Below are 57671 nucleotides of genomic sequence, written 5' to 3' on the forward strand. Positions count from 1 at the left end.
CCATAAAGTCCTGCAAATTGCTTCATAGTATACTCACCAGCTTCCAGCATCCATTTTTCCGGTGCTGCTCCCTGAAATAGAAAATACATATCTCTTCCCTGTAATTCACTTTCACTTACAAGACCATAAAATCTATCAAGCACATTTCTTACTGAACCACATATATTATGCCAGTAAAGTGGTGAACCAATGACAATTGTATCTGCTTTCTTCATCTTATCAATTACAACACCAAGTTCATCGTCTTCATAATTCTGGCCATAGCTGTATATCTTTAAATCTGTAAGATTTATTGTTTCATACTCTTTTCCTGATAATAATGCATCTGCAAGCTTCTTTGTATTACCTTCCTTGTTAGGACTTCCGTTAATAAATAAAATTTTCATTTTAATTCTCCTTTTCTACCACACTATTTAATATTATTTTTTTACCAGCTTTTTATATTATTTTCTGTAATTTGTCTTTTTTATCAGTTTGCTGAAGCAATAGCTAATCATTGCTATTAATGCCATAACAGCAACATAATCTAATATAAAAAACATTACATTTTCTGTATAATCATAAAATACAAAATGTACTTTCATCAAAAGATATGCACCTATCTGTCGCTTATTAAAAGCATATATTCCATAAATGCCAGCTATCAGTACTATTATTCTTGAAAGCCATCTTCTATATACATATCTGTCCTTGAACAATCCAGACACCATACCAACAACCATATTCCAATGCAGTCCAAGATGAAGTGACATTACGACAAATCCCCAATATGCGCAGAACATATGCACCTGTCTTGCTGCTATCGTAGTACCAGCAATTGTTACAGCTTTAAATATATGATTAGACAGAAGTATTCCGCTTATCATTGACCCCAGCATTAGTATCAGCATAGCTATCACAAGTAATGTCTGATATATTCTGAAAATAGTATATCTGCCTTTTGCCAATGCACCTATCCATTTTCTGTTTAATATATGGTGAACTATAAACAGCACAAGCATTGCCATTCCAATCCACTCATGGGCTGTCTCTCCTATAAGACTATACGGCATAAGCAATAACAGGCTTACTGTAAGACATATGTCTATTAATATTTTTGCCATTAGTTTTCTGTTCATTTTATTATTCCTTTCATATTACTTTCCCAGAAACTTACTGCATTATTAATCCAGCCTTCTGCCACCGTTCCCTGTCCTAAACCAAAACCGTGTGACAAACCATTAAACACTTCAATCTCTGCATTAGTTCCGTTACGTTTTATCTGATTAATGTATCTTTCCATACTTCTATACGAAGCTATTCCATCACTTGTACCAACACACGCATATGTAGGAGGTTCATTTCCCTGCACCTGTGAAAGTCCTGTATACTGCATAATAACTGATGCTGGCTTTGGATATGTCTTTTCACCAAAAGTTGATGTTCCATATGAACCAAGCCACGCCGCCATTCTTGCTCCTGCTGAACCACCCCAGAGTGAATAATCTGTCATATCTATGTTAAGTTCAGCTGAGTGCTCGTACAGAAATGCTATTGCTCTTGCAAGATCTTCACACGCTGTCTGTGCTCCTGGTCTGTATATTAATGCAAATGCATTATAACCCTTTTTAGATAATTCCAATGCGTGCGGAAAACTATCGTGTATTCCTGCAACATATACAAAACCACCACCAGCATTGACTACAGCACTTTTGGCATTATCATTACCTTTAAAGAAAAATATTCCTGTATTTTGTTTCTCTGGATCATCGGCTTTCTCACTATCACTATATATATCATAAAATATCTGTCTGCCGCTCTCAGCTTCATTTCTTAAATAATTAACAATCTCTACAGTTTTGTCTGTATTAATCTCACTATACCAGGGAAGTATTGAACTTATATTTTCCAATGTCAAATCATTGCTTATTCTCATATCAACAGGAAATATTAATCTTCCATAATTACCAAATGCTTCATCATTAATAACATCTATTACTCTTGTATCCTTTGTATATTTATTATTACTATCTTTATCTGACTGCATATTATCTCCACTATATTCATTCTTTCTTATATTGTCTTCCTGATTACTGATGTTATTTGTACTTCTTAAATTCTGCTCTGCCATATTATTATTATTATTATCTGTATTATCAGCACTTCCACATCCATACAGTGTCATAACACCTATAAGCAGTAACACTACCTGTGTAATTCTTAATCCTGTACTCATACTTCACCTCACTTTTAATACTTCTTGATTGTATTATAAAAAAAAGGACTTCATTTAAGAAGTCCCGATTAGTTATTCAGTATTAACCTATTGGTTATTGCTTAACTTTTCTACAGCTTTAATAAGCCTTTTTACTTTGTCAGATGGCTCTTTAGAATATAATAACCCATATAGTATCTTATAATCCCAGTCCACTGGTATTATCTTTATTAATGGATGTACGCTTTCCCAGCTTTTTATTGTAAGCAATAACCCATTATTATTCTCACATCTGTTAAATGCATCAACATTATAAAGCTCTATATCTGTTATATTAATCCCCGGATAATTCTTTATCAAATCAGAACGGAGCTTATCGTTATAAGTACTCCACCCCTTATACATAAGCATAAGGTTCTCTCCTTCCATATCCTCAAGATTAATTATATTCTTTCTGGCTAGTCTGTGATGAAACGAAACACCCACACAAAAAGGTTCCATTGATATCTTTATTCCATCACACCCACGCAGCTTTAACAAAGCCTCATCAAATATTCCTGCCACAACATCTATATTCTTTCCAAGATTACCCAGTATCTCTCTTGCATTCTCCGTTGTATTCTCAAATGGAACTAACTGAAACTTCATATCTGGATATAATCTTTGTATCTCTGGCCATAATTCAACAAATATCTGCGGAGGTGTAACTGGTGATATTCCAACCCTTATAACATCATCTGATATCTGCATAGCATCCTTAGCCCTCTTCACTGATTCCCTGCAATAATCAATCACATACCTGGCATCATTATATATTGACTTTCCTGCCTCTGTCATAACCAGCCCTCTATGAGTACGATTAAATAATTGCAGACCAAGGCTTGCCTCTAAAGAATTAATCTGCTTTATAACCGCTGGTGAAGATATAAAAAGCTTTTCCGCCGCCTTGCTAAAGCTTCCCGACTCAACTACACATATAAAAGTTTCTAACTGCGAATTGTACATCATCTTACGTCATCCTCCATATTATTACAATACTAAATATGTTCTTTGTTAATTAACTATGTTATAAGCATAGCACTCGGTAGTAACTACCGGTCAAGTCGTTTATATTTATTTAATAATTATGAATAATGTATTCTTATTCCATCCCTTCCTCAAGCCACTTAGCAATATTAGAAAAGTCTATAGCAAGGTCACCACCATAGATATTCACTGGAACCGGCTTGTCAAATCCATATATAACAGGATAGTTGTCACCTTCAAAATAATATACAAGTATCTTCGCCTGCACGAAATCCACTATCCAATATTCACGGACACCAGCTTCCATATACTTTGACAGCTTAAGGGCATAGTCCCTTTTCTTAGTAGATGGAGATATTACTTCAAGAACAAAATCCGGTGCTCCATATATTCCAAATCTCTTAATCTTGGAAGTGTCACATATTATGCCAACATCTGGCTCAACCATTGTCTTATTATCGCAGTCAAGCTGTACATCTACCGGTGCAATAAATGGACGGCAGCTTCCGTTATGCTCCATAATATAATTAGCAATCTGACGGTGTATTTCTCCTGCAATTGACTGATGTCCAAATGTAGGCGACAGCATTGTATAGAAATATCCATCAATTAACTCAACTCTCTGATCCTCTGGTAAGGCATAATAATCATCAAGCGTATAACTTCCATTCCTGTCAGTCTTATAAGAAGCCGCAGCCTCGCACACTACAGATTGCTCTGTGAAAATCTGTTCAAGTGCCAGAAGCGTATCATAGCGTGGACTTTCTGTTTCACCAGAAAATATCTTCTGTATTGTTCCTAATGGTACTCCCGATAACTCTGCCATCTGTGCATAAGTATACCCTTTCTCTTTCTTCTTATCCTTCATCTCCTGAATAGTCATATGCAGCACCTCCGTATAATAGGTCTAATGTCTATAAGTTACTTTAATTAAAGTATAGGAGGTGAATTTCCATTTGTCAACCGGTATTATATATAATTTTAACCGTTACTATAATAAAGTTTCCATTTTTTAACCGTTTATCTTTATTAATTTACCATTTAATCTTTTAACAATTTATTGCATTAAATGACATATTCCTTATGCTATATACTATATAACCTTCTTAATCCACTTACCGCTAAAGTATCTGCTTACAAAGACTATTCCTCTTACTGTCCAGTCTGCGAACATACCATACCACACTGCCATTGGTCCCATATTGAATACCTTAACAAGACCAATACACAATGCAACCCTGCAACACCACATAGTTGTCATTGATGTTATCATTGAGAACTTTACATCTCCTGCCGCTCTCATTCCGTATGCTGGAACGAATGAGAATACCCACGCAATTGGCTTATATATTGTTATCGCACCAACCATCTCTATACACATTCTTGCACTGTCTGTCTCCATTCCACCAAGAACCGTTATAGGACGTACAAGTGCATACACGATAATACAAGATACAATAATTCCTATCTCTGCTATTCCGCACAATTTGACTATGTAATACTTGGCTTCTTCTTTTCTTCCTGCTCCAAGACACTGTCCTACAACAGTCATAAGGCATATACCAACACCTATTCCAAAGACACCATTAACATTTTCTAATATATTAGTCATAGCCTGTGCCGCAATAGCCGCTGTTCCCATAGTTGATACTGTTGACTGGATTGCAAGCTTACCGAACTGGAACATACTGTTCTCAATTCCTGACGGAACACCTATCGCAAGTATCGAGCCTATAAGCTTATAATCAGGTCTTATCTTATGATATTCTGATACTACTATATCTATCTTTGGCTTGGATAATGCAATAAATATAACAACCATACAGAACACTCTTGATACAAGTGTTGATATAGCTGCACCTGCAACTCCCATATTAAATACGAACATAAGAAGTGCATTTCCACATACATTTATTACGTTAGAGATTACTGATACCATCATAGGATATCTTGAATTACCACACGATCTGAATATCGCTGAGCCTGCACTAAACAACGCAAGAAATGGATAACTTAACGCTGTATACAGAAAGTATGTTACTGCATTGCTCATAACCTCAGGTTCTACCTTACCAAATATAAAACTTAAAAGAGGTCTTCTTAATATAAGTCCTGCTATTGTTATGACAACTGCTATTGTGGCAACTGTAAGCACAACCTGTCTTGCCGCCTTATTAGCACCCTCACGGTCTTTCATTCCTATATAATGTGAACATATAATTGCCGCACCTGTAGCCATAGCAGAAAATAACTGTACGATAAGGTTATTAACCGAGTCAACAAGCGATACACCCGATATTGCCTGGCTTCCAAGGTTACTTACCATCATAGTATCCACCATACCCATAAATGAGTTAAGCAGCTGTTCGACAACTATTGGTATAAGAAGTGCAAACAGTGCTTTATTGTGAAACATCAGATTATCCTTATCAATATCAAATAATTTCTTTTTATCTGCTAATAATTTACTCATAAAAATTGACGCTCCATTTCTTAACTAACTTACCTCGTATAAGATAATCAATTAATAAGCGAACGTCAACCTTTATTTACATATTTAACTGCAATATTTACATACTTTAACTACAATATTTGTATATTTAATTATATAATGATGCCGGGGTCAAAAGCCCCGACTTTGATACCTACTAATATCAAATCAGTATACTGCCTATACTGTCATATTATCAGCAAATACAACTCTTATAGTAGTTCCCTTTCCTAATTCACTTTCAAGCTCTATATGTGCATTATGGTGTTTAGCTACTATATGCTTTACAATCGCAAGCCCAAGTCCTGTACCACCAGTAGATTTTGACCTGCTCTTATCAACTCTGTAAAATCTTTCAAATATCCTGTCCTGATGTTCCTTAGGTATTCCTATACCGTTATCCGCTACTTCAAGAACATTTTCAGTCACACCATTATTCTGTCTTGTATACACAGATACCTTAACCTTTCCACCCGGATTATTGTAACGTATCGCATTATCACACAGGTTATATATAAGCTCCTCAAGCATCTGCTTATCAGCAGTAATATTAACATCACTTCCTGTAACATCAATAATAATGCTGTGCTTCTGTGCACTTATCTCAAGCATCTGCACCGTTGACCTGGCTGTTTCATACAGATTAACTGTCTCGAATATTTCTTCTGTCGATATGGCATCAAGCTCTGATATCCTTATAATATCATTGATAAGCGAGAGAAGTCTTTGTGAGCTTTTATGTATTTCACCTGCAAATCTCTTGGCATCATCACCTGCCGCCATACCACTTTCAATAAGCTCAGAATAGCCTGATATTGATGTCAGCGGTGTCTTTAATTCGTGCGAAACATTTGCCGTGAATTCCTGCCTCATATTGGCATTGCGCATAATATCCTCGTGTTGCCTTTTAATAGTTGTAACAAATGGAACAAGCTCCTTATATACTTTAACCGACTCCGAAGCATCCATATTATTGGCAAGATACTCAATCGGCTCAACAATGCTTTTTGTCAGAAAATGTGAACTTATCATACAGATTATAAAGAGAATTACACATAACACAATTATAACAGGGAGCATACTTGTCATAATACTCGTCATACTGCTTACTTCCCTTGAAACTCTTAGCACATATCCATTATCAAGTGCAACTGCATAATAATAAGAATTCTTATTAAGTGTTACGGACCTTCTTATGTCACATCCATAACCATTCCGTCTAGCCGCAACAACCTCAGGACGTTCGTTATGATTTTCCATTTTATCAATATCAACAAGTGTATCGACTACCGCATAACCCTGTGAATTAATAAATGTTATTCTAAGATTTCCATCGTAATTATCAATTACCTTCTGTTCAACTATATTGTCAGGGTCTGTTACCATTCCCCATGCATCTGCACCAATAAACACATCTATGTAATTGTGCATATCTTCAAGCACTTCATGCTTTAGTACATTGTAGAACACAGTACACGCTATAGATACAGATGCCACAATAGTAACAAGTGCCATTATCATATACAAAAGATTAATTCTTTTTTTCATTATTTGGCCTCATCATCCATAAAATATCCTACATTACGGACAGTCTTTATATAATTACCAGCCGTACCAAGCTTATGTCTTAATGTCTTGATATGAACATCAAGAGTTCTTGACTCGCCCTCGTAATCTGTACTCCATATTCTGTCCATTATATTATCCCTTGTCAAGACAATTCCACGGTTAAGTGCAAGATATTTTAATAATTCATACTCTTTATAAGTAAGCTCAACAGGTTTATCATCGACATATGCAACTCGTTTTTCATCATCAATAAAAAGACTTCCAATTCCTATAAGCTTCTCTTCATCAGAACTTCCTGTCCTTCTAAGAAGTGCTTTAACTCTTGATATTAATTCCATAATTCCAAATGGTTTGGTTATATAATCATCAGCTCCAAGGTCAAGTCCTTTAACTTTATCAAGCTCTGTTGTCTTAGCTGTAACCATTATAACAGGAACTCTTCTTGTCTCTGGAGTCTGTCTTATCTTTCTTAATATCTCTAATCCATCTTCATCTGGAAGCATAACATCAAGAAGTATCATATCTGGTATTCTGTCTCTCATAAGCTTATGAAATTCTTTGCCGCTTGCACACTCAACAACTGTATGCCCTGCATTCTTTAAAGCAAAGCTTTCAATCTCGCTTATATTTTTATCATCTTCAACAACATATACATATGCCATAATATCCTCGATTTCTGCGACAGATTTCAGCATATTAATACATTTTATCTTTAAAAAATTATACAAAATGTATCCGCTGATATCTACGCTTTACACAAATTTTCTAGTTTCTGGAAGTCTGTATTTTTCCTTGTATTCTTTATATTCTCTTGCAAACTGCTGGTTATCCCTGTTCTTCATTGCATCAAGATATTCGTGTGTATCAAAATTTTCCTTATCTGACTGGATAACATCTACTGCTATATTAGAACAATGGTCTGACACTCTCTCAAGATTATTAAGAATATCTGAATGTGCAAATCCCAGTTCAATAGTACATTTTCCTTCTCTTAATCTTCTTATATGTCTAGCTTTAAGCTCAACTGTTAATGTATCAATAAGTTCTTCTAATGGTTCAACTTTATCTGCTTCTTTAATATTATTAGTCTTAAAGGAATCAAAGGATATATCTACAACCTCTCTTACTGCCGAACATAATATATTTAACTCCGTCTTAGCTTTAGGTGAGAATTCCATCTGCTTATTATGCAATTCTCTTGCAGAGTCGCACAGATTACAGGCGTGGTCTGATATTCTTTCAAAATCGCCTATGCTGTGAAGCATCATATTAAGTGTCTCTGAGTCATCTTTATTAAGTATCTTGGTACTTATCTTCATAATATATGTACCAAGCTCATCTTCATATTTATCAACCCTGCTCTCAAGCTCACCAACATACAATGCCTTATTCTCATCATAATTACCGATAAGTCCAAGTGCTGTAAATAATGACTCCCTTGATATATCAGCCATATTGCCTATAACTGTCTTACAATGTTCAACTGCAAGGCTTGGTGACTCAAGAAATCTGTCATCTAAAAGTGCAAATTCATTAACACTCTGTCTTTCCATAAGTGCCTTTTCCTCATCATCAACCCTTATAGTCATATATGCGAGCTTCTCAAGCACATTTCTTAACGGAAGAAGAAGTGCAGTTGTAATAATATTAAAGGTTGTATGTATTACCGCAATTCCCATCTCATTAGCTGTATCATTCAGAAATGAAAAATGTACAAACATATTAACTGTATAGAACACCGTCATAAATACAACTGTACCTATAACATTAAAGTACAGATGAACTATAGCTGCTCTTTTACCATTCTTGCTTGCACCAATACTTGATAACATAGCTGTTGCACAAGTACCGATATTCTGTCCCATTATTATAGGAAGAACAGTTGAATAGCTTAATATTCCTGTAGAACATAATGCCTGTAATATACCAACTGAAGCTGATGAACTCTGTATTATTGCTGTAAATACAAGTCCTGCAATCATACCAAGTATTGGGTTTTTAAATGTTGTTAATAAAGCCTGAAACTGTGGGACTTCGGCAAGCGGCTCTACAGATGAACTCATAGCTTCCATACCATACATAAGAAGTGCAAATCCAATAAATATCTTAGCTGGATTTTTAAATTTGTCTTTCTTTAGGAATACAAGCATCACAACACCAATAACTGCAAGGATTGGTGAAAATGATGTTGGCTTCAACATTCTTATAAATAAATTATCACTCTCAATACCAGTAAGGCTTAATATCCATGAAGTTATGGTAGTACCTATGTTAGCACCCATTATAATGCCAATTGCCTGTCTTAACTTCATAATACCTGAATTAACAAAACCTACAACCATAACGGTCGTCGCTGATGATGACTGTATAACTGCTGTAACACCAGCTCCTAAAAGAACAGCCTTTATCGGGTTAGAAGTAAGCTTTTCAAGTATATTCTCTAACTTTCCTCCTGATGCTCCCGTTAAGCCTTCACCTAATAAATCCATTCCATAGAGGAATATCGCCAATCCTCCAAGTAATGCTAATACACCAAATATATCCATTTTTCCTCCAAAATTTCTTATAGACTTTACTTTTTGTTTACATTTTGGAGTGTAAAACAGTTATATGAAGCTTATATGAACCTTATGTAAATTCAATGTAAAATGTAAAATTAATGTTAAATAACAATTATTGATTATTATTTATCATCTGGGTGCTGACCTGTTATAGAGAATATAACCCATTCTGATATGTTAGTCGCATGATCCCCTATTCTCTCAAAATATTTAGCAGCCATCAGCAGATCTGATGCCTGCTCACCTGCATTAACATCTTCGTGAATCATAGCTATAAGCTCAGCCTTTACCTTGTTGAATAAATCATCAACAACATCATCGTGTACGATAACCGTCCTTGCCTTATCCATATCCTTGTTAACAAATGCTTCAACACTCTGGACTAGCATTACCATAGTTTCTTTAGCCATCTGCTGTATATGGTCAAGCTTCTTAATATATGATTCTTTAGAAAGTTCTATTGTAATCTCTGAAATATCAGTTGCATGATCCCCTATTCTTTCCATATCTGTAATCATCTTTAATGCTGCTGATATAAGTCGTAAATCCTTTGCAACCGGCTGCTGCTGTAATAATAACTTAAGACATAACTGTTCAATCTCACGTTCCTGATGATCAATCTCCTCGTCATATTCTATTACATTTGAAGCAAGTTCAATATCCTGATTAACAAGTGCCTTTACTGTATCAGATATAGCCTTCTCAATCATGCCACCCATTTCGATTAATTCATTATTAAGTTGTACTAACTGTCTGTCAAATCTATTTCTCATATTAACCTCTTTTCCTGTGCTTCTATTGGCACACGGTCTAACACTCAATTATTTCAATATTGCTGACAGGTTCTATTAAGTTAATATGATGAATTCTCTGGTCATTACAGATTATCTTTTTCTATATATTATAAAACGTCTGTTTAATGCCCTTAACGCACTTCTGAACGCTTTCGCTCTCTTAGGATACTTAAACATCGCTCCAATCTTGTTATACATATAAAAAGAATATACAAGCACTTTGTTAAGCTTTCCTATCTTGTCCTTGGTTGTATATATATATCTTGTTCCACCAACCTTAGGATGATTGCCATCTTTATAATATTTTATAAGGTCGTCCTCTGTCTTTATTGTATCTGGAATAAGTGTATATCCCATACCAACACAATTACTGTTATGGGCATCACTTCCGCCTGTAAGTGCTACCCTGCACCCCTTGGCGAACTTTCTTGCATACTTATTGCTTTTATCACTCTCGCAGGCATTATAACCTTCTACGAAATCAAAATGAACCATATGTGCAATCTGCTTTGACTGATTCCAGTACATAGTAGATGCAAAGCTCATAAATGGTTCTCCATAAGGATGTGCAGGTCCTAATATTCCATCACAACAATGGACAATATATATAAGCTTATCTAAAGTAAGGCCCTTATATCTCATAAGCTCATACACCTCTTTAGGTGTATCCTGTGGAAGAATAACTATAAAATGTCCGAACTCCAGACTATCATATTCTATGCCTCTTAATACCACGAAATCATCATATTTCTTACCATATGAAAGATACGCATCATATCCACCATATGAGTCATGGTCTGTTACAACCATTCCTTTAAAACCTTTGCTCTTAAGTACCTTGATATAATCATCTATCCCAACCTTGGCATCTACTGAACCTTCGGCTGTATGACAGTGCATATCGAATTTAACGTATTCCATATAATAAATACCTCGCATTTATATATCTATATTAATTAATCACATTACAACTAATTAACTTTATTATACTTCTTAAATATTTTAATAACAAGGTACTAAAATATGTAATTATCAGCCAAAACGTCCTGTAATATAATCTTCTGTCTTCTTGTTCTTAGGCATAGAGAATAACTGCTCTGTCTTGTCGTATTCAATCATCTCTCCTAACAAGAAGAAGGCTGTATTATCTGATATTCTTGTCGCCTGCTGCATATTGTGTGTTACCATTATTATTGTATAATCATTCTTTAACTCAATCGCAAGGTCTTCAATTCTTGAAGTTGATATTGGGTCAAGGGCTGATGTCGGCTCATCCATAAGAATAACCTCAGGTTCAACTGCAAGAGTTCTTGCAATACATAATCTCTGCTGCTGTCCACCTGAAAGTCCAAGAGCTGACTTTTTAAGTCTGTCCTTCACCTCGTCCCATATAGCAGCCTGTTTTAAAGCTTTTTCTACTATAATATCAAGTTCTGCTTTCTTGTGCACTCCAAATAACCTTGGTCCGTAAGCTATATTGTCATATATGCTTTTAGGAAATGGATTAGGCTGCTGGAATACCATTCCAACCCTGTGTCTTAATGTTATGTCGTCCATCTCTGTAAATATATTGGCTCCGTCAAGGTATACTTCACCATCAATCTTAACACCCTCAATTAAGTCATTCATTCTGTTAAGTGTCTTTAAAAATGTAGATTTACCACATCCAGATGGTCCGATAAATGCTGTAATCTGATTTTTAGGAATATTCATATTAATATTTTTTAATGCGTGAAAATCCCCATAATGAAGATTAAGATTTTTGATTACAAATTTATCATCACCTGTATAATTACTGCTTCCATTTTCAGAATTCTTATTCATATCTATATTACTCATACTTATCCTCATTTCTACGCTTTCTCACCAGAGTTCTTCTTATTTATCTTATTACTTAACACGTTAGCTCCTATGCTGAATGCAAGCACAAGTATAAGAAGTACTGCTGATGCAAGGTTAGCCAGGTCCTGATTTTGTCCATTAACCTGTAAATCCCATATCTGCAATGATAATGTCTCTGCTGAACGAAATGGGTTAAGTGGACAGGTTGATGATGCAAGATTCCAGTTGCCCCATCTTATGTTAGTTCCTGAACCTGTTGTATACAAAAGAACTGCCGCTTCACCAAAGCCTCGTCCTGCTGCAAGTATTACACCTGTCATAATTCTTGGAAGGCAGGCTGGCAGTAATATGTGGAATATTGCCTGCCAGCGTGTTGAACCAAGTCCCATACCCGCTTCAAAATATCCCTTAGGGAGTCCTTTTATGGCATCCTCTGTTGTTGTTGTTATAAGTGGCAGTGTTATGATTGATACGGACAATGCTCCAGCCATAAGGCTTTTATCCAGTCCTATAATTACAAGAAAGATGAGGTAGCCAAATAAACCAACAACAATAGATGGAAGTGACGAAAGTGTCTCTATACATATTCTTATGAACTTTGTAATAAGTCCTCCCTTGGCATATTTTGCAAGATATATTCCAGCAAATGTTCCAATTGGTACTGTTATAAGCAATGACAAGAATACAAGATATATCGTATTAAAAAGCTGGTTGCCTATAGCACCACGCCTTGTAAAGCCGAACATTGAAAGTTTTGCACCCGCAAAGCCCTTAATAATTACATATCCGGCAAATGCAGCAAGAAGTACAAAGAAGAATACGGCTATACAGTAAAATATAACTGTAATTACTCTATCCTGTGCCTTGGCACGTTTTATCCTATTCATATAATCTCCATTTCTGTGCACGCTTCTGCGCACAAATATTCATTTTCACCCTTTATTAACTTTAACAGGTGATTTTAATTAGTCTTTGCACCCTTCTTTTTATTTCCAGATTCTTCTGACTGCTTAGCAGACAGAAAATGTATTAAAAATATGAACAAAAGTGATATAAGGAACAAAAGCAATGCAAGTGTCCACAACGCTGTCTTAGTTTCTCCGCCTTCCATCGCATTTCCCATCTGGGCTGTTATCTCTGTTGTAAGTGATTTGGTTGTTGAGAATATGCTGTCTGGAAGTGCTGTTGTCTGTCCTATTACCATTGCAACTGCTAATGCCTCTCCAAATGCTCTTGCAAGACCAAGTATTATACCTGAGAATATTCCAGAAGCTGAAGCTGGAAGCACTATCTTATATATTGTCTGCCAGCGTGTTGAGCCCATTCCATAAGCTCCCATTCTGTAGTCCTTAGGAACTGATCTGTTTGCATCTGCTGACACACTTGTTATTGTAGGGAATATCATTATTGCAAGCACAATACCTGCCGCTAATATTGAATGTCCTACCTGTCTGTGAAACATATCTCTTATAAATGGCACAAGCACGGTAAGTCCGACCCAGCCATATACTACTGAAGGAATTCCTGCAAATATCTGGATTACAGGGCGGTAAAATTTTTCACCAAATTTAGGTGAAATCTCTGTCATAAATATAGCTGAACCAAGTGCAAATGGTGTCGCAATAAACAGTGCAAGACCACAGGTGCTTAATGAACCTACTATAAATATAAGTGTACCTACTGAACCGCCGCCTTCCATATTGTCTATAGGTGCCCAGTCAGGTGAAAACAGGAACTCACCGATTGAATGATTGAATTTTAAGAATGTTCCTGAACCCTTGTATACAAGAAATCCACCTATTCCAAGAGTAAGCACTATAACGAAAAGACCACACAGGGTGACGATTGTACGCCACAGGTACTCTTTGGTAAACATACCTCTTTTAATATTCATACTTTCTCCATTCTTAACATATAAAATGTGGCTGTTATATGTTCAACGGTTGGGATTAATAGCTACGGACGTTATGCGGAGTGTTATATTACCGCTGGGCACGCTCCCGCTACTTGAAACCGTAGCGGTACTAAGCGGCTAAAGGACAGCCACTAAGTGCCGACGGTTTCAACAGTACCCAGCTTGCAATATAACACTCCACACAACTGGGTTGCGATTAATCTGCGTTGAATTGTTTATCAGCTTTATGTATCTTCTTTACTCTTTGTTATTTATTCTTCGTTATTTGCTCTTTGTTATTTCTTTTTTACATTTTCATTTTATATGTTATTAATTTCTATGCGTTTAGGCGGGCAGGATACTGCTCGCCTAAATCCTATATTTTTTATGACTATCAATTTTTCTAACATTTATTTTTTATCTTGATTTAATTGTAGTCTTATAATTTTTTGATTGATTTTCTTTCAATCTTTTAATGTTAATTTTGGTTGCTGATGATTTGTAAGATTTTATCTTACTTTTTAATTAAGGGGGTTTTAACAACTATTTTTTAGTGTTCTTTTACTGTCATCTTTGATGATACGCCGTAGCCTAATGATTCCATTTTCTTGCCGTATTCATCTGATGTGATGTAGTCGAGGAACTTCTGGGATACTTCATCTGCGTTGCCCTTTGTGTACATATGCTCGTATGTCCATACTGGGTATTTGCCAGCATATGTATTCTCAAGTGTTGGTTCAACACCATCAATTGATACTGTATCAACGCCTGGGTTGCTTACAAGGTAAGATAAAGCTACATATCCGATAGCACCCTTTGTTGTCTTAACATTCTGTAAAAGTACACCTGAATCATCTGTTTCCATTGACTTGTTAGAAGCTTCGCTTGCACCATCTAATGCGTATTTCTTAAATGTTGCTCTTGTACCAGAAGATTCTGGACGAGTGATAAGCACGATTGCTTCATCAGCACCACCAACTTCTTTCCAGTTAGTAATCTTTCCTGTAAAAATATCTGTAAGCTGTGCCTTTGTAAGGTTCTTAACACCACCTGCTGTTACGTCCTTGTTTACGATAGGTGCCATTGTTACTACACATACCTTATGGTCTACAAGTTCTGCTGCCTTAGCTGCATCAAGCTTTTCTGCTGCCTCCACATCAGAGTTACCAATGTTAACTGTTCCCTCTGATACCTGCTTAAGTCCTTCACCAGAACCACCTGCATCGATTGTTATGTTAACATCTGGATATTTTTCATTAAAAAGGTCTGCCGCATCATCAACAAGTGGCTTTAATGCTGATGAACCTGCTGCTGTTATGCTTCCGCTAAGGTTAGAGTCTGCATCTGCTCCATTATCTGCACTGCTGCTTCCACAGCCAACAAGTGCTGTTACCATACATACTGTACTAAGAATTACAGCTGCGCTTTTCTTAAAATTCATCTTTCTCATAAATTTTTTCCTCACTTTTCTTTTAAAGGTCTATGTCTTATCGACAGATAAAAGAATAGCAGTGGTATGTAAAATGCAATACCACTGCTACGAGAAATCTATGTAAAGTCTTTGTTAAATTGTAATTTTACTTAACGCAGCCAATAAGCTCGTTAATGTCTGCTACTCCATTTTTAGCACAATAATCTCTTATTCCGTCCACAACCTTAATTGTTGTAAGAGGGTCATTAAAATTAGCTGTACCAACTGATACCATCGTTGCACCTGCCATAATAAACTCAAGTGCATCATCTGCATTGGCAATTCCGCCCATTCCAATAATAGGAAGTGCTACAGCATTGGCAACCTGATATACCATTCTTACTGCAACAGGCTTTATAGCTGGACCTGAAAGTCCTCCGGTCTTATTGGCAACTGCAAATGTTCTTCTGTTAATATCAATCTTCATTCCTGTTAATGTATTAATAAGGGATACCGCATCAGCACCACCTGCCTCAACAGCCTTAGCCATCTCTGTAATATCTGTCACATTAGGGCTTAACTTCATAATTACAGGCTGCTTGGCAACCTTTTTTACTGCCTTTGTAATACGCTCTGCTGAAGCTGGAACCTGTCCGAAAGCAATACCACCCTCTTTTACATTAGGGCAGGATATGTTAATCTCAAGCATATCAACTGGCTGTTCGCCTAACTTTTCCACAGCATCAACGTAATCTTCTTCTGTCTTTCCACACACATTTACTATTATCTTAGTATCATACTGCTTAAGAAATGGAATATCTCTCTTTACAAATGTATCAAGCCCCGGATTTTGAAGTCCGATTGCATTAATCATTCCACCGTAAGTCTCTGCTATTCTAGGTGTTGGATTGCCCGGCCAAGGTACATTTGCCACACCCTTAGTTGTGACCGCACCTAATTTATTAAGGTCTACATACTCACAATATTCCATACCTGAACCAAATGTTCCTGAGGCAACAGTAACAGGATTATTAAATTCAACTCCCGCAATATTTACTTTCATATTAACGTCTGCCGGATTAATTGGATTTACTCTATTAGCCATTATAACTCTACCTCCTTAACATTGAATACAGGGCCTTCTTTACATACTCTCTTATTCTTAACCTTTGAATGGTCATCAATATCTGTTGACTGACATACGCAGGCAAGGCACGCTCCTATTCCGCAAGCCATTTTTTCCTCTAAGGATACGAAACAGGCGATATTATTGCTTACCGCATATTCCTTTATTGCTCTTAACATTGGTGTAGGGCCGCAGGCAAATATTACATCTGCTGTTAAGTTATTCTCTCTTACTGCATCTAATACATTACCTTTAGTTCCAGCACTTCCGTCCTCTGTTGCAACATATACATCAGCAAACTGCTCAAATTCATCTTTTAAAAACATCTGTGAGTTTCTGTAACCAAGTACAGCCTGCTTCTTACATTCAAGCTGCTTAGCAAGCTCAAGCATTGGAGGAACACCAATTCCACCACCAAAAAGAATTGCCTTTAACTCTGTGTCCGCACAATCATTTCCTGTGACATTCTTTACATATTCCATAATAGACTTAATATCATATCCATTGCCAAGAGGTCCTTGAATATTAACATATTCCCCCTCCTTCATCTTAGAGAACTCCTCTGTCCCCTTTCCAGCAACCCTGTATACAATCCTTAAATTATCTTTATCTATTCTGCATATGCTTATTGGTCTTGGAAGAAGTCTTGCTCCATCGTTAGAATATACCGATATGAACTGTCCCGGTACAGCCTCTCCTGCCATCTTATCTGTCTTTAACCACATTTCATATATGCCTTCGGCTAAACACGAAGTCTTAATTATTAATGCATTTTCTCTGTATGACATATGTATTCTCCATTCTTAATTAATTATTTCAAATCCTTGTATACAACATTTCCATTGCATATAGTATATTTTATTTTACCATAAAGCTTCTGTCCGATAAATGGTGAATTACTAGCTTTCGATACGAAATTCTCTGTAACCTCCCACTCCTCATCTGGATTAAATATAACCAAATCAGCTATCTTTCCAGCCTCAATACAGCCTTTGTCCATTTTGTAAAGCTTTGCTGGATTAACTGTCATCTTAGTGAGCAGTTCCTCAAGTGTTAAATAGCCTTTCTTTACAAGATTAGTAATTCCAAGTGCAAGTGATGTTTCAAGCCCTATCATTCCGCTCGGTGCTGCCTTGAACTCCTTAGCTTTCTCATCCTTGCTATGTGGTGCGTGATCTGTTGCAATTATGTCTATTGTTCCGTCCTTAAGGCCTTCAATTACAGCAAGCCTGTCAGCTTCTGTTCTTATTGGTGGATTAACTCTTGCAAGTGTGCCTTTCTCAAGCACAATGTCTTCTGTAAGCGAAAAATGCTGTGGAGTAGACTCTGCATGTACATCTGCTCCCAGCTTCTTAGCTGTCCTTACAAGCTCTACTGATACCGCTGAGCTTATGTGCTGTATACATATTGTTGCCTTGGTTTCAAGTGCAAGCATACAATCCCGTGCTACCATCATATACTCTGAGCAGGCTGGTGCTCCACCTATATTAAGCTTGTCTGATACAACGCCTTTATTAATTCCCTGTTGTTCTATATATGCAGGATTTTCCTCGTGAAAACTTAACGGCATATCAAGCTCTTTGGCTTTCTGCATAGCTTCCTTTACAAGCATTTCACTCTTAAGTGGAATACCATCATCTGTAAATACAAGTGCCCCGCCATTCTTAAGTTCCGTAAAGTCAGTAAGTTCTTCTCCCTTAAAGCCTTTAGATACTGCCGCAGCTGAATATACATTTATCGGCGTAGTTCTTCCCTTTTCTATTACATACTGCAGCGTTTCTTTATTATCTACTATAGGATTAGTATTAGCCATACAAAGAACTGTTGTAAAACCTCCTGCCGCAGCTGCCGCAGCTCCTGTATTAATATCTTCTTTATAAGTAAAACCTGGATCCCTGAAATGAACGTGTGTATCTATAAGACCAGGTGCTACCACAAGACCTTCTGCATCAATTACTTCATCTACAGCTATGTCGGATACAGGCACATCAAATGCTTTTACCTGTATTATACCGCTTATTATTCCATTTTCCACAAGAATATCTGCCTTATATGACATATGTCTTGCTGGATCTATTATATGTCCATTCTTAATTAAAGTTCTCAATATTATCTCCATTCTTTATAAAAGCGGCATTACCAGTCTGTTGCTGAGTGGTACTGCCGCTTATTATAATAATTATTTACTTTCCAAGTGCTCCATTAATATCTGCAATCATATCAAGAGCTGCCTGTCTTGAAGCTTCACCGAAATTCTTAGCTCCAAACTTAGCATACTCATCTTTAGCATATGCAGCTATAATTCCTCTTGAACTATTAACTATCGCGCCAAGTCCGTCTGGGTTAAAGAAAGCTGTAAGGTCTTCAGCCTTGCCACCCTGTGCCCCATAACCAGGAACAAGGATATAAGCCTTTGGCATAACCTTTCTTAATACCTTACCCATCTCTGGATATGTAGCACCAACTACCGCACCTACATTACTATAAGTATCGCCCATACACTGGCTTCCCCATTCATTAACCTTAGCACCTACATGCTCATATAATGGCTTGCCGTCTATAAGCTGATCCTGAAATTCTCCACTTGAAGGATTAGAAGTCTTTACAAGGATAAATATACCTTTGTCTTCCTCATTGCATACCTTAATAAATGGATTAATTCCGTCAGAACCAAGATATGGATTAACTGTTGCAAAATCTTCATCAAATGGTGTTAAAAGCTTAGAACCAACTTTAACCTTTCCAAGATGTGCTACTGCATAAGCCTCAGATGTTGAACCTATATCGCCTCTCTTAACATCACCGATTACAACCATATCCTTCTCGTGACAATAATCAACAGTCTTCTTAAACACCTTAAGTCCTTCAATACCGAACTGCTCATACATAGCAATCTGTGGCTTAACTGCTGGTACAATATCATATATATTATCAATGATTGCCTTATTATACTGCCAGATAGCTTCTGCCGCACCTTCAAGAGTTTCTCCATACTGCTCAAAAGCTTCCTTTTGAACATGCTCTGGAATATACTTCATCATAGGATCTAAGCCTACAACTACAGGTGCATTTGTCTTAACGATTTTGTCAACTAATTTGTTAATCATCTATATTCTCCTTACATATCAATTAATCTATCTTATATTACAACTTTGGAACATCTTTATCAATAATAACTTCTGTTCCGTTGATATTAGAATATACAATCTTACCACCAGCTATTGTATACTTAATCTCACCACTTACCTTCTTGCCGTTAAATGGAGTGTTCTTGCCTCTTGAAGCAAATGTCTTACTGTCTATAACATACTCTGCATCCGGATCAATTATAGTAATATCAGCAGTCTTGCCAACAAGAAGTGTTCCCTTGTCTATACCGATAATCTTAGCAGGTGTATAACTCATCTTATCTGCCATCTCAAGAGGTGTAATAACATTTTTCTTAACAAGATCTGTCATTATAATAGCAACAGCTGTTTCAAGACCTGATATTCCAAATGGTGCTTCTACAAAACCTCTGTCTTTCTCTGTAAGATGATGTGGTGCGTGGTCTGTTGCAATTATGTCTATTGTTCCGTCCTTAAGGCCCTTAATAAGCATATCTTTATCCTTATTAGTTCTTAATGGCGGATTAACCTTGTAGTTAGCATCATCTTCATTAATATCATCTTCTGTAAGTGTTAAATGGTGTGGCGTTACCTCTGCTGTAACATCAAGACCTTCTTTCTTGGCTGCCGCTATCATTCTTACGCTGTCCTCTGTTGAAACATGGCATATATGAAGCTTGGCACCCGTATTCTTAGCAAGGAGTAAATCTCTTGCCACCATAATATCTTCTACAGAATTCATAATTCCGTAAAATCCAAGTTCTCTTGCTTTATTGCCGGCATTCATAACTCCCCTTGCTGCAAGATCCTTATCTTCACAATGTGCAAATACCGGTATTCCTACTTCTGCCGCAAGCCTCATAGCCTGTCTTGCTACTCTAGCATTCATAACAGACTTCCCATCCTCGCTTACTGCTACAGCTCCTTCCTCATAAAGCCTCTCATAATCAGTTATATACTCTCCGTCCTGACCTGCTGTCATAGCTGCTATAGGAAGAATATTAATATCTGTTACTTCTTCTGACTTATTCTTTATGTATTCAACCATCTCAACGCTGTCAATTGCAGGCTTAGTATTAGGCATTGGGCACACTGTTGTAAATCCACCTCTTGCCGCAGCTCTTGCACCAGTTCTTATTGTTTCCTTATGTTCAAAGCCTGGTTCTCTGAAATGTACATGTAAATCCACAAGTCCTGGCATAACCATACAGCCCTTAGCATCAATAACTGTATCTGCTGCCTTGTCGATATCCTTTGCCACTTCTGCTATAACCCCATCTTCAACAAGAATATCCCTAATGTCATCAGTGTTACTTGCAGGGTCAATAACTCTTCCGTTCTTAATCAACATTCTCATATATTAATCCTCCCCTTAAAATTTAATCTTTCAAACTCGTAAGCAGGTTCAGGTTTACCATAATAGTATCCCTGTATGAAGTCAACACCCAGCTCTCTTAATATATCTAACTGGCTCTTATCCTCAACACCTTCTACAACTATCTTAGTTCCTATAGTAGCAGACAATTCAACTATAAGCTTAATGAATGCCTGTGCATACTCATCTTCCGTTATATCATCAATAAATGTCTTGTCAACTTTAATAATATCAAAAGGAAGCTGTTTAATGTAGTTAAGTGATGAATATCCTGTACCGAAATCATCAAGAGCTATCTTTGGTCCTAATTCCCTTATGCCATTAATTATATTAAGAACCCTGTCCATATCATTAATAGCAAAGCTCTCTGTAATCTCCAGCACGATATTCCTAGGATTAACTCCTGTCTTCTTAAGCACTTTAGCTACTGTATCTACTATATCTTTCTGAAGAAGCTGGACAACCGACAGATTAACATTGATATGGAAATCCGGCATACCATGTTCATTCCAGTATCTGCACTGTCTGCAGGCTTCCTCAAGAACATAATCACCAATTGAAGTTATAAGTCCAAGATATTCAGCAAGCGGAATAAAATCACCCGGACCCATAAATCCAAGCGACTTACTGTCCCATCTTACCAGTGCTTCACACGATGCACATTCCTCTGTGTTAATATCAACTACAGGCTGGTAGAATACAACAAATTCATCAATTCCTGTCGCAACAGCCTGCCGCATATTATTTTCAATATCAAGGCGTCTTACAGAATTCTGTTTGTTGCACACATCATAAAAAGAATATCCATTCTTACCATTCTTCTTAGACTCATACATTGCTATATCAGCCATTCTGATAATCTCGTGTACATCTTTGCTGTCATCTGGAAATACCGCAATACCCATACTCATAGTACAGAAATATTCTGTCTCCATAAGATACCACGGTTTGTTAAATATCTCTTTAACCTTATTGGCAATTCTCTCTAATTCAAGGAACATATCAGGCATTACTATGGCAACAAATTCGTCACCACCCATTCTGTAACATCTGCCTCTAAGACCTACTATACTCTGAAGTCCTGCCGCAATCTGCTGTAAAAGAATATCTCCATACTGGTGTCCAAGACCATCATTAATGTGCTTGAAATCATCAAGGTCGATAAACAAAACCGCACCCTTAACACCATCTCTTATAGCTTCGTTAATTATAGTCTTTAAGTCTGACTCACACTTCATACGATTATAAAGACCGGTAAGGAAATCGTTATGTGCCTGAAATTCAATCTTCTGCTGATTCTTTTTCTTCTGTGTTATATCAGAAGCTGTACATACAATCACCTCACTTGCATCTATCCATATAAGCTTGGTAAATCTTACTTCAAACCACAGACCTGACTCAGCATTATACTTCTCCACAGGTCTTATGTATTCTCTTGTATAATCAGAAAAATCATAATATCCATCAATATTATTGCCCTCAGCATTATTAATATATTCTTCAAGGGTCTTCTCTACATCTTCTTCTGCCGGTACAAGAATATCCTGCATACATTCTTTTATTGTATCTTTAATCTCCTTCGACTCAGCCGCCACCTTATTCTCAAACAGAATATTGCCTGTAGCAGTATCACATACAATAATACCTGAACCTATGTTATTAAGAATATCCTTTAAGACTTCATATGATGAGAGCAGTGAATTATTAGTTACTCTCATCTGGGCAATACTCTGAATAATACCTGTAACATCATATATAAAATGCATATTGTCCTCATTATCGGACCATAGCTTTATATTGTTCTTATCATATATGACAAAATGCATAGCATCTATGTCATTAATCCTAATAGGAACGCTTATGCTGTTCTCACCATTCAGTGCCATAACATCGCATTTCTTAGCTTCCTCTATACATTCACCCTCAGATGCAATTACTGTCCATTCATCATCTGAACCCTTCTGAAGCAATGCAATACAATCAGCATTAATGTATGCTATAGTCTTATGTAATATTAGTTCTACTGTATGCTGAAATGTATCTCTTGACTCAAGGCTTTCTATCAATTCTGACAACACTTCAAACTTCTTATTAGTCTCTCCCAAAACTCCTGCCTCCAGAATGTTTTACATAGACTAATTATATAATATTTATACCAGTTTGGGAACTGTTTTTATATATTTTTTAAATTACATACGAAATGAAATGCAATTTTTAATTGTTTTATTAAACTATGCGTGATATTATGAATATTATGTTTTTATGCAGATTTTATAAACTCATTCTGCAAGTGTTTTCCAACTGGTATATGCAGAACACTTAATTAAAATATTGCAGCACATTACTATGTAAGAACAGGAGAATTTATGGATAATATTTACAAATATAATACTACCCTGAAAGCTTCAGGCAATGATTACAAAAAGATTGTATTCTGGAACAGATTTTTAAGAAACCCTGTCGAACTTATACTTTCGTGGGTTCCTGCCGTTATCTCAATAATTATGCTTGCCTCTGGCAGATACAACACATTTTTATTAATTATATATGCAATATGCTGGTTCTATCCTATATACATATTTGCATTCCAGTTCAAATCAAGCGTTAATTACCACTTGAAGCACAGAGATTCATCAGAAGATGCTCCCTGCACAATAACATTAATGGATAACGCGATACTTGCTGATATCCCAGACCATAATTTAATATATACTTACGAATGGGAACAATTCACAACTGTATATTTCAAATATGGATATTATATGTTGTTTAATGGGAAGCAAATGGTTGTAATGCTTAATAGTAATGATATGCCTGAGAATATCAAGAAGAATGTGGGCGGATTTATTATGGAGCATGTAGATAGAAATAAGTGCAGGATAGTGTACTAGGCTCATACGGACGTTGTGTAGTTTTACTATATTACCGCTGGGCACGCTCTCGCTGCTTGTAGCCGTAGCGGACACGTAAGCTGCTAAAATACAGCCGCTAAGTGCCGACGGCTGCAAAAGCACCCAGCTTGCAATATAGTAAAGCTACACAACTGAGTATGGCAGAATGTAAAATGTAATTAGCGAAATTATGCGAATACTAAATAATTATCGTAAAATGTTTATGTTAAAATATTTTAAAAATGTGCTTACCAAATAAAGGGAGATATCGACACGGATTAAATATGTTTAATTATGAGGAAACAGGCAGACTTTAACATCTAAACTTCGTTAAAGTCTGCCTGTTTTTTAGTTGAGGTTTTTATCAACACATTTTGTCCTATAAGTCCCATTTTGGTATATAAGTCTAAGTCTATAAGCAAAAAAGAGCTTTCCTTTAATTGGAAAGCTCTTTTAATAGCTATTTCATAATTTTTTGTTTTATCTTGCCAACCAGCCGCCGTCTACTGCCAGGGTAAAGCCGTTGACGTAGTCTGAGGCTTTAGATGCAAGGTATATTACTGCACCTTCCATATCTTGTGGTGTGCCCCATCTGCCTGCTGGAATTCTGTCAAGAATAGCTTCGCTTCTGTCGGCATCATCTCTTAACTGTGCTGTGTTATTAGTTGCCATATATCCTGGCGCAATTCCATTTACATTAATGTTATACTTTGCCCATTCATTGGCTAACGCTCTTGTTAAGCCTATAATTGCACTCTTGCTTGCTGTGTATGACGGAACTCTTATTCCACCCTGATATGAAAGCATTGAGCATACATTAATTATCTTTCCGCCTTCTCCCTGCTTCATAAGCTGCTTAGCAAATGCCTGACTTAAGAAGAATACCATTTTCTGATTAACCTGAATTACCGAATCCCAATTCTCCTCTGTGAATTCAATTGCATCCTGTCTTTTAATAATTCCCGCATTATTAACAAGAATATCTACTCTGCCATATGTATCAATCGCTGCTTTCATAACTACATCTATTGAAGCCATATCTGAAAGGTCAGCTATAACCTCTGAGAACGCACCACCATCTGCTTCTATCTTATTCTTAGTATCTTCGCAGGAACGTCTTGCAACGCCAAGAACCTTAGCTCCTGCCTGAGCTAAAGCTACTGCCATTCCCTGTCCTAGACCTGTGTTAGCACCTGTGACAACTGCTACTTTTCCGTCAAGTTTAAACAAATCTAATATCATAGTATTCCCTCATTTCTGCACACGCCATTTTAATTAAATCCAATAAGTTTATTCATTACTTTATAACCAGTCTTAGATATTCCTCTGCCGACTTTGCCCGGAAGATTAACTGTATTGCCAAGTATGCTGTATCTTAACTCTTTATAGAGCTTGGAATCTGAATCCTTAACATATTTCCAAAGTTCCTTTTTCTTAACAAGGTTCTCATCTGTGCCTGATATAATCAGAAATATTGATGATACTTCCATCATAATTCTAAGATATGTCACCATATACTTTCTGCATCTTTCATTGACAGGCTTATTGCCAAGATATGAATCTATAAGACGTCTTGTAACTCTTAACTGCTGGTCAATTCTTGAAATCATAACTGTTTCATTAACTGACTGGTCTTCCCTTCCAATAAAATATCTGTAGAAATTAACATTCATATAGTACATTTTCTGAACAACCGGCAATGGCTCAAATACAAATATATTATCTACATAAAATGTATGCTCAGGAAGCTTCAGACCGAATTCCTTTATAAGCTGTGTTCTGTATATTACTGAGTGCATAAGAATATACTGGTCTACCTTGAAATGTCCCATCTCATTCCATCCAAACATTCTGTCAACTGGAAGTGCATTCTCATAGTGAATGACTTTCTTTCTCTTAGCACCAACCTTTTCATATACATAATTCGCAATAAGCATATCTGGGAGGTCATCTTCCTCAACAAAGCTCTTAAGCTTAGTTAATATCTTCTTATAGCTTTTAACATCAACCCAGTCATCGCTGTCTACAACCTTAAAGAACATCCCTGTGGCATTGGCAAGACCTGTATTAACAGCCTGTCCATGTCCACCATTCTCCTGATGTACAGCCTTGACTATGTTAGGATATTTTGCTTCATATTCCTTGGCAATCTTTAATGTATCATCTTTTGTTGAACCATCATCAACAATTATTATCTCTACATCGTCACCACCTGCAAGGCATGATTTGATACATTTTTCCATATATGCTGCTGAATTATAACATGGAATTGCAAATGATAATAACTTCATATAATATCTCCAATCTCTACATTCTGTCAGGACACTGTATACCTAATAAATCAATACAAGTTTCAAGTATCTCTTTAGTAAGTGTGATTAATGCAATATAGCTTTCCTGCTGTTTCTTATCCTCTTCTGCAAGAATCTTTGTGTTATGATAAAATCCGTTAAATGAGTTAGAAACCTCATATATATACTGGCATATCTTGTGAGGTGCATTATCCTTGTATGCTCCATCTATAACATCTGAGAACTTAATAAGTGCAAGTGATAAAGCCTTCTCTGACTGTTCTTTTGAAGGCAGTATTGTAAGATTACCAACACTTACGCCTGTTTCCTTATACTTTGCAAGAATAGACTTTATTCTTACTATTGTATACAAAATATAAGGACCTGTATTACCTTCAAATGAAGCAAATCTATCTACATCAAATACATAATCTTTAGATGCCTGATTAGATAAATCACCATACTTAAGTGCAGCAAGACCCACAATCTTAGATATCTTATCAGCTTCTTCATCCGTCATTGAACGGTTCTCTTTAATCTTATTAAGAATAACTTCATTAATATCAGATATAAGATGTTCAAGACGCATAACACCACCTGAACGTGTCTTAAATGGCTTGCCATCCTTTCCATTCATAGTACCAAAACCAACAAATCTCATATCTGCATCTGGTCTTACAATTCCAGCCTTCTTAGCTGTTCTGAATACCTGAGTAAAATGAAGCTCCTGTCTTTTATCAGCGAGATAAATGTATGTATCCGGCTTATATAACTTCTCTCTCTCAACAATAGTTGCAAGATCTGATGTAGCATAAAGTGCCGCACCGTCTGACTTTCTTACTATGCAAGGAGGAAGTTCCTTAGTATCTGTTGGCTCTGCAATATCTACTACTGTAGCTCCCTGGCTTTCATAGGCAATTCCATCTTCAACCATCTTATCAACCATATCTTTAATATATGGCTGTGCATCACTTTCACCCTTCCATAAGTCAAATGATACATTAAGATTATCATAATTCTTCTTTAAATCCTTCTTGGAAACATTCATAATATGCTTCCATATTGCTGTGCATGCTCTGTCCCCGCTCTGAAGCTTAAGTGTGGATTCGTGTGCTCTCTTAGCGAATTCTTCATCTTCCTTAGACTTAGCACTTGCCGCCGGATATATCTGTTCAAGCTCTGATATCGTAAATGGGGGTTCACTTGGATACTCTCCTGTATACGCCTCATCAAAATATGGAAGTTCAGGCTTTCTGTCCCTTAACTCCTCTATGATAAGACCCATCTGAAGTCCCCAGTCTCCAAGGTGTACATCACCTATTGTATTGTTGCCTGCGTATCTGTTAATTCTCTTAACACTCTCACCAATTACAGCAGATCTTAAATGTCCTACATGTAATGGCTTAGCTGCATTAGCTCCACCATAATCCACTATTACAGTCTTAGCTTCCTCGCTGTTCTCATATCCGTACTTATCATCTTCTGACATCTTATTAAGATAATCTGAAAGATATCCAGCACTTACCTTTATATTGATAAATCCTGGCTTAACACTTTCAATTGTGTCAAACATACCATTAGATGTAAGCTTTGCAACTATCTCATCTGCAATAACAAATGGAGCTTTTTTATAAGTCTTAGCTGCTGCCATCGCGCCATTGCACTGGAATTCGCATAAGTCAGGTCTGTTAGATATAGTAATTCTTGCGTATTCTTCTGAATATCCACATTCTGCAAATGCTTTCTTAAATTCATCTGTCATAAGTTCAATTATGGTCTTCATTATATTCTCCATTCCTGTTAAATTCTGCTTCATAAAATATATTATTATAAAGTAACAAGAAAAGAATCCCGAAATCCGAGATTCTTTAATAAAATCATCTATTTAGTATAAAACACTTTCAAGGAAAAGTCCATAGCTCTCAGCTGGAAGTGACATAACAACATCCTTGCCAGCCATAATATTCTCTACATCTTCCACCTTCTTAAGTCCGCTTCCTACATCAAGAAGCATACCAATCATATATCTTGCCATATTATGAAGGAAATCATCTGCTGTTATTCTTATCTCACAACTGTCTCCATCTGTAGTTATCTCTACATCTTTGATATCCCTTACTGTAGACTTGCTCTTCTTCGCAGTAGTAAATGCTTTAAAATCATGCTTTCCAATCATATAAAAAGCTGCCTGCTTCATAGCCTTAATATCCGGAATATCAAATGTATGATAAGCATACTTTCTTGTAAATACATTCGCTACATTAGCCATATCTATCTTGTATACATATGTCTTCTCCCTCGCATTAAGCTGGCTATGAAATCTTTCATCTACTAATTCCACGCGATTAACAGCTATATCCCTTGGAAGATATCTGTTAAGGTAATTCTTAACCTCTACAGGCTGGTACTTATCATTAAGCTTGAAATTAGCTGTCTGATTAAGTGCATGAACACCTTTTTCTGTTCTGCATCCAACATATATATCAATATCTTCACCTGTCATCTTCTGAATTATCTCTTTAATCTTACATTCTATAGTGTTAGAATTGGAGTCCTTGCCCATTCTGACCCAGCCGTCATATCTCCCACCATCATATTGAAGTTGTAATCTATAATTGTACATCTATTCTTCCATAACCTTTTCAATTGTATTAACAATCACGTCCATATCAAAAGGCTTCTGTATAAAATCAGCCGCTCCTTTCTTAAGAGCCTCTATCATATTAGCCTTCTGTCCTGCCGCTGTTACCATAATAATCTTGGCATCAGGGTCTATCTCTATAATATCCTTAACTGCATCTATTCCGCCAAGAACCGGCATTGTAATGTCCATAGTTGTTATATCCGGTCTGTATATTCTGAACTTTTCAACGCCTTCTGCTCCGTTAACAGCCTCTGCAACAATCTCGTGTCCAGCCTGTTCAAGCATATTTCTTAAGAACTTTCTTGAAGTCTTAGAATCATCTACTATCAAAATCTTCGCCATAATATTCCTCCGTTCCATATGTCTATAATTAACCACCCGGCTTGTGCAGAAGCATTTAGTATCTGTAATCAACTGCAAATGCAATATATCTATAACAATTCATCAACTAACAAATAATTGACTGATGATTATTAACAACTTCAGCTTCTGTAATACGCCTTAACTATGTACATATATTTTTATACATTAAGCTTAACTTTATCATCTGCAACCATAAGCAGATTAAATCTATGTCCTTTCATATTAAATGTAACTACATACATTCCATTATCCGCTTTAATCTGTGTATCCTGATAAAATACTGGTGGGTGTAAAGACACCTCTATCTCTTCATAACTGAGCTTAGTCGCATATGCACCATTAATAATATTAATAAGCTCGCATATTGCATCATAAGCATCAGCATCAAACTTATTCATATCTTCCTGGGAAAATGTAGATGCAACGCAAAGAAGGTCAGCATCTTCACCTGCTATCCCTAAGAATACATCTATATCTCCGTCCATAATCTGACAGCCAACAAATTTGCCATCAAATTCCTTCTGATATATTATTCTCTCAAGTTCAATCTCAGTGCTCATAAACTGTGTAAATACCTTTAAAACACTCTGCATCTGCTTATTATAATATTCTGTATTCATATCAAGAAATGTTGTAACCATATCATCTATATTACCATCCTTGATAACCTGCAATTCATTGTCAGTAAATACAGATCCAGAATGATTCTTAGCAATATACTTGTTAATCATCTTATCCTGCATACCTCTTCTCCTTGTGCATAACCTTCTATAAATACATTATTCATACAATTTTACTGTAAGATTATTATACATCAAGAAAACATATATTAGCAACATCAATTTTCACTTATAAACACTTATTATCGGATTTTATTTTCACTTATAAATGCTTATCAGTTTAATTGTTTAGACAGTTTATTCAATTTGCCACATTTATCATATACAACTTGTGCATATTTCACATTTAATATCCCAAAGATAATACACTAAAATTGACGCACAAACAACCCCAGCATTAAAATTAATTAATGCCGGGGTTGATTAAATATCTATTATTCTAATCTGTTTATAATAACAGCTTTATATTAAGCGTTCTCTACTGAGTAGTTAGGGGCTTCCTTAGTGATATGAATATCGTGTGGATGACTCTCTCTTAATGCAGCAGATGACATCTTAATAAACTTACCTGTCTCCTGAAGCAATGGAATTGTAGGTGCTCCACAATAACCCATACCTGAACGAAGACCTCCCATAAGCTGGAATATTGTATCTTCAACAAGTCCCTTATATGCAACACGTCCTTCAACACCTTCTGGAACAAGCTTCTTAGCACCTGTCTGGAAGTATCTGTCCTTGCTTCCATTCTCCATAGCTGCAATAGAACCCATACCTCTATAAACCTTATACTTTCTGCCCTGGAATAACTCAAATGAACCAGGAGCTTCATCACAGCCTGCAAGAAGACTTCCGAGCATACATACACTACCACCGGCAGCAATAGCCTTAACAATATCACCTGAGAACTTGATACCACCATCAGCGATAACTGGAATACCGAACTTCTTAGCTTCTGCATAAGCATCCATAACTGCTGTTACCTGAGGTACACCAATACCAGCAACAACTCTTGTTGTACAGATAGAACCAGGTCCTATACCAACCTTAACTGCATCTACACCAGCTTCGCAAAGTGCCTTAGCAGCTGCACCTGTAGCAATGTTACCAGCGATTACCTGTAAATCAGGGAATGCTGACTTGATATTCTTTAATGTTGTAATAATATTCTTAGAGTGACCATGTGCTGAATCAATTACAATACAGTCAACACTTGCATCAACAAGAGCCTGAACTCTATCCATAACATTGGCTGTAATACCAACTGCAGCACCTGCAAGAAGTCTTCCCTGTGAATCATGTGCAGATGCAGGATACTTAATAGACTTCTCAATATCCTTTATTGTAATAAGCCCTCTTAACTTGAATTCATCATCAACGATTGGAAGCTTTTCTTTTCTTGCCTTGCCAAGGATCTTCTTAGCCTCTTCAAGAGTAATTCCAACTGGAGCTGTTACAAGATTCTCGCTTGTCATACATTCCTTAATTGGTCTTGAGAAATCTTCTTCAAATTTAAGATCTCTGTTAGTAATAATACCAACAAGCTTTCTATCATCATCTGTGATAGGAACACCAGAAATTCTGAACTTACCCATAAGTTCGTTAGCTTCCTGTAATGTATTATCTGGATGTAAGAAAAATGGATCTGTAATTACTCCATTCTCTGATCTTTTTACCTTATCAACTTCCTCTGCCTGCTGCTCAACTGACATATTCTTGTGGATAATACCTATACCACCCTGTCTTGCCATAGCGATTGCCATTCTATGTTCAGTAACTGTGTCCATACCTGCACTCATCAAAGGAATATTAAGCTTAATATTCTTTGTAAGATTAGTTGTTAAATCGATCATATTAGGTGTTACTTCTGAATACTGTGGAACTAATAACACATCGTCAAATGTAATGCCCTCACCAATAATTGTACCCATTTTCCTTTGTCCTCGCTTTCCTGTGAATAAAATAATTAAGTTATATGCGCATAATAACGCAATTCTTGGTACAAAAAAATCCGAATACTTAATTCGGACATTTCTGTGTGGAGAAATCTGATAAACGTTCTATCATATTCCTTTTGTTTATAATATTAGAATTGTATCAGAGCATTTTTTAAAAGTCAATAACTTTAAACACATCTTTTTCAACAACATTTTGTATGCTGTGAAGAATACGTTCATCAGGATATACAAATACCCTGACCAGTTCGTTATGTTCATTATAAGCATATATGACAACCGAATCGTGGTTGCTTGCACCAACTGAATAATCATAAGTCTTAACGTCCATATGGTTCATACGGAGTGCATCCTGCGAATCAGCTCTTGCCACAAGCTTTGCTCTTGAAAGTGTATACACACCACATCTTTTTCTTGCTGATTTTGCCATAATCCTATCAATCGTAAGCGTATCATCCACTATCGAATACTCAAGCTCTGCATTATAATACTGGAATACCAAAAATGTCATCACCGCAAATAATGCAAGCACAATTATTCCAAATGTTCTTGTCTGTGGTATGGTTGTAGCCGCCACAATACAACCTATTATAAGCAATGCCTTATAAACAACTGCTGTCTTAGGCGGTTTTACCTTTACTATCTGTTCTACTGCTACATCAAACATAAAACTACTCCTATCTTGTAATACTTCCAATTAATCAAAGTAATTAATTTTCTTCTTAGTGCCTGCAGCCGCCTTAACCTTTACATCTGGTATCTCATAGTCTTCTATATCAATTATATCCTTGCTTTCGTCGCACATTATAAGTAATTTAGCAATCATTTTAAGCTTTTCTTTCATTCCGAAGCTTCCACCAACACTATAAGCTGTACCATTTACTTCATATCTGTTCATTAATGAGAAATATACTGGTCTGTCTTCTTTAGCAACATCTGTATAATCTTTAACATCAATACATAATAAAGCATCTGCTGCTTCCTCTAACTTGTCTGGGTGCTTAGCTATAACAGAACTGCATATTGTTCCAAGCATATCTGTCTGGTTCTGCGCGTATTCATTACCATATACGCTGAATTTCACAAGTGCTCCACTTCCCTTGCCGCCAGCAGAAGAACCACCTCTGACCTTTACCGCTGGAAGTTCAACCTGTTCTGAGCTGAATATCTCTGGGCTTTCACCACATATATTAAGCAGAAGTGCCATTTTCTTTAACTTGTCTACTACTGAATATGATGTTCCAACGCATATATGGCTTCCATTAGCGAATTCAAAGAATTCACAACTTCTGAAATATGTAGGCATATCTGCCTTACGATTCTCTGGAAGACTGTAATCAACATCAGATACGCAGTTCATCCCATTATACGAAGGAAGTTCGTCCACAATATCCTGATGTTTATTAAGAACGTGTGCAAAAAATGTAAGCATCATATCTGACTGATTAAGCTCATACTCCTTGCCATAAAGCGTAAATCTGATATCACCTGTACTTGTAGCCTGTCTTGTCCTGCTGTTATCAGTTGTGTTGATGTTGTCTGTTGATGTGGCAAGGTCATCTGTAGCAACGCTGTCTATTGCTGTGTTGTTTTCATCGCCAATAATATCATTGCTGTTTATTTCATCGCTATTTGTATCATTATTATTTGCCACATTGCTATACTCTGTACTCTGAATATTATCAGAAGTTCTATTATTCTCAATGTCAACTTCTGTAGTATTATTCTTAACGGCTGGTGCAGAAGCACTGCTCTGACTTGCTGTAGATGATGTAGTTGTGGCAGATGATGAGGCATTGTTGTACTTTTTTTTGAGTTCTTCTAATACATCAATATTAATTTTGTCATTCTTGTCATTAGTAAAATTGTTATACATTAACTGTGCACAATCACCAGCTGTTCCATATTTCTGAATACTATAGCTTGACTCTTTAAAAATATAACTTAGCATACTTATCGCAACTCTATGTGCTGTATTCAGACCATCTATAGTTGACCTGACATCTTTCTTTAACTTGCTCTTTACTGCAATATTATCTTCCATAACATCTTTAAGGACATTTACTTCCTCTGGAACCATCTTTATTGCCATACTCTGACTTTCTTTTGCAACTGTATTATTATACACTGCATCTTCCATTTTTTGTATTGTAGACATATTATCATCCAATGCAATATAAAAATTCTCAAGATACTTGCCTTTTTCCATCTTTAAATCCTCTGAACGTGTTACAAGCTGTTCTATAAGGCAGGCATAACTACGGAAATAGTTAAGACTAAGAAATGAAATCATAGCAACACAATCAACATCATATAAACGCTCCTTAATATTCTGTAACCAGTTCTTAGAAATATTCTCCTGAAGTTCTATATCTATATATACATTAATTCCACGTTTTCTAAGTTCATATACAAATTCATAAACCTTCTCTTTATCCTTACTTGCATAACTTACAAATACATAAGGTTCACCCTTTATCCATCCATCTTCAAGTTTCTTTTTAAGCTCATCAATATCAGCCATCACCATTCCTCCTGCGTGACAATTAAAATCCAATATAGAAGTATTATAACATATCCAATAACTTTTTTAAATAGAAACAACTATCCCCGGTATTTTTCACTAATGTTTTATCTTGTAATATTTCTTACCCAGATATACTTCTTATAATGTATATATACTGCCGGGAGCTTTACCAGCTCATCCAGGCTTATTATGATATATACAAGCCAGACTGGTGCATTGAATACAAATGCTGCTATAAAGCCAAGCGGAACCGCAAAGCACCACATTGCACCAATATTCCCCTTCATATCAAACTTTGCATCACCTCCGGCACAGAATATCCCATCCAGAACAGTTGTATTCACCGACTGCCCCATCAGATTAATGCCGAGGACTATCAGCATAAAGCCAAGATACCCCTTCGCTGTATCTGACATAGGGGCTGCACGCGATACAACCGGAGCTACAACGATAAGAAGCAGACCTGTTATTATCCCAATGGCTATTGACAGTCTTGTAATTCTTCCACCATATTTCCTGGCTTTATCAAGCTTACCTGCTCCTAGAAGATTACCTATAATAATTCCTGCCCCGGCACTAACACCCCTTATAACGCACTGCACCATGCTCTTTACTATACTGGCTATGGAATTCGCTGCAACAGCATCACTTCCCATATGTCCAAGTATAACTGAGTATAATACAAATGCAATGCCCCACACTAAGGAGGCACATAGCACAGGTGTTGTGTAATACCAGAAATCTCTTGTCAGTGCTTTATCTGTATGAATAATTCCTTTCCATTCCAAAGCGGCAATCCTGTCTTTGTTAACTACAATATATGCCCATACAAGCTCTATCACTCTCGATATTACAGTTGCATAAGCCGCTCCACGTATGCCAAGACGTGGCATACCAAGTAGTCCAAATATAAGGACAGCATTGCAGACTATATTAACAGCAACTGCTGATGAGCTGATAACAGAGCTTTGAGCCGCCCTTCCTGTATTCTTAAGAAGAATCAGATATACCTGCGATACTGCACACAGCACATAAGATAAGGCTACCGCCCTGATATATAGTGTACCGCTTGCAATAAGCTCCGGTTCGTTAGTGAATATCCTTATAAGTCCCTCAGGTATGAGAAGCGCAAGAATAGTGAATATGCCGCCTGACAGCAGATTAGCATATAAAGCCACCGGCATGACCTTTTCAATAGCTTTTATGTCCTTCTTTCCCCAGTACTGTGAAATCATTATTCCTGAGCCTGCTGTTATCCCTGCTATAAACAGATTAAGCACAAACTGTATCTGTCCGGCAAGTGAAGCTGCAGACAACGAGGTCTGGTCCACAAATCCCAGCATAACCGCATCTGTGGCACTTACAAGTGCCAACATAAACTGCTGTATCGCTATCGGAACAACCAGTTTAACCAGCTTTTCTGACAAATCATCATTCTTTCTTCTACTAAAAAACATAAACCAAGCTCTCCTGACATATATGAATCAGCTCAATCTGCTGCAATTCACTTAATAACCTTGATAGCATAACACATTCCTTTTATATTGCACAACAAAAAGCCCCCTTGTTTATGAATATAAAACATAAACAAAGGGACTTTTTTAATATGATGTAAGTGTTAAATTTATTTTATCAACTTGCTGATGTATAGCAAATTATTACTTATTACATCATTCCGCCCATACCGGCAGCTCCTGCTGGCATTGCTGGTGTATCTTCTTTGATATCAGCTACAACTGACTCTGTTGTAAGGAGTGTTGAAGCTACACTTGTAGCATTCTGTAATGCACTTCTTGTAACCTTAGCTGGGTCAAGAATACCAGCATCAATCATATTAACGTATTCATCATTAAGAGCATCGTAACCTGTTCCTACTTCTGACTCTCTTACTTTGTTGATGATAACTGCACCTTCAAGACCTGCATTGTGAGCAATGTGGTATAAAGGAGCTTCAAGTGCCTTAAGAATAATCTCTGCACCTGTCTTCTCATCACCACTGAGTGTAGCAGCAAGTTCTGCAACCTTCTTAGAAGCGTGGATATAAGCAGAACCACCACCTGAGATAACGCCTTCTTCTACAGCAGCTCTTGTTGCATTAAGGGCATCTTCCATACGAAGCTTAGCTTCCTTCATCTCTGTTTCTGTTGCAGCACCAACTCTGATAACAGCTACGCCGCCTGCAAGCTTAGCAAGTCTTTCCTGTAACTTTTCCTTATCAAAGTCAGATGTTGTTTCTTCAAGCTGTGCACGAATCTGTGCAACTCTTGCTTCGATATCTTCCTTAGCACCTTCGCCGTCAACGATAACTGTATTTTCTTTCTGAACCTTAACTGACTTAGCTCTACCAAGCATATCCATTGTTGTATCCTTAAGTTCAAGGCCAAGTTCTTCTGAAATAACCTGACCACCTGTAAGAATAGCGATATCCTTAAGCATTTCCTTACGTCTGTCACCATATCCAGGTGCTTTGACAGCTACAACATTGAATGTACCTCTTAACTTATTAACGATAAGTGTCGTAAGAGCTTCACCTTCAACATCTTCTGCAATGATAAGAAGCTTAGCACCGCTCTGGACTATCTGTTCAAGAACTGGTAAGATTTCCTGAATATTAGAAATCTTCTTATCTGTGATAAGGATATATGGGTTATCAAGGTTAGCTTCCATCTTATCCATATCCGTTGCCATATATGCTGAAATATATCCTCTATCGAACTGCATACCTTCTACAAGATCAAGTTCTGTCTTCATTGTCTTAGATTCTTCGATTGTGATAACACCATCATTAGAAACCTTTTCCATAGCATCAGCTACCATCTGACCTACTTCTTCATCACCAGCTGAGATAGATGCAACCTTTGCAATCTGGTCTTTTCCTGTAACCTTCTCGCTCATATGTGCAATAGCTTCAACTGCACAATCAGTAGCCTTCTTCATACCTTTTCTTAAGATGATTGGGTTAGCACCTGCTGCTAAGTTCTTCATACCTGCATTAACCATAGCCTGTGCAAGAACTGTAGCTGTTGTTGTACCATCACCTGCTACATCATTAGTCTTAGTAGCAACTTCCTTTACAAGCTGGGCACCCATATTCTCAAATGCATCTTCAAGTTCGATATCCTTAGCGATTGTAACACCATCGTTAGTGATAAGTGGTGCACCATATGATTTATCAAGAACTACGTTACGTCCCTTTGGTCCGATTGTAACCCTTACAGTATTAGCTAATTTATTAACACCCTCTTCAAGAGCTTTTCTTGCTTCAATTCCGTACTTAATTTCCTTTGCCATTGCTATTACCTCCATTATTATCTGTAATAAAAATATATCTGATATCAACTAACTATCACTTTTCATATATCCGCCAGTAAACTGGCTGTATCTGATTAGTCCTCGATTACCGCAAGAATATCATTCTGCTTTACAACGATGTATTCTTCATCATCAAGCTTAACTTCTGTTCCAGCATACTTAGAATATATTACCTTATCACCAGGCTTAACCTGCATTGTAACTTCCTTGCCATCAACAACCCCGCCAGGTCCAACTGCAACTACCTCTGCCTGAGATGGTTTCTCCTTTGCCTGTCCTGGTAATACGATACCTGACTTTGTAGTTTCTTCTGCAACTAATGCTTTAATTACAACTCTGTCTCCTAATGGTACTAATTTCATATATATCCTCCATTCCGCTGTCTGAAATGTATATGGCAGCAATTTGTTTTTTGCTTGTTAGCACTCATTTCAACCGAGTGCTAATTTCAATAAAATTAAGATAGCACCCGGCTAATAATTTGTCAACAGCTATTTCTAAATATATTAATGATTTAACATTTTGATTATACTTTTTTTATTTTTTATTCTTATTAGCGACACCCATCTTGACGGTCTTTCCATAATAGAAAAGATACTGCTGTGCATATCCGCCAAGCTCGCCAAATCTTTCCTTAGCAAATGTAGCTATAACATCTTTGGAAGTATCATTTCCGTCAAAATACAGATATTCCATTATTCTTTTTATCCACACATCAATAGGAAAGCTGTCCCTTTTACCCAATGCAAAAAGGCTTACACAGCTTGCGACCTTGTTGCCAACCCCTTTTATCTGACACATTTTCTCAATGCCCTGCTCACTATCCAGTGCAATAAGCTCATCATAGCTAATTTTTCCCTCGCCGACACATTTTACGGCATCATATATGTAAGGTGCTCTAAAGCCTGTCTTTAATTCCTTCAAATCCTCTACTTCTGCTTTGGCTAACTTCCTTACATCAGGAAATGTATACATAGGTACACCTTTCACCTCACCCGCATAATCGCCATACTTTGCAGAAATATCTGCAACAATCTTCTTTATATGTGGTATCTGTTTGTTCTGCGATATAATAAATGAAATAAGTGTCTCAAAAAATTCCTGATTAAGAATTCTGACACCTGACATTGCCTCAATTGCTTCCTTAAGCTTATCATCTTTCTTTAAAAGCCTTTCCTTTATAAGACCATAATTCCTGTCTATGTCGAAATAATTTCTCCACAAATCCATATACAGCTTCTCATCAGTATCATAAAATACAATTTCTTTTTCAGTCTGTATTATATGTAACATATGTCCAAATGCTGTAAGGACATAATCATTTTCATCAAGCTTATTAAAATGGAAGCACTGTCCACATTCAAGTGTTTCATTCAATTCAAAATCATCAGGTTTGTTAATAATATAATCGCTCATATTAATTCTCCTCCCTGTACAAAATAAAATGCACGGTATATTTATCATCAGACTGCCATAAATATCCATATATCTAGCAGTTGTGTATTATTTTATAATGTAATATAATTATAATATATAATGTAATAATACCAAATTACATTTAATTTAACAAAGTAATAAACCTAAATTATTATAGAAAGATTTATTAACATATATGAAAAATTTATATAAGCCTATCCATAAGCGTGTCTGCGTTATACTCACACTTGTGCTTTTATCTGTCGCATTGACAGGCTGTACAATTCCAATATCGTTTAATATGTCTTCCAATTCAGCTATGACAATACCTAAGGCTGCATTTTCCCAGTCCGCAGATACAACGGAGGAGATTGTGCAGGCTATAATTGCAAGTATGGATAGTGATAATAATGTCTGCGAATTATTCATTACTGATGAGGAGTTAATTGATGCCAACAAATGGCTTTCATTAATTAACGGCATAGAACAGTTAAGATGTGAATACAGGCGCATTAAAAATGGTTTCAATGTGCGGATAACTTATGAATGTTGGGACAATTTTGCAATTATTAAAGCTTACAGAAGTGAGTCAACATATAATCTTAATGAACGCCAGCTTGTGCTTTATGACAAATATACCAAAATACTTGAAGAGATTATTTCGCCAAATCAATCTGATATAGAAAAAGAGATTGCCATACACGATTATCTCGTTGATAACATCAATTATGTTGATACCGGCGACTCTTCCTACAACGCCTACAGTGCATTAATCAACGGAATTGCCGTATGTAGCGGCTATACTGAATGTTTTAAGACATTGTTAGATATGCTTGGAATAGAAAATGCAACGATTTCAGGAGAGGCTGGCGGACAGCAGCACATATGGAATGTTGTCAACCTTGATAATCACTGGTATCACGTTGATGTAACGTGGGATGACCCTGTTGGCTCATCATCTGATTATATCGACCACTCATATTTTAATATCAGTGCTGACGATATGGCACTCGACCATACTTGGGACAGAAGCCGTTACTCCGCTTATGAAAAATGTGGTGCAAAATATTCCTACTGCAGATACAAAAAACTACCTTTAATAAGCAATGTCAACCAACTAAATAAACTCATATATTCAACAGTTAAAAATAAAACTGCACATATTGAATTCACTACAACTTATAATGCAGATCTTAAAGAGGCAATATCAAGAACCGGACAGCAGTTATCCTATTCTTATAAGAATATTGATCGTGTTAATTACACGTTATATTCTGTTACATTTACCTATTAATTGATATATAAATGTAATAATTATTACATTTATATATCAACAAAAAGCTGATTATCTCCATTTTTATTAATGAGGGTAATCAGCTTTTATTAATATCAATTAATTTCTTAATATAATGTATATATCATACCATAAATCTTGTGCGGCTTTTCTACACATATAAAGTTCCATAAGGAACTTTTAAGATGAGCACTTTTGTGCTCATTATACCATAATGAACTTATCTTCTTCGGAAAATAACACATTATTATGTTATTGGATATTAACTCCTGTATCTTTTAATGTTGCTCTTACAAGTGAGTCTTTAGCATTTTTCCATGGCTCATTGGCATATTTGTGATCAAATTTATTAATAAACCAGGCTACATCATCTCTTACTCTCTTCATATTATCTATATAAAGCTTAGTGATAAGCTCTGTGAATTCTGTATACTGTGCTCCTGAAAGCTTGCCGCTCGCCCTTTTCATCAAAAGTCCATAATGGCTGGTACAAAAGCCTTTGCAGTTCTTAAGTTTCTCTACAAAATCTTTATCGTGTTTATACATATAAAACACTGTATCTATGTATCTTTCAATGGTATCTTCTACCTTATCGCACACGAAGCATTTTCCTTCAAGCTCATCTATATAACTGCATACCTGTGCCTCTTTGCCTTTTTTTAGGAGTGTCTTTCCAGTGCCCTTATCATAACTATAGCTTTCTATCTGCTTAATGACATAATCCATATGTGTCTTCATAACAAGTGCATAACCAAGTCTGTTATTCTGCTCGTATATCTTCTTAATATGGCGGCTGCAAAATCCCATTTTATCAGTCTTTTCTCTTATGTCATCTTCCATATAGCTTGGACCCATGGCATACTCAACCGCATCATTCTCCAGCTTTTCAAACATTGAACAAATCGGACATTCACTATCCAACGCAAACGCATCATTAACTGGAACTGTATATATCTTTTCTTTCATAATTGGATATCCTTTTCTATTAATCTTGTAGTGGTATTTTAGCAAGAATGGGGAGAATATTCAATATATTGGGGAAGCCAAGTTATTTAGGTTACTTAACTTGTCTTGTCATCAATCTGAACCGGAATTTACACATAGTAGAAATTATTTAGGTTACTTAACTTCTCTTATTCGCAAATTGCTTTCGCATCTACACACAGTAGAAATTATTTAGGTTACTTAACAGTGGCAGTACCGGTAATTTTGACTTCATCTACACACAGTAGAAATTATTTAGGTTACTTAACTTACTACTTACTGTACCTGCGGCAGAATCTACACACAGTAGAAATTATTTAGGTTACTTAACACCTCTGTCAATGGAATCTCATTTCCATCTACACACAGTAGAAATTATTTAGGTTACTTAACGCTTATATCGTCATATTATACAATTATTCCTTTGTTAAGTAACATTTTTTGATTATTTTTTATGCAATATACACATATTATATTAAGTAACCCATCTAATTTTAAATATTAAGGTCAAGGTTTGCATTCTCAAATGTTTCAGCTTATTATAATAAAGTCCTTCTCATCATTCTTTGCATATCCAAACCTCAGTACTTCACAACTTGATGAAAGTTTAAATATAATAACACTATCCTCTTGCGAAAAAGATTTCTCATATTTGTTCTTCAAGTCATTTACTATATTATTAACGATTTTTTCACTGTTGTCAATTTCAAACACGGAATATTGTAATCTATGTCCAAATCTTGAAAGATATTTAGCAAATTTAGTTCTTAATTTGTCATTTGATATATCATAACTTACAACTACCATAATACCTCCAATCTAGTTATATATTAAACTGCGGAAATTCTGATACACTTTTCATTTTCATAAAATATCTATAATAGCTTTGTATATACATAAATATTTCATCTTTATATTCCATAATTGCCTGCATTAAAAATTGAATATATTGTGGATTATTCTTATATTTTAAACACCAGTGTTCGTTATACTTTTCAAAATCATCAATTTTACATTGACCTAGATTAATAGCTTTTCGCACTTCATAGTCAATAATAGGTCTTATTGGTTCCATTATATCGCAAACTAATGATTTCCTCATATAGAAACACTTATGAAACACCCCATAATATGTATCAAATCCATACACCTGCAACATTGCATCAACAATATTAAAAAGCATTGTATAACCTATGTCTAATACAACATTCACATAGTCACTTTTAATTCTTGGCTTTCTCCCATTCCACTGTACATTATCAAAATATGTCAAATTGTCCTGATTTCCATATAATTTATGAAAATATATGGAAACCGGACAAAATATAAAATCATTGAGATTCGAAATTAATATCAAATCTTCCATCTACTCAAACCTTCTATTCTGAATATAATCAAGCCATTCAGTAACATTTATATACAATTCATTTTCTTTAAACTTCTTATCATCACTCCAGTTCTGTTTAATCTTGTTAATCTCATACAAACCTTTTAATGCTATGCAGTATGCGCCATTGGCATCTGCGTCTTTAGGCATTATATGTGTGGTATTATTCTCATTTTCCATATAATCAGATGAGTCGTAAAATTCATTAGACGAATTTAAAATTGGCGATACAAGTCTGTCATAATTCTCATCTTCTGCTTCACTCTTGCTATTTCTTAGCTGAACTGTATACTTTAATTCTTCAAACAGACTGCATATAAAATCAGCATTTCGTGTTTCATCCATATGCGATATATCTTCCCTTATATCGTGTCCGTCTTTATATTCAATATTGTATTGTTCCATAAGCTTAATTAAATTCTCTGTAAGATTTAATACTTCTGAACGTAACCATCTGCCATCTTTATATAACTTCTTAATTCTTTCCCCATATGTGTAGGCTGTCCATTCATTTACCGGACTGCTTACGTTATATGTTTTAAAGTTATTATAATCAAAAGAAAACGCAAACAGTTCTCTATGTCCGATTTTTTCATATTCTTCTGAACATTCATTAATATATCTGATTGAATTCATACTCATAAGAAATTCTTTTTTATCCTTAACTTTAGCATTAATGCCACTGCCTGAATATTTCTTAAAATCAAATATATTAATAAATCCTGTGGCTGGATCTATCTTTGATGTATAAGCTGCCGGCACATAGAATATACAGCCGCACTGCTTTCCAACATTTTTTATGCTTTTAGGAATATATGTAAGCTGATATCCCCTTAATATTCCTCCGTTCTCATCAGCTTTTCTCTCTTTAAATACAAGATAATTAAGTTTACTAATCAGCATATTCTCAAATTTCTGATACACCTGACGTTCAACCTTAAATCTTCCTCTCTTAAAGCCTTTGTTTAAATCTTCCATTACAATTATTGCATTATAATCAATTACCATTCTTGCTATCTCTGATATAACGCCTGACAGATAACCACTTTTAACATCTTTAATCTTACCTATTTCCTGCCAGTTCTTTCTTGCATTATCCCTTGTCTTTTCCATATTTTTAAGTTTATTCTTATAGTCATAATTATTGACAAGATTAAATGATTTCTGTTCTATAATATTGCCTTTATTATCAATTACAGAAATATATATAAGATTTCTCTCTCCACGGTCTATTCCTATAACATTCATATTATCCTGCTTGGCTATGTATTCAATTATCTTGGAATTAACATTTTCATCTTCAATTCCATAATTAATTGTTATTGGAAGATACAGAAAATATTTATCCTCTGTGTATCTCTTATCTTTAACAATATCTATTTTGCTTTTGCGATGTCCGATTTTTTCAATTATATCAATAAGATTTTTATCATTTTCTGTATCTATAACATAATTATTATTGTAATAATTATAGACCTTCATATAGTCTTCATCAGATAAAGATACTCTTACACCCGTTTCATTAATATATGTTTTATTAACAAGTATTGTATCTTTCTTATGGGTTATATTGCTTTTCATACTGGATTTACGATAGAAAAGTTCAGCTTCACCATTTAATTCAATGCAGATATTCTTAAGATTATCCTCACTGAATATATTCTTTAAATACATTGTATGAAGATTATCCCTGCCAGTACTGTGTGCAGACAAATCCTTATTATATATCTCAAACAGATATATCTTTCCTTCCTCATCAAGCTTATTAATATCCTCTTCACTTATATATGCCCATGAAATAGAATATCCCTGTTTCTCAACATCTTTATAGAACTGCCCTATATCATTATATTGATTAGTTTCCTTGAATTTAAAGCCATAATTCTTCCATTCAGGATGTTTATTTATACACGCTTTATAATAATCTATTAAATCATGGCAGTAATTAATATCAAAATTACCACTTGATTTGATATGCCTGTTCTTCTCATATCCTTCTAATATATATGATGATGGGTTATAATCTCTTTTTCCTGTATCAGATTTAATAAATACCTTAGGAAGCATCTTATTAGGACCAGGCAGGAGATTATATACCATTTTTTTATAATCTGTCGATAATCGCTGCTCTTCACTACCTTTTATTATCTGTTTATCAGGCTTATTATTCACATTAAATATCGCTATATAATATTTGTTGTTCCTAAGCAATATTATTGCATTATTATCAAATTCCTTACTCCTTGACCAGCCAGCAGCAAGTGTTGGTGAAGCAAAATTAAGCTTAAACTTCTGTGTACTGTAAGGCTTCTTAGTAACATAATTGCGAATTCTGTCATACAGTGTTACCACATTTTCCAATTCACAGCATATATCTTCCAGCTCAGCATAAAATGCGTTATCTTTTTCTACGACTTCATCTATAATAAATGTCTGTAACCAGTGATATAACGACATTATATCATCCAGCTGTTTTTTTATTCTAAGCGCACTTTCCTTATTCTCTATAAGACTGTCATCAGAATTATAATCTATTGTATACAGGCTGACATCTGCTAACAGCTCCGACATTTTATTAAAATAGCCAAGCACACCCTGTCCACCGAAAACCTTAACTGCATTATCGTCATCATCAATATATGGAGCATTAAAATAATCTGGCTCATACTCTGCCACGATACTATCCAGTTCTTTAACGCTCATAAATTTATTATCTTTCTTAGCATTTTCTATTTTCTTAACTTTGCTTTGACCTTTTCCTGCTATTGTATTACATAAATATCGTTCTATAGCTGACTCTATCACGCCCCAACCGCCATATACATAAGTTGACACATTTGTATAATATCTGGCATTAATATAAATCTTTGCTGTATTATATATATTAATGTTCTGCAAAATATTTCTAAGCCTGTCTGTCAGCTTAACTTCTTCGAGCCTGCTAATAAATTCATTAAATGAAGCATACACTTCTTCATCATTCTGATACATTGGAGGAATTTCAAATACCTTTTCTGATATACCCATTATCTGCTTTTGAAGCTTCATCATCTTAAAAATATTAGCTTTAAACTTATTCTGCTGGCAGTATAAATTCATATGCTTATTAATATCTCCACATATCTGATTGTAGTAATCTATCCCCTTCTGTGCCAGAACTTCGTTATAATAATCTCTGGAAAAGATATGCTCTAACCTCCAGCCATCAAGCTTCTCTGTTAATTCTTCTTCAATTAACGCTATTTCATCTCCTGCTTTTTCCTGTATGCGCATAAATGTCTTCAAATTATCGTAAAATATCGAAGCATTAACATTAACAATTCTATGGCATATAGAAGAAGCCCCTCCTTCTCCACTAAACATATTCTTTCTTGTTTTAAAATAACCTTTAAAATATGTAGTAAAGCCTTTAAAAAGGGCAAGTGTTTCAAGTGCTTTCTCCTTATCCTCACCTGTATAATTACGTTCCACATAATCAGGAAGAAGCTTTGTTATCAATTTGGCTTCAAACATTGATTTAAAATTATCATCTGCTGATAACATTTTAGCTATCTCTCCTCGCTTTGATTTTTCCACCAAATCCAGCTTATCTCTGTTGTCTTTATCATTCTTCTTATATTTTTCTTCTATTGCATCAAATAAATTATAAAAATCCAGATTATTGATGTCATTTAACTTGTGTGTAATATAATTCCTATAATATTCATCAGCTATCTTCTTTAACTCCAGACTCTGTTGTGCTCTATATTCATCCTCTGAGATAATTCCCCTCTGCTTGATATGTTCTGCTGTAAATGGAGTTGGCTTTAGTTCATTTCTTAAAGTCTTCTGTACTTTGGATAACGCTATAAATTCATCGTAATTACCACCTGTATAATTGTCTGCTGCTTTGTTCATTGATGTACCTCCTCTGATTTCTTAATAAATATTAATGAATATATAATTGCTTAAAAATATATTATTTCTGATTATTACAATAGTGCCATTTATATTTTTACAATAACACCCTTCGTATTTTTTGTAAAGAGGTGTTAAATTGTTTTATTTGTAAATTAAAAAAATAACACTTTCGTGTTATTTAACAACCTAACCTCTTTAATCTACAATCAGTAGAAATTACTCCTATAGCATAGCCGCATACAATTAATGTATCTCTATCAATCTACAATTAGCCGAATTCTATTATATCCAGCTCTATTATCACTTTTGTTACCGTTAGGTTATGCAAATATTATATTTAATCTCATATTATATGTCAAATTCAATATAATTACATATAGTAGCATCAAGTCATTTTCCACATATAATACTAATAAGTTTAATATATGGAGTTTTTTTCGATTATGAAAATGCAGAATACGTGGGCGATTGCTATGTGTTATGTACCGTGGCAGAAATGGGGAGATTTGTATGACCCTTGCAAAGCCCTTAAATGTGGAACTTTATTTCCTGTATTATCCAAACCTTTTGCAGGAGGCAGAGTATGAATAATATGACTAACCAGCCATCTATGAACCAGAGGTCTTCCTGCAATTGCCAGCAGAATTGCAATAATGGCTATTCTAATAATAGCTGCAATAACAACCGCAATTACAATAACAATCTGTGCAACAGCGGCAATTCCAACAGTACCCTCACTCCAACCCGACAGTCCAGTTGTACTTTAACAGCCGACAAACGTGGGCTTATGCAGAATATTTATGAACTGGGATTTGTACTAACAGAAGTCAATCTCTACCTTGATACTCACCCCGATGACCTTGAAGCAATTGAATATTATGCACAGATTAAAGATAAATACTGCGATTATATGACACAGTACGCAGATTATTATGGACCTCTCGATAAATTACACATTTCCAACGACAATTACTGGATGTGGGTAGCAACTCCAATGCCTTGGGAAATGGAGGGCTGCTGATATGTGGAATTATGAAAAGCGACTTGAATACCCTATTAAAATAAAACAGACGAACCCTACTCTGGCGGCTATGATAATAAGTCAATATGGTGGCCCGGACGGCGAGCTTGGTGCTTCTATGCGTTACATCTCGCAAAGATATTCTATGCCATACAGGGAAGTTGCCGGGCTGCTTACAGATATCGGCACTGAGGAGCTGGGGCATTTTGAAATGATTAGCACAATGGTTCACCAGCTCACAAGAAACCTTACAATGGAACAGATTAAAGGAACTCCTTTTGAAACCTACTATGTAGACCATACATCAGCAGTGTGGCCTCAGGCGGCAGGTGGTATTCCATTTAATGCGTGCGAATTCCAGTCAAAGGGTGATTCTATAACAGATATCGTTGAAGATATGGCGGCAGAACAAAAGGCACGCACAACTTACGATAACCTTATAAGGCTTGCCAAAGATGACCCCGATGTTCTCGACCCGCTTAAATTCTTAAGAGAGCGTGAAATCGTCCACTTCCAACGTTTTGGTGAAGCCTTATCTATAATACAGAGCAAGCTTGACTGTAATAATTACTATCTATACAATCCTGAATTTGATAAAAACTGCAATTGTATCAAGAAATAATTATGCCAATATGAAATCATAGCCTATAGCATAAAATTGGACTGTCGCAATAAGAAAATATAACTATATAGATATACCGACTTAACTATCAATCTATATAATATATACATTTCTTAGTGCGGCAGCCCCTTTATTAATATATAAAGCTGTCTGGCAGGTGTACGCTCTCCTGTATCTTCCTTATATTTCCTGTCTATACAAGCTGCGTGTGAACCATACGAATTCTTCCACATCAGATAGCTTCTATATCCAATAATAATTTGTATCAAATAATAATTATATATTCTTAATTAGTATGTCATAACCTCATATCCATCATCAGTAACGTGAACCATTATTTCCCACTGTGCTGAATATGAATCATCTTCTGTGTATATTGTCCAGCCATTGTCATCATCAACATATACATCCGGGTAACCGGCATTAATCATTGGCTCAATAGTGAATACCATACCGGGTGCCATAACCATACCTGTTCCCTTCTTAATAACATAACTGACAAATGGTGTTTCGTGGAATTCAAGACCAATTCCGTGTCCGCCCACTTCACGAACCACTGAATATCCATTTTCCTTGGCGTGCTTGCTTATTGCATCTGCAACATCCCCCAGATGTCCCCAGGGCTTAACCTGTGCAAGTCCAAGCTCCACACATTCCTTTGCAACATCTACAAGCTTCTTATGCTCTGGTGCAACATTTCCTAAACAGAACATTCTTGAAGAATCTGAAAAATAGCCATTAAGAATTGTTGAGCAGTCAACATTTACGATATCACCATCTGCTAATACTATATTAGATGATGGAATACCGTGACATACTTCATTGTTAATAGATGTACACACACTCTTTGGAAATCCTTCATAATTAAGAGGTGCTGGAATTCCACCCATAGCTGTTGTCTTTTCATACACCATCTCATCAATTTCCTGTGTTGTCATACCCACTTTAATGTTCTCAGCTACATAATCAAGTACAGCAATATTAATCTTACTGCTCTCTCTCATACCCTGAAGCTGTTCTTCATTCTTTATAATGCTTCTTGGCGGAACTTTGTGGAATTTCTTTCTGTACATTTCAATTTTCTTATCAAAATCCATATGGCATTCACAATAAGGCTTTTTACTGCCACACCAGCAAGGGTCATTTCTCATTAACTTCTTCATTGTTGTTACTCCTCATTTCTGTGCATATATACACTTTATAATCTGTAATATTACTATATATACAATACCAATTTATAATACTGTTATACATATGCAATACCACATTATATCTGCATCAGCTATACCTGCAAATTACTAATTACTGCTATATATTTACATCAGCTATACCTGTGCATTACCACTATATATCTACATCAACTATACCTGCAAATTACTAATTACTGCTATATATCCTCACCTTCACATTATTGCTGTAATACCTCAACTATAGCTGGCAGGAACTGCTTTTTACGCGAAACAACACCAGGAAGTATTACATAATTGTTGGTTATCTCATCAAGGTTAAATGCCTGCATAAGCACCTGTTCAGCATTCTTACCTGATAACATAACATAAGATGTCTCTTTCATTACATCTGTCAGAAGAAGATATGCAATATTTATCTCATCTGACTTATCCGTAACACTTGTGATATAAGAAGCTTCTTTCTTAATAAGCCCCTCTATCTCTTCCTGACTCATACAATTTACTTGTCCAACACCTACAGTTATCTCTCCAATTGAGAACTTCTTGTAATCCCTATAGAATATCTCTTCTTCTGATTTGTCGGAAAGATTACTTCCTGCCCTGAACATTTCCCTGCCGTATTCTTCTATATCAATACCAGCTATATCAGCTAATACCTGACAGGCATCAACATCATAGTGTGTGCAGGTTGGTGATTTTAATATAAGCGTATCTGATATTATTGCCGAACATAACAGTGCGGCTGTCGTCTTATCAATATCTATATTATGCTCACAGTACATCTGATATATTATTGTTGCAGTACAGCCAAGCGGCTGATTTCTGAAAAATACAGGTGTTATCGTCTGTATGCAGCCAAGTCTGTGATGATCTATTATCTCTAATATATCAGTATCCTCAATACCAAATACAGCCTGATTTTTTTCATTATGGTCTACAAGAATTATCTTCTTCTTATCGGTCTTAATAATATTTCTTCTTGAAATCATACCGACATATCTGCCTGTATCGTCCTCAATTGGGAAATCCCTGTAACGCTTCTTAGCCATTATATCCTGTATATCTTCAATAAAATCGTTTAGCTTGAACTTAATAAGTGCTTCCTGCTTCATAAAGAAACTTACAGGAATGGCCTGATTAATAAGTCTTGCAACTGTATATGTATCATACGCTGTCGATATTATAACACAATTATGCTGTGCAGCTATCTTGGTTATTGTGCTTGATACCTTTGCACCCTCACATATTATAAGACATCCCGCCTCCATCTCAATAGCACATAATTGTGACTCATATCTATTGCCAAGAATTACAAAATCACCCTCTTCAATCATATTTTCCATCATATCAGGATTGGCGGCAGCAATAATCATCTTCCCCTTATTAAAATGCTTATCTATATCACCAGTTATAACTTCGCCCTTAAGGGTATCCACGATATTACTGAGACTTGTGCCTGAAACAGATAATATATCACTGTCATACATTTCAAAATATGACTTAGCAACATCACTGATTGTAACAAGTCCTTTCAGCTTATCATCTTCAATGATAGGAAGTGTCTCAACACCTCTTTCTTTCATTAATTTCCACGCATTTCTTACTGAAAGATCTTCCGATATTCCACTTATCTTCCTGACATCAATATCTCTTACCTGAGGTCTAACATCTTTAATATATGCAGGAGGTTTTACACCACATTTTTCAAGAACATACTGAGTTTCTTCGTTAAGATGTCCTGCTCTTTTAGGAATATAATCCTCACTTCCAGTAATCAGATTTTTCAGTCTGGAATAGCATATTGCTGAGCACACCGAATCTGTATCCGGGTTCTTATGTCCTATTACATATACCTCTCTCATAACAATCTCCATTCTTACGCAATTTAATACAACATTGCTGTATTGCGAAGGGACAACAGGCAGTCTTAATGCATACCTGCTTGTCATAGTAATCACGAATATATCATTATTTATTCATAACTTATATTATGAACTCTTATTATTAAAAAGTCCAGTATATAGATGATTGAGTTTTATTATTAAAATCCATTATATATGTGGTTAAATTTTGTTAATTAAATCCCATATATAAATAGTATATAAATAATTAAATTTTATAAATAAAAAAAGCTGGAATTCTACAAGCTTATATCCTTAAGGCATATCCTGCATTAAAGACAGCTATGTAAATTCCAGCTTATCTTATAATCTGTGATTATATTTAACTAATTCCTGAAGATAACTATCTTAGTCTCATCTGTATATCCAATTGTTCTCATATAGCTCCTCATCTCACCGATAGCCTTCTTGAATTCTCCATAAGCTTCACGGCACTTTTCAAATGCCGCAATAGCTGCAGCAGCATCTCCCTTATCCTTAGCCATCCAAGAATCACAAGCATACTTGTGAACAAGTCTGTGTGCAGAATCAAGCTTCTTGAATTCCTGACTTCCTGTAATCTTAGGATCTGTCTGTGCATGCATCCACTTACCAAGCTTACAACTGTCTTGATTGTTAAGCTGTGTTATCTTTAATCTCTCGAAATCTGCGGCATTGTTATACACTCTCCACATAACAATAAAGTGGTCAATCTCGAATATTTTTAACATATCCTGAGTTGTTACTTTACCAGCTTCCCTGAACATATCGCTTCGGCAGGTATCTATGTATCTTCCTATCTTGAATATATGGGTACCAGTCTCTGTACATTCCTTAGTCAGCATTCCGTAAGAATCTGCTATTGTCTGTACCTGATTAGTAAATTCTGTTGTTGTCTCTGACTGTCTGTCAATGTCATTGAAAATGCTTTCTACAGAAGCATTGATTGCTACCATCTGTTCATTCATTCGCTCAATATCTCTTAATGATATCTCTACCTTTTCATTACCTTCTGATAACTTGACCGTTGTCTCATTCATTGAATTAGCAAGCACTTCAATATCCTGCTTAAGTTCATTGACATATTTAACAATATCTTCTGCCGACTCAGATGTATTGCTTGAAAGTTGTCTTACCTGATCAGCAACTACTGCAAAGCCCTTTCCTGCTTCACCTGCTCTTGCAGCCTCAATTGAAGCATTAAGTGCAAGAAGATTACTCTGGCTTGCTACCTTCTTAACGATATCAACAATCTCGCCGATCTTATTAATCTTCTCGTGGAATGCATTAACCTGGTTATTAATATCTGCTATCTTCTGTGATGATTCATTAACGACTGTTATACTGTCGTTCATATTAGCAGCACTACTCTGTGACACCTGTAACATATCGTGGGTATTATCACGAATCTCACCCATTGCGTCTGAAATATTACCAATTGACTCCTTAAGTATCTGGCTTGAAGAATTCATATCTGTTATAGACTGCTGTTGTGTATACACCTGATCAAGCATATTCTTAACATATGAATTATCTCCTATAGACTGCATTGCCTCATTAAGTCTCATAATATAATTATTATTAGCTTTCTTATATGCACCAATCATCTGGTTAAGCTTTTCTGCATATATAGGATCTCTAAAACCTTCAGCAGAGACCTCACTGAAATCGCCGGCTATTATCTTATCCATAGCCTGCAATAATAATTCTCTGTCATTGCCTAATGTGTCTTGTGCTGTTCTATTTTTTCCAAACATAACAAAACGACCTCCATTCATTGCTACTTTTTATAGTTTATTTTAACATATTTAATATATTTAGCCAACTAAATAATTAGCTTTTTTAACATTTTTCACAGATTTAATCACATATATTAATTCATCTGAATAATATAATTATTGAACAGATAAAAATGTGTTTTATACATTTAGAATGGAGGATTTTATTGAAGACAATCAAACGTGTCATTGCTATGCTGTTATGTGTAATGATGATAATGAGTGCATTTGCGTGCAGAAAAGATACCGATAATTCTACAGTTAAGATTACACTCAGCGAGGTTGCCCATTCTATATTCTACGCACCACAATATGTATCTATTGAGCTTGGATATTTTGAAGATGAGAGCATTGACCTTAATCTTGTCACAGGCTTTGGTGCTGATAAGGTAATGACCGCTCTTGTATCAAAAGAAGCTGATATCGGTTTTATGGGTTCAGAAAGTTCTATATATGTATATCAGGAAGGTTCTACTGACTACGCTGTCAACTTCGCCCAACTTACCCAACGTGCAGGCAATTTTCTTGTATCCCGCGATAATGAAACTGATTTTAAATGGGATAATCTTAAAGGCAGGACAGTTCTTGGTGGCAGAGCCGGTGGTATGCCTCAGATGCTTTTCGAATATATCCTTAAGAAAAATGGAATATCTCCTGTAGATGACCTTACAATACTTCAAAATGTTGACTTTGGTTCTACAGCAGCCGCTTTCACATCAGGAATAGCTGATTACACTGTAGAATTTGAGCCTTCTGCAACGCTCCTTGAACAGCGGAAGGAAGGCTATGTAGTAGCTTCTCTTGGTACTGACAGCGGATATGTTCCTTATACTGCCTACTGTGCTAACAAAAGCTTTATTGAAAAACACCCTGATGTAATCCAAGGCTTTACTAACGCTATCCAGAAAGGCCTTGACTACGTCAATTCCCACACCAGCAGTGAAATCGCAGAAGTTATCGCTCCACAGTTTCCTGAAACCGACCTTGATACTATAACAACCATTGTTGACCGTTACAAGACGCAGGATACATGGAAGGGCGACACTATCTTTGAAAAGAAAAGCTTTGAGCTTCTTAAAGACATATTAAAGCAGTCTGGCGAGCTTGGCAGTGATGTGCCTTATGAAAAGCTTGTAACAACTGACTATTCTAAAAAGGCGGCTGGAAAATAAATCTGCCTTTTAAAATTAAAAATGTATGGATTATAATCCAGCCACAGCGGCATAATCCATACATTTTATACATTATATATCTTTTGCATATTATATATCTTTGCATATTATATACATTTTATATATTCAATCCGATACAACCAAGAGCTCCACCAATCTTTATAAATCTTGCAGCTACCCCTTAAGAAGCTTTCTAAATCTTCTGCTATGACCTTCAATATATTCTATTACTGTGCCTACAATCCTGCACATCAGTACAAACAGTCCAACTGCAACAACTGCATACACAATAATCATATTAAGCATTACCATATTGATAGCTGCGATTGCAAATATCTTCTTAAAGAATAATAGACATATTGCAATTCCAACCCCCATCGCAATACATACCAATGCCCTCAGCCAGTCAAATGGCCTGCATATTCTTATAAGTGACATCATTCCGATTATAAGAAGTACTATTATTGCAACTGTTGATATCTGCTCATTGCTCATTCCAATAACTGCACCATGTATCGATATCACCGCCAGCATAATAAAATCAGTTATTCCTGCGGGCAGTGCCTTTATAATGACATTCGTAAGGAAATCCCCACGTATTATATTCTTATTAGGCTGTAATGCCAGAAAGAATGCCGGTGTTCCAATTGTAAATGCTCCAAGCAGTGACAATTGAGTTGGATAAAGCGGATAAAGGTTAGCCGCTATAAGTGTAAATATTGTCGTTAATATCGAGAATATATTTTTAACAAGAAATAGAGAAGCTGACCTCTGTATATTATTAACCACACGCCTGCCCTCAAGCACAACCTGAGGCATTTTGGAAAAATCTGAGTCTAAAAGAACTACCTGTGCCGCATTGCTTGCTGCCTCGCTTCCCGATGCCATAGCCACACTACAGTCAGCACATTTTAACGCTAGCACATCATTAACTCCATCTCCTGTCATAGCTACAACCTTGCCGCTTTCTTTATAGGCTTCTATAATCTCCTTCTTCTGGCTTGGAACAACTCTTCCAAATACAGTATACTTAGTTATCGCTTCCCTTATATCCTGTCTGCTCTTAAGTGTCGTTGCATCTATATAATTCTCTGCATTGTTAATTCCTGCCCTCACAGCCACCTTTGAAGCTGTGACCGGATTATCTCCGGATATAACAACTATATCCACACCTTGCGAAGCAAAGTATCCAAATGTTTCTTTGGCTGTATCCCTTATCTCATTCTCCAATATTATAAAAGCATAAGGATTAACCGCTTCTTCTATAATATTACCGCAAGGGTCACCCGCACACTCGCCAAATACAAGTATTCTTTCTCCGTGTCCTGAATATCTTTCAAATATATCCTCATATTCTGCATATGTATCAAGCAGTACATATTCAGGTGCACCGAATATATAACATCTGCCATCTAATACTGCTCCGCTGTATTTGTTCTGTGAAGAAAATGAGTATACTCTCTCTGCACTATTATCCCTGCCCGTAATATGGTAATAATTCTTTATCGCTTTCATCGTTTCATTATCATCATCCATATTGCCGGCAACTCCTGCAATAAGCTTTCCTACATTGTCCTTTAAAAATACAACATCACTTACAGACATATCCGGTCTTGTAATTGTACCTGTCTTATCAACGCACAACACATTAACCCTTGCAAGTGTCTCCACACAATTCATCTCATGTACTAATACATTGCTCCTGGCTAGCTTCTTGACACTGACTACTAAAGCCACGCTGGCAAGCAGATACAGACCTTCCGGAATCATTCCTACCAGTGAGGCAACCATAGATACAACACTATTCTTTATAGTATGCCCAAGAAAGAAATGGCTCTGCACATACATAATAATTCCAAGTGGAACTATTACAACTCCAATTATTTTGACAAGATTATCCAAAGATTTCATCATATCGGTCTTTTTTTTCTTACGCCCTGCCTTGGCTTCCAATGCCAGTCTTGCCGCATACGCCTTATGGCCTACTTGCGTAAGAACTGCCTTACATTCTCCTGATACAATATAACTTCCTGATAATAATATGTCTCCTTTATTTTTAATAACTTCGTCAGATTCACCTGTTACCATCGCCTCATTAACTCTGACACAGCCCTCTGCAAGTATGGCATCGGCACTGAGCTGGTTGCCTGCTGTGAATATACATACATCGCCTTTAACAAGTGTAACTGAATCGACCTCTGATACAGCACTGTCCCTTATAACCTTAGTTCTAGGGGCATTAACAACAGTAAGCCTGTCTAATACTATCTTGGCTTTTATTTCCTGTACTATACCAAGTATAGTATTAAGCAATATAATAGGCAAAAAGGTCATATTAATATATGACCTTACAAGAATTAAAAGTGCTGCAAATACCGCAAATACAAAGTTAAAATATGTAAATACATTTCCTGCGATTATCTGTCCTATTGTCTTAGACTGATTGCCTACAGGAATATTATCTAAACCCTGCTCTTTTAATTTATTTACCTCTTCTGTTGTTAAACCAGTTACTATATCAGTCATTAGCGTAATTCATCTCCCTGACAACAACCTTGAACACATATGCTATTGCCGCAATATCTATAACCATCTTAATAACAAAGCAGACTATTATTGATACTGGCGAACTGTAATCAAATATCTGGAATGATATATAACTTGCAAACTGTATTATTGCAACATAACAGCCTGTCATATAAGAAGCCACACCCTTAACATATGCCTGTATAGCAGCACTGAGTGCTATAGAAAGAATAACATCAAGTGTGAAGGCTATTCCCATTAATAACCACAAATATGATGGTGCATTAACAAGATTACCAAGTGTCTGGTAAAATGTTTCTGTATCATTCTGTGTAAGTCCTGCCATCATTGCATCAATCCCCTCATTGTTAATAGCTGTGGCTATTGACATTGTAGATATGACTGTAAGTCCATATAGAACTCCATCACCTAAAGCAAGACCTATACCTGATAAATATATATCACCTTTTCTTTCAAATCTCCCATTCATAAACCTGCACAATACATATCT

At 35.9% G+C, this 57671-nt stretch carries 49 protein-coding genes and 1 CRISPR repeat array (2 of these 50 only partly in view); of the genes, 6 read left to right on the forward strand and 43 right to left on the reverse strand.

The genetic code is table 11. The features are described from left to right. The 21 genes from WMO42_RS06860 to WMO42_RS06960 all read right to left on the reverse strand — a co-directional run. On the reverse strand, positions 1-386 hold the 5' portion of the coding sequence (locus WMO42_RS06860; RefSeq protein ID WP_055176307.1) for an NAD(P)H-dependent oxidoreductase. 64 nt of this gene lie to the left of the window's left edge; the window shows 386 of its 450 coding nt (coding positions 1-386); its start codon is at positions 384-386; the stop codon falls past the left edge of the window. 57 nt (positions 387-443) lie between these two features. Beyond that, the gene (locus tag WMO42_RS06865) at positions 444-1103 is read right to left on the reverse strand and encodes a DUF4405 domain-containing protein (protein ID WP_349191858.1); all 660 of its coding nucleotides are present in this window, start codon (positions 1101-1103) and stop codon (positions 444-446) included. Between the two features lie 11 nt (positions 1104-1114). Further along, entirely contained in the window at positions 1115-2215 is a 1101-nt protein-coding gene (locus tag WMO42_RS06870; protein ID WP_349191860.1) for an alpha/beta hydrolase, read from the reverse strand. An 87-nt stretch (positions 2216-2302) separates the two neighbouring features. Beyond that, positions 2303-3202 carry a LysR family transcriptional regulator gene (locus WMO42_RS06875; protein WP_055176311.1) on the reverse strand — a complete coding sequence of 300 codons (900 nt, stop codon included), beginning with the start codon at positions 3200-3202 and terminating at the stop codon, positions 2303-2305. Positions 3203-3335: 133 nt separating this feature from the next. Then, positions 3336-4103 carry a Uma2 family endonuclease gene (locus WMO42_RS06880; RefSeq protein ID WP_349153544.1) on the reverse strand — a complete coding sequence of 256 codons (768 nt, stop codon included), beginning with the start codon at positions 4101-4103 and terminating at the stop codon, positions 3336-3338. A gap of 210 nt (positions 4104-4313) precedes the next feature. Continuing rightward, positions 4314-5693, reverse strand: coding sequence for an MATE family efflux transporter (locus WMO42_RS06885; RefSeq protein WP_022501541.1), 1380 nt, complete (start codon positions 5691-5693; stop codon positions 4314-4316). A 198-nt stretch (positions 5694-5891) separates the two neighbouring features. Continuing rightward, positions 5892-7259: an ATP-binding protein gene (locus WMO42_RS06890; RefSeq protein ID WP_022501542.1), complete on the reverse strand. Its 1368-nt coding sequence runs from the start codon at positions 7257-7259 to the stop codon at positions 5892-5894. Continuing rightward, positions 7259-7942: a response regulator transcription factor gene (locus WMO42_RS06895; RefSeq protein WP_022501543.1), complete on the reverse strand. Its 684-nt coding sequence runs from the start codon at positions 7940-7942 to the stop codon at positions 7259-7261. Before WMO42_RS06895 ends, WMO42_RS06890 begins: the two co-directional genes overlap by 1 nt. Before the next feature lie 90 nt (positions 7943-8032). Continuing rightward, entirely contained in the window at positions 8033-9826 is a 1794-nt protein-coding gene (locus WMO42_RS06900; protein ID WP_349191862.1) for a Na/Pi cotransporter family protein, read from the reverse strand. A 137-nt stretch (positions 9827-9963) separates the two neighbouring features. Further along, positions 9964-10614: a phosphate signaling complex protein PhoU gene (gene phoU, locus WMO42_RS06905; RefSeq protein WP_055176319.1), complete on the reverse strand. Its 651-nt coding sequence runs from the start codon at positions 10612-10614 to the stop codon at positions 9964-9966. Positions 10615-10725: 111 nt separating this feature from the next. Next, positions 10726-11556, reverse strand: coding sequence for a PHP-associated domain-containing protein (locus tag WMO42_RS06910; protein WP_070101489.1), 831 nt, complete (start codon positions 11554-11556; stop codon positions 10726-10728). 111 nt (positions 11557-11667) lie between these two features. Beyond that, positions 11668-12459, reverse strand: coding sequence for a phosphate ABC transporter ATP-binding protein PstB (gene pstB, locus WMO42_RS06915; RefSeq protein WP_055306810.1), 792 nt, complete (start codon positions 12457-12459; stop codon positions 11668-11670). 29 nt (positions 12460-12488) lie between these two features. Further along, positions 12489-13364, reverse strand: coding sequence for a phosphate ABC transporter permease PstA (pstA, locus tag WMO42_RS06920; protein ID WP_349191863.1), 876 nt, complete (start codon positions 13362-13364; stop codon positions 12489-12491). A gap of 74 nt (positions 13365-13438) precedes the next feature. Beyond that, a complete protein-coding gene (gene pstC / locus WMO42_RS06925; RefSeq protein ID WP_349191865.1) occupies positions 13439-14371 on the reverse strand; it encodes a phosphate ABC transporter permease subunit PstC in 933 nt (310 codons plus the stop codon). A gap of 550 nt (positions 14372-14921) precedes the next feature. Then, positions 14922-15821, reverse strand: coding sequence for a phosphate ABC transporter substrate-binding protein (locus WMO42_RS06930; RefSeq protein ID WP_318255831.1), 900 nt, complete (start codon positions 15819-15821; stop codon positions 14922-14924). A 127-nt stretch (positions 15822-15948) separates the two neighbouring features. Next, positions 15949-16887 carry a dihydroorotate dehydrogenase gene (locus tag WMO42_RS06935; RefSeq protein WP_349153542.1) on the reverse strand — a complete coding sequence of 313 codons (939 nt, stop codon included), beginning with the start codon at positions 16885-16887 and terminating at the stop codon, positions 15949-15951. Then, positions 16887-17696: a dihydroorotate dehydrogenase electron transfer subunit gene (locus WMO42_RS06940; RefSeq protein ID WP_022501552.1), complete on the reverse strand. Its 810-nt coding sequence runs from the start codon at positions 17694-17696 to the stop codon at positions 16887-16889. The genes WMO42_RS06935 and WMO42_RS06940 overlap by 1 nt, the downstream gene beginning before the upstream one ends. 23 nt (positions 17697-17719) lie before the next feature. Continuing rightward, positions 17720-19015, reverse strand: coding sequence for a dihydroorotase (locus tag WMO42_RS06945; protein ID WP_278320340.1), 1296 nt, complete (start codon positions 19013-19015; stop codon positions 17720-17722). Positions 19016-19091: 76 nt separating this feature from the next. Next, complete coding sequence (pyrF, locus tag WMO42_RS06950; RefSeq protein ID WP_055176331.1) at positions 19092-20015, reverse strand: orotidine-5'-phosphate decarboxylase; 924 nt, start codon at positions 20013-20015, stop codon at positions 19092-19094. 37 nt (positions 20016-20052) lie between these two features. After that, the gene (locus WMO42_RS06955) at positions 20053-21372 is read right to left on the reverse strand and encodes a dihydroorotase (RefSeq protein WP_022501555.1); all 1320 of its coding nucleotides are present in this window, start codon (positions 21370-21372) and stop codon (positions 20053-20055) included. Beyond that, positions 21369-23495: a bifunctional diguanylate cyclase/phosphodiesterase gene (locus tag WMO42_RS06960; protein WP_070101490.1), complete on the reverse strand. Its 2127-nt coding sequence runs from the start codon at positions 23493-23495 to the stop codon at positions 21369-21371. The genes WMO42_RS06955 and WMO42_RS06960 overlap by 4 nt, the downstream gene beginning before the upstream one ends. Positions 23496-23756: 261 nt before the next feature. Between WMO42_RS06960 and WMO42_RS06965 the strand changes: the two genes are divergently transcribed. Further along, positions 23757-24281, forward strand: a complete 525-nt coding sequence (locus tag WMO42_RS06965; protein WP_055176336.1) for a hypothetical protein — start codon at positions 23757-23759, stop codon at positions 24279-24281. A 480-nt stretch (positions 24282-24761) separates the two neighbouring features. Here WMO42_RS06965 and kduD read toward each other — a convergent pair whose 3' ends face one another. From kduD to WMO42_RS07030, 13 genes are all read right to left on the reverse strand, one after another. After that, positions 24762-25523, reverse strand: a complete 762-nt coding sequence (gene kduD / locus WMO42_RS06970) for a 2-dehydro-3-deoxy-D-gluconate 5-dehydrogenase KduD (protein WP_349172415.1) — start codon at positions 25521-25523, stop codon at positions 24762-24764. Positions 25524-25552: 29 nt separating this feature from the next. Continuing rightward, positions 25553-26572 (reverse strand): glycosyltransferase, encoded by a 1020-nt coding sequence (locus WMO42_RS06975; protein WP_349191869.1) that lies wholly within the window; start codon positions 26570-26572, stop codon positions 25553-25555. Positions 26573-26588: 16 nt separating this feature from the next. Then, positions 26589-28355: an arginine--tRNA ligase gene (gene argS, locus WMO42_RS06980; RefSeq protein ID WP_349191870.1), complete on the reverse strand. Its 1767-nt coding sequence runs from the start codon at positions 28353-28355 to the stop codon at positions 26589-26591. Positions 28356-28457: 102 nt separating this feature from the next. Continuing rightward, on the reverse strand, positions 28458-29195 hold the full coding sequence (gene truA / locus WMO42_RS06985; protein ID WP_055176342.1) for a tRNA pseudouridine(38-40) synthase TruA: 738 nt from the start codon (positions 29193-29195) through the stop codon (positions 28458-28460). Then, positions 29196-29558 (reverse strand): response regulator, encoded by a 363-nt coding sequence (locus WMO42_RS06990; RefSeq protein WP_022501562.1) that lies wholly within the window; start codon positions 29556-29558, stop codon positions 29196-29198. It abuts the gene before it with no gap. A gap of 179 nt (positions 29559-29737) precedes the next feature. Further along, a complete protein-coding gene (locus tag WMO42_RS06995; RefSeq protein ID WP_022501563.1) occupies positions 29738-30322 on the reverse strand; it encodes a chemotaxis protein CheX in 585 nt (194 codons plus the stop codon). 344 nt (positions 30323-30666) lie between these two features. Beyond that, a complete protein-coding gene (gene guaB, locus WMO42_RS07000) occupies positions 30667-32127 on the reverse strand; it encodes an IMP dehydrogenase (protein WP_022501564.1) in 1461 nt (486 codons plus the stop codon). A 178-nt stretch (positions 32128-32305) separates the two neighbouring features. Further along, positions 32306-32818, reverse strand: a complete 513-nt coding sequence (locus WMO42_RS07005; protein WP_055176345.1) for a hypothetical protein — start codon at positions 32816-32818, stop codon at positions 32306-32308. Between the two features lie 30 nt (positions 32819-32848). Beyond that, complete coding sequence (locus WMO42_RS07010; protein WP_349191874.1) at positions 32849-34675, reverse strand: toll/interleukin-1 receptor domain-containing protein; 1827 nt, start codon at positions 34673-34675, stop codon at positions 32849-32851. Between the two features lie 107 nt (positions 34676-34782). Further along, positions 34783-36135 (reverse strand): MATE family efflux transporter, encoded by a 1353-nt coding sequence (locus tag WMO42_RS07015; protein WP_349191876.1) that lies wholly within the window; start codon positions 36133-36135, stop codon positions 34783-34785. A 208-nt stretch (positions 36136-36343) separates the two neighbouring features. Next, positions 36344-37969 (reverse strand): chaperonin GroEL, encoded by a 1626-nt coding sequence (groL, locus tag WMO42_RS07020; protein ID WP_022501568.1) that lies wholly within the window; start codon positions 37967-37969, stop codon positions 36344-36346. A 95-nt stretch (positions 37970-38064) separates the two neighbouring features. Continuing rightward, positions 38065-38352: a co-chaperone GroES gene (locus tag WMO42_RS07025; RefSeq protein WP_022207095.1), complete on the reverse strand. Its 288-nt coding sequence runs from the start codon at positions 38350-38352 to the stop codon at positions 38065-38067. Positions 38353-38527: 175 nt separating this feature from the next. Then, positions 38528-39406 (reverse strand): DNA glycosylase, encoded by an 879-nt coding sequence (locus WMO42_RS07030; RefSeq protein WP_349191879.1) that lies wholly within the window; start codon positions 39404-39406, stop codon positions 38528-38530. A 196-nt stretch (positions 39407-39602) separates the two neighbouring features. Between WMO42_RS07030 and WMO42_RS07035 the strand changes: the two genes are divergently transcribed. Continuing rightward, entirely contained in the window at positions 39603-40700 is a 1098-nt protein-coding gene (locus WMO42_RS07035; protein WP_349153535.1) for a transglutaminase domain-containing protein, read from the forward strand. A gap of 252 nt (positions 40701-40952) precedes the next feature. Here WMO42_RS07035 and WMO42_RS07040 read toward each other — a convergent pair whose 3' ends face one another. From WMO42_RS07040 to cas12a, 4 genes are all read right to left on the reverse strand, one after another. Then, the gene (locus WMO42_RS07040; RefSeq protein ID WP_349191881.1) at positions 40953-41666 is read right to left on the reverse strand and encodes a DUF6062 family protein; all 714 of its coding nucleotides are present in this window, start codon (positions 41664-41666) and stop codon (positions 40953-40955) included. Positions 41667-41740: 74 nt separating this feature from the next. Continuing rightward, positions 41741-42077: a CRISPR direct-repeat array (repeat unit 26 nt; unit sequence AGTAGAAATTATTTAGGTTACTTAAC). Between the two features lie 138 nt (positions 42078-42215). Further along, positions 42216-42491 (reverse strand): CRISPR-associated endonuclease Cas2, encoded by a 276-nt coding sequence (gene cas2 / locus WMO42_RS07045; protein WP_055176361.1) that lies wholly within the window; start codon positions 42489-42491, stop codon positions 42216-42218. 16 nt (positions 42492-42507) lie between these two features. Then, positions 42508-42957, reverse strand: coding sequence for a CRISPR-associated endonuclease Cas1 (gene cas1 / locus WMO42_RS07050; protein WP_349191882.1), 450 nt, complete (start codon positions 42955-42957; stop codon positions 42508-42510). A gap of 93 nt (positions 42958-43050) precedes the next feature. Further along, a complete protein-coding gene (gene cas12a, locus WMO42_RS07055) occupies positions 43051-46968 on the reverse strand; it encodes a type V CRISPR-associated protein Cas12a/Cpf1 (RefSeq protein ID WP_349191884.1) in 3918 nt (1305 codons plus the stop codon). Between the two features lie 446 nt (positions 46969-47414). On the opposite strand from cas12a, the gene WMO42_RS07060 reads away from it, so the two are divergent. The 3 genes from WMO42_RS07060 to WMO42_RS07070 are packed head-to-tail and all read left to right on the forward strand — an operon-like array spanning position 47415 to position 48614. Further along, entirely contained in the window at positions 47415-47558 is a 144-nt protein-coding gene (locus WMO42_RS07060) for a spore coat associated protein CotJA (protein WP_242858646.1), read from the forward strand. After that, positions 47555-47992, forward strand: a complete 438-nt coding sequence (locus WMO42_RS07065) for a spore coat protein CotJB (RefSeq protein WP_055306763.1) — start codon at positions 47555-47557, stop codon at positions 47990-47992. Before WMO42_RS07060 ends, WMO42_RS07065 begins: the two co-directional genes overlap by 4 nt. Position 47993: 1 nt before the next feature. After that, positions 47994-48614 (forward strand): manganese catalase family protein, encoded by a 621-nt coding sequence (locus WMO42_RS07070; RefSeq protein WP_349191886.1) that lies wholly within the window; start codon positions 47994-47996, stop codon positions 48612-48614. A gap of 290 nt (positions 48615-48904) precedes the next feature. On the opposite strand, the gene WMO42_RS07075 is transcribed toward WMO42_RS07070, so the two are convergent. The 3 genes from WMO42_RS07075 to WMO42_RS07085 all read right to left on the reverse strand — a co-directional run bounded on the left by WMO42_RS07075 (position 48905) and on the right by WMO42_RS07085 (position 53441). Beyond that, on the reverse strand, positions 48905-49777 hold the full coding sequence (locus tag WMO42_RS07075) for a methionyl aminopeptidase (RefSeq protein WP_022501481.1): 873 nt from the start codon (positions 49775-49777) through the stop codon (positions 48905-48907). Positions 49778-50022: 245 nt separating this feature from the next. Further along, a complete protein-coding gene (locus WMO42_RS07080) occupies positions 50023-51666 on the reverse strand; it encodes a putative manganese-dependent inorganic diphosphatase (RefSeq protein WP_022501482.1) in 1644 nt (547 codons plus the stop codon). Between the two features lie 365 nt (positions 51667-52031). Continuing rightward, the gene (locus WMO42_RS07085; RefSeq protein ID WP_349191888.1) at positions 52032-53441 is read right to left on the reverse strand and encodes a methyl-accepting chemotaxis protein; all 1410 of its coding nucleotides are present in this window, start codon (positions 53439-53441) and stop codon (positions 52032-52034) included. Positions 53442-53638: 197 nt separating this feature from the next. Here WMO42_RS07085 and WMO42_RS07090 point away from each other — a divergent pair, with 197 nt between their 5' ends. Further along, complete coding sequence (locus WMO42_RS07090) at positions 53639-54634, forward strand: ABC transporter substrate-binding protein (protein WP_349191925.1); 996 nt, start codon at positions 53639-53641, stop codon at positions 54632-54634. 174 nt (positions 54635-54808) lie between these two features. Here WMO42_RS07090 and WMO42_RS07095 read toward each other — a convergent pair whose 3' ends face one another. Next, the gene (locus tag WMO42_RS07095; RefSeq protein ID WP_022501485.1) at positions 54809-57160 is read right to left on the reverse strand and encodes an HAD-IC family P-type ATPase; all 2352 of its coding nucleotides are present in this window, start codon (positions 57158-57160) and stop codon (positions 54809-54811) included. Then, positions 57153-57671 carry the 3' portion of a YhfC family glutamic-type intramembrane protease gene (locus WMO42_RS07100; protein ID WP_022501486.1) on the reverse strand. 351 nt of this gene lie beyond the right edge of the window, so the window shows 519 of its 870 coding nt (coding positions 352-870); its start codon lies off the right edge, out of view; the stop codon is at positions 57153-57155. The genes WMO42_RS07095 and WMO42_RS07100 overlap by 8 nt, the downstream gene beginning before the upstream one ends.

This window comes from Lachnospira sp. CLA-JM-H23 (genome assembly GCF_040096425.1).
Taxonomy (GTDB): Bacteria; Bacillota; Clostridia; order Lachnospirales; family Lachnospiraceae; genus Lachnospira; species Lachnospira rogosae.

Coding starts and splice junctions, on each gene's coding strand:
- WMO42_RS06865 (WP_349191858.1), bottom strand. CDS start 1,103: ATGGCAAAAATATTAATAGACATATGTCTTACAGTAAGCCTGTTATTG.
- WMO42_RS06870 (WP_349191860.1), bottom strand. CDS start 2,215: ATGAGTACAGGATTAAGAATTACACAGGTAGTGTTACTGCTTATAGGT.
- WMO42_RS06875 (WP_055176311.1), bottom strand. CDS start 3,202: ATGATGTACAATTCGCAGTTAGAAACTTTTATATGTGTAGTTGAGTCG.
- WMO42_RS06880 (WP_349153544.1), bottom strand. CDS start 4,103: ATGACTATTCAGGAGATGAAGGATAAGAAGAAAGAGAAAGGGTATACT.
- WMO42_RS06885 (WP_022501541.1), bottom strand. CDS start 5,693: ATGAGTAAATTATTAGCAGATAAAAAGAAATTATTTGATATTGATAAG.
- WMO42_RS06890 (WP_022501542.1), bottom strand. CDS start 7,259: ATGAAAAAAAGAATTAATCTTTTGTATATGATAATGGCACTTGTTACT.
- WMO42_RS06895 (WP_022501543.1), bottom strand. CDS start 7,942: ATGGCATATGTATATGTTGTTGAAGATGATAAAAATATAAGCGAGATT.
- WMO42_RS06900 (WP_349191862.1), bottom strand. CDS start 9,826: ATGGATATATTTGGTGTATTAGCATTACTTGGAGGATTGGCGATATTC.
- phoU (WP_055176319.1), bottom strand. CDS start 10,614: ATGAGAAATAGATTTGACAGACAGTTAGTACAACTTAATAATGAATTA.
- WMO42_RS06910 (WP_070101489.1), bottom strand. CDS start 11,556: ATGGAATACGTTAAATTCGATATGCACTGTCATACAGCCGAAGGTTCA.
- pstB (WP_055306810.1), bottom strand. CDS start 12,459: ATGAATAAGAATTCTGAAAATGGAAGCAGTAATTATACAGGTGATGAT.
- pstA (WP_349191863.1), bottom strand. CDS start 13,364: ATGAATAGGATAAAACGTGCCAAGGCACAGGATAGAGTAATTACAGTT.
- pstC (WP_349191865.1), bottom strand. CDS start 14,371: ATGAATATTAAAAGAGGTATGTTTACCAAAGAGTACCTGTGGCGTACA.
- WMO42_RS06930 (WP_318255831.1), bottom strand. CDS start 15,821: ATGAGAAAGATGAATTTTAAGAAAAGCGCAGCTGTAATTCTTAGTACA.
- WMO42_RS06935 (WP_349153542.1), bottom strand. CDS start 16,887: ATGGCTAATAGAGTAAATCCAATTAATCCGGCAGACGTTAATATGAAA.
- WMO42_RS06940 (WP_022501552.1), bottom strand. CDS start 17,696: ATGTCATACAGAGAAAATGCATTAATAATTAAGACTTCGTGTTTAGCC.
- pyrF (WP_055176331.1), bottom strand. CDS start 20,015: ATGATTAACAAATTAGTTGACAAAATCGTTAAGACAAATGCACCTGTA.
- WMO42_RS06955 (WP_022501555.1), bottom strand. CDS start 21,372: ATGAGAATGTTGATTAAGAACGGAAGAGTTATTGACCCTGCAAGTAAC.
- WMO42_RS06965 (WP_055176336.1), top strand. CDS start 23,757: ATGGATAATATTTACAAATATAATACTACCCTGAAAGCTTCAGGCAAT.
- kduD (WP_349172415.1), bottom strand. CDS start 25,523: ATGATATTAGATTTGTTTAAACTTGACGGAAAAGTAGCAGTTGTCACA.
- WMO42_RS06975 (WP_349191869.1), bottom strand. CDS start 26,572: ATGAAGTTATTATCATTTGCAATTCCATGTTATAATTCAGCAGCATAT.
- argS (WP_349191870.1), bottom strand. CDS start 28,355: ATGAAGACCATAATTGAACTTATGACAGATGAATTTAAGAAAGCATTT.
- truA (WP_055176342.1), bottom strand. CDS start 29,195: ATGTACAATTATAGATTACAACTTCAATATGATGGTGGGAGATATGAC.
- WMO42_RS06990 (WP_022501562.1), bottom strand. CDS start 29,558: ATGGCGAAGATTTTGATAGTAGATGATTCTAAGACTTCAAGAAAGTTC.
- WMO42_RS06995 (WP_022501563.1), bottom strand. CDS start 30,322: ATGCAGGATAAGATGATTAACAAGTATATTGCTAAGAATCATTCTGGA.
- guaB (WP_022501564.1), bottom strand. CDS start 32,127: ATGGGTACAATTATTGGTGAGGGCATTACATTTGACGATGTGTTATTA.
- WMO42_RS07005 (WP_055176345.1), bottom strand. CDS start 32,818: ATGTTTGATGTAGCAGTAGAACAGATAGTAAAGGTAAAACCGCCTAAG.
- WMO42_RS07010 (WP_349191874.1), bottom strand. CDS start 34,675: ATGGCTGATATTGATGAGCTTAAAAAGAAACTTGAAGATGGATGGATA.
- WMO42_RS07015 (WP_349191876.1), bottom strand. CDS start 36,135: ATGTTTTTTAGTAGAAGAAAGAATGATGATTTGTCAGAAAAGCTGGTT.
- groL (WP_022501568.1), bottom strand. CDS start 37,969: ATGGCAAAGGAAATTAAGTACGGAATTGAAGCAAGAAAAGCTCTTGAA.
- WMO42_RS07025 (WP_022207095.1), bottom strand. CDS start 38,352: ATGAAATTAGTACCATTAGGAGACAGAGTTGTAATTAAAGCATTAGTT.
- WMO42_RS07030 (WP_349191879.1), bottom strand. CDS start 39,406: ATGAGCGATTATATTATTAACAAACCTGATGATTTTGAATTGAATGAA.
- WMO42_RS07035 (WP_349153535.1), top strand. CDS start 39,603: ATGAAAAATTTATATAAGCCTATCCATAAGCGTGTCTGCGTTATACTC.
- WMO42_RS07040 (WP_349191881.1), bottom strand. CDS start 41,666: ATGAAAGAAAAGATATATACAGTTCCAGTTAATGATGCGTTTGCGTTG.
- cas2 (WP_055176361.1), bottom strand. CDS start 42,491: ATGGTAGTTGTAAGTTATGATATATCAAATGACAAATTAAGAACTAAA.
- cas12a (WP_349191884.1), bottom strand. CDS start 46,968: ATGAACAAAGCAGCAGACAATTATACAGGTGGTAATTACGATGAATTT.
- WMO42_RS07060 (WP_242858646.1), top strand. CDS start 47,415: ATGAAAATGCAGAATACGTGGGCGATTGCTATGTGTTATGTACCGTGG.
- WMO42_RS07065 (WP_055306763.1), top strand. CDS start 47,555: ATGAATAATATGACTAACCAGCCATCTATGAACCAGAGGTCTTCCTGC.
- WMO42_RS07070 (WP_349191886.1), top strand. CDS start 47,994: ATGTGGAATTATGAAAAGCGACTTGAATACCCTATTAAAATAAAACAG.
- WMO42_RS07075 (WP_022501481.1), bottom strand. CDS start 49,777: ATGAAGAAGTTAATGAGAAATGACCCTTGCTGGTGTGGCAGTAAAAAG.
- WMO42_RS07080 (WP_022501482.1), bottom strand. CDS start 51,666: ATGAGAGAGGTATATGTAATAGGACATAAGAACCCGGATACAGATTCG.
- WMO42_RS07085 (WP_349191888.1), bottom strand. CDS start 53,441: ATGTTTGGAAAAAATAGAACAGCACAAGACACATTAGGCAATGACAGA.
- WMO42_RS07095 (WP_022501485.1), bottom strand. CDS start 57,160: ATGACTGATATAGTAACTGGTTTAACAACAGAAGAGGTAAATAAATTA.